This window comes from Rhodoferax fermentans (genome assembly GCF_002017865.1).
Taxonomy (GTDB): Bacteria; Pseudomonadota; Gammaproteobacteria; order Burkholderiales; family Burkholderiaceae_C; genus Rhodoferax; species Rhodoferax fermentans.
Genome location: NZ_MTJN01000002.1, coordinates 3829601 through 3887271 on the forward strand (window position 1 = coordinate 3829601; position 57671 = coordinate 3887271).

At 61.3% G+C, this 57671-nt stretch carries 45 protein-coding genes and 2 pseudogenes (2 of these 47 running past the window's edge); 25 read left to right on the forward strand and 22 right to left on the reverse strand.

Features of this window, described 5'->3' with window-relative positions:
- Window positions 1–38, reverse strand: the 5' end (the start) of a protein-coding gene (dnaE, locus tag RF819_RS17820) for a DNA polymerase III subunit alpha (RefSeq protein ID WP_078366212.1). The gene continues 3526 nt to the left of window position 1, outside the view; only the first 38 of its 3564 coding nucleotides appear in the window; it begins with the start codon at window positions 36–38; its stop codon lies off the left edge, out of view.
- A 35-nt stretch (window positions 39–73) separates the two neighbouring features.
- Between dnaE and RF819_RS17825 the strand changes: the two genes are divergently transcribed.
- Window positions 74–727: a response regulator transcription factor gene (locus RF819_RS17825; RefSeq protein WP_244899930.1), complete on the forward strand. Its 654-nt coding sequence runs from the start codon at window positions 74–76 to the stop codon at window positions 725–727.
- On the opposite strand, the gene RF819_RS17830 is transcribed toward RF819_RS17825, so the two are convergent.
- The 5 genes from RF819_RS17830 to RF819_RS17850 all read right to left on the reverse strand — a co-directional run bounded on the left by RF819_RS17830 (window position 694) and on the right by RF819_RS17850 (window position 7166).
- Complete coding sequence (locus tag RF819_RS17830) at window positions 694–2661, reverse strand: hybrid sensor histidine kinase/response regulator (RefSeq protein WP_078366213.1); 1968 nt, start codon at window positions 2659–2661, stop codon at window positions 694–696. The genes RF819_RS17825 and RF819_RS17830 overlap by 34 nt on opposite strands.
- Window positions 2658–3617: an ABC transporter substrate-binding protein gene (locus tag RF819_RS17835; RefSeq protein WP_078366214.1), complete on the reverse strand. Its 960-nt coding sequence runs from the start codon at window positions 3615–3617 to the stop codon at window positions 2658–2660. The genes RF819_RS17830 and RF819_RS17835 overlap by 4 nt, the downstream gene beginning before the upstream one ends.
- Before the next feature lie 9 nt (window positions 3618–3626).
- On the reverse strand, window positions 3627–5600 hold the full coding sequence (locus RF819_RS17840) for a TonB-dependent receptor plug domain-containing protein (protein WP_078366215.1): 1974 nt from the start codon (window positions 5598–5600) through the stop codon (window positions 3627–3629).
- A gap of 241 nt (window positions 5601–5841) precedes the next feature.
- Window positions 5842–6396, reverse strand: a complete 555-nt coding sequence (locus RF819_RS17845; protein WP_078366216.1) for a flavodoxin family protein — start codon at window positions 6394–6396, stop codon at window positions 5842–5844.
- A 68-nt stretch (window positions 6397–6464) separates the two neighbouring features.
- Complete coding sequence (locus RF819_RS17850; RefSeq protein WP_078366217.1) at window positions 6465–7166, reverse strand: pirin family protein; 702 nt, start codon at window positions 7164–7166, stop codon at window positions 6465–6467.
- Window positions 7167–7278: 112 nt separating this feature from the next.
- Between RF819_RS17850 and RF819_RS17855 the strand changes: the two genes are divergently transcribed.
- From RF819_RS17855 to RF819_RS21550, 4 genes are all read left to right on the forward strand, one after another.
- Window positions 7279–8214, forward strand: a complete 936-nt coding sequence (locus tag RF819_RS17855) for a LysR family transcriptional regulator (RefSeq protein ID WP_078367037.1) — start codon at window positions 7279–7281, stop codon at window positions 8212–8214.
- Between the two features lie 83 nt (window positions 8215–8297).
- Window positions 8298–9353 (forward strand): NAD(P)/FAD-dependent oxidoreductase, encoded by a 1056-nt coding sequence (locus RF819_RS17860; RefSeq protein ID WP_143541754.1) that lies wholly within the window; start codon window positions 8298–8300, stop codon window positions 9351–9353.
- Between the two features lie 132 nt (window positions 9354–9485).
- Complete coding sequence (gluQRS, locus tag RF819_RS17865; protein WP_078366218.1) at window positions 9486–10460, forward strand: tRNA glutamyl-Q(34) synthetase GluQRS; 975 nt, start codon at window positions 9486–9488, stop codon at window positions 10458–10460.
- A gap of 55 nt (window positions 10461–10515) precedes the next feature.
- Entirely contained in the window at window positions 10516–13716 is a 3201-nt protein-coding gene (locus RF819_RS21550) for an EAL domain-containing protein (protein ID WP_078366219.1), read from the forward strand.
- A gap of 5 nt (window positions 13717–13721) precedes the next feature.
- Here the strand turns inward: RF819_RS21550 and RF819_RS17875 are convergent, their stop codons facing one another.
- A complete protein-coding gene (locus tag RF819_RS17875; protein WP_242473327.1) occupies window positions 13722–16361 on the reverse strand; it encodes a sensor domain-containing protein in 2640 nt (879 codons plus the stop codon).
- Between the two features lie 98 nt (window positions 16362–16459).
- Here RF819_RS17875 and trmB point away from each other — a divergent pair, with 98 nt between their 5' ends.
- The 4 genes from trmB to RF819_RS17895 all read left to right on the forward strand — a co-directional run bounded on the left by trmB (window position 16460) and on the right by RF819_RS17895 (window position 19313).
- The gene (gene trmB, locus RF819_RS17880; protein ID WP_078367039.1) at window positions 16460–17215 is read left to right on the forward strand and encodes a tRNA (guanosine(46)-N7)-methyltransferase TrmB; all 756 of its coding nucleotides are present in this window, start codon (window positions 16460–16462) and stop codon (window positions 17213–17215) included.
- Window positions 17216–17234: 19 nt separating this feature from the next.
- On the forward strand, window positions 17235–18107 hold the full coding sequence (locus RF819_RS17885; protein ID WP_244899931.1) for a pseudouridine synthase: 873 nt from the start codon (window positions 17235–17237) through the stop codon (window positions 18105–18107).
- A gap of 135 nt (window positions 18108–18242) precedes the next feature.
- Window positions 18243–18695: a FecR family protein gene (locus RF819_RS17890; protein WP_078366222.1), complete on the forward strand. Its 453-nt coding sequence runs from the start codon at window positions 18243–18245 to the stop codon at window positions 18693–18695.
- A 3-nt stretch (window positions 18696–18698) separates the two neighbouring features.
- Window positions 18699–19313: an OmpA family protein gene (locus tag RF819_RS17895; protein WP_078366223.1), complete on the forward strand. Its 615-nt coding sequence runs from the start codon at window positions 18699–18701 to the stop codon at window positions 19311–19313.
- A 2-nt stretch (window positions 19314–19315) separates the two neighbouring features.
- Here RF819_RS17895 and RF819_RS17900 read toward each other — a convergent pair whose 3' ends face one another.
- Both RF819_RS17900 and RF819_RS17905 read right to left on the reverse strand, forming a co-directional pair.
- Window positions 19316–21460: a CHASE2 domain-containing protein gene (locus tag RF819_RS17900; RefSeq protein WP_078366224.1), complete on the reverse strand. Its 2145-nt coding sequence runs from the start codon at window positions 21458–21460 to the stop codon at window positions 19316–19318.
- A gap of 20 nt (window positions 21461–21480) precedes the next feature.
- Window positions 21481–23649, reverse strand: coding sequence for an HD domain-containing phosphohydrolase (locus RF819_RS17905; RefSeq protein WP_078366225.1), 2169 nt, complete (start codon window positions 23647–23649; stop codon window positions 21481–21483).
- A 243-nt stretch (window positions 23650–23892) separates the two neighbouring features.
- Here RF819_RS17905 and RF819_RS17910 point away from each other — a divergent pair.
- From RF819_RS17910 to RF819_RS21555, 3 genes and pseudogenes are all read left to right on the forward strand, one after another.
- Window positions 23893–25911: pseudogene (locus tag RF819_RS17910) on the forward strand (oxidoreductase); the annotation flags it as partial.
- A gap of 102 nt (window positions 25912–26013) precedes the next feature.
- Window positions 26014–26811: pseudogene (locus tag RF819_RS21805) on the forward strand (crotonase/enoyl-CoA hydratase family protein); the annotation flags it as partial.
- A gap of 194 nt (window positions 26812–27005) precedes the next feature.
- Window positions 27006–27617, forward strand: a complete 612-nt coding sequence (locus RF819_RS21555) for a hypothetical protein (protein ID WP_078366227.1) — start codon at window positions 27006–27008, stop codon at window positions 27615–27617.
- A 54-nt stretch (window positions 27618–27671) separates the two neighbouring features.
- Here the strand turns inward: RF819_RS21555 and RF819_RS17920 are convergent, their stop codons facing one another.
- Window positions 27672–28574 carry a DHH family phosphoesterase gene (locus RF819_RS17920; RefSeq protein ID WP_078366228.1) on the reverse strand — a complete coding sequence of 301 codons (903 nt, stop codon included), beginning with the start codon at window positions 28572–28574 and terminating at the stop codon, window positions 27672–27674.
- A gap of 113 nt (window positions 28575–28687) precedes the next feature.
- Between RF819_RS17920 and RF819_RS17925 the strand changes: the two genes are divergently transcribed.
- Entirely contained in the window at window positions 28688–28981 is a 294-nt protein-coding gene (locus RF819_RS17925) for a 2Fe-2S iron-sulfur cluster-binding protein (RefSeq protein ID WP_078366229.1), read from the forward strand.
- Between the two features lie 5 nt (window positions 28982–28986).
- Here RF819_RS17925 and ylqF read toward each other — a convergent pair whose 3' ends face one another.
- The 9 genes from ylqF to RF819_RS17970 form a co-directional block, all read right to left on the reverse strand.
- Entirely contained in the window at window positions 28987–29940 is a 954-nt protein-coding gene (ylqF, locus tag RF819_RS17930) for a ribosome biogenesis GTPase YlqF (protein WP_242473329.1), read from the reverse strand.
- Window positions 29931–31331 carry a diguanylate cyclase gene (locus RF819_RS17935; RefSeq protein ID WP_078367041.1) on the reverse strand — a complete coding sequence of 467 codons (1401 nt, stop codon included), beginning with the start codon at window positions 31329–31331 and terminating at the stop codon, window positions 29931–29933. The genes ylqF and RF819_RS17935 overlap by 10 nt, the downstream gene beginning before the upstream one ends.
- A complete protein-coding gene (gene arfB / locus RF819_RS17940) occupies window positions 31324–31734 on the reverse strand; it encodes an alternative ribosome rescue aminoacyl-tRNA hydrolase ArfB (RefSeq protein ID WP_078366230.1) in 411 nt (136 codons plus the stop codon). The genes RF819_RS17935 and arfB overlap by 8 nt, the downstream gene beginning before the upstream one ends.
- A gap of 26 nt (window positions 31735–31760) precedes the next feature.
- On the reverse strand, window positions 31761–33131 hold the full coding sequence (gene trhP, locus RF819_RS17945) for a prephenate-dependent tRNA uridine(34) hydroxylase TrhP (RefSeq protein ID WP_078366231.1): 1371 nt from the start codon (window positions 33129–33131) through the stop codon (window positions 31761–31763).
- Between the two features lie 151 nt (window positions 33132–33282).
- A complete protein-coding gene (aroC, locus tag RF819_RS17950; protein WP_078367042.1) occupies window positions 33283–34377 on the reverse strand; it encodes a chorismate synthase in 1095 nt (364 codons plus the stop codon).
- A 51-nt stretch (window positions 34378–34428) separates the two neighbouring features.
- Entirely contained in the window at window positions 34429–34893 is a 465-nt protein-coding gene (locus tag RF819_RS17955; RefSeq protein ID WP_078367043.1) for a CBS domain-containing protein, read from the reverse strand.
- 265 nt (window positions 34894–35158) lie between these two features.
- Entirely contained in the window at window positions 35159–35767 is a 609-nt protein-coding gene (locus tag RF819_RS17960; RefSeq protein WP_078366232.1) for a porin family protein, read from the reverse strand.
- Between the two features lie 239 nt (window positions 35768–36006).
- A complete protein-coding gene (locus RF819_RS17965; protein WP_078366233.1) occupies window positions 36007–39474 on the reverse strand; it encodes a PPi-type phosphoenolpyruvate carboxykinase family protein in 3468 nt (1155 codons plus the stop codon).
- 269 nt (window positions 39475–39743) lie between these two features.
- The gene (locus RF819_RS17970) at window positions 39744–40982 is read right to left on the reverse strand and encodes a YihY family inner membrane protein (protein ID WP_078366234.1); all 1239 of its coding nucleotides are present in this window, start codon (window positions 40980–40982) and stop codon (window positions 39744–39746) included.
- 21 nt (window positions 40983–41003) lie between these two features.
- Here RF819_RS17970 and RF819_RS17975 point away from each other — a divergent pair, with 21 nt between their 5' ends.
- The 12 genes from RF819_RS17975 (at window position 41004) to RF819_RS18030 (ending at window position 53905) form a co-directional block, all read left to right on the forward strand.
- On the forward strand, window positions 41004–41432 hold the full coding sequence (locus tag RF819_RS17975) for a DUF2069 domain-containing protein (RefSeq protein WP_078366235.1): 429 nt from the start codon (window positions 41004–41006) through the stop codon (window positions 41430–41432).
- Window positions 41413–42846 carry an FAD-binding oxidoreductase gene (locus tag RF819_RS17980; RefSeq protein WP_078367044.1) on the forward strand — a complete coding sequence of 478 codons (1434 nt, stop codon included), beginning with the start codon at window positions 41413–41415 and terminating at the stop codon, window positions 42844–42846. Before RF819_RS17975 ends, RF819_RS17980 begins: the two co-directional genes overlap by 20 nt.
- A 30-nt stretch (window positions 42847–42876) precedes the next feature.
- Complete coding sequence (locus RF819_RS17985; protein WP_078366236.1) at window positions 42877–43710, forward strand: thymidylate synthase; 834 nt, start codon at window positions 42877–42879, stop codon at window positions 43708–43710.
- Window positions 43711–43721: 11 nt separating this feature from the next.
- On the forward strand, window positions 43722–44903 hold the full coding sequence (locus RF819_RS17990; protein ID WP_158081310.1) for an MFS transporter: 1182 nt from the start codon (window positions 43722–43724) through the stop codon (window positions 44901–44903).
- A gap of 62 nt (window positions 44904–44965) precedes the next feature.
- Window positions 44966–45460 (forward strand): dihydrofolate reductase, encoded by a 495-nt coding sequence (locus RF819_RS17995; protein WP_078366238.1) that lies wholly within the window; start codon window positions 44966–44968, stop codon window positions 45458–45460.
- Between the two features lie 77 nt (window positions 45461–45537).
- Window positions 45538–46368, forward strand: a complete 831-nt coding sequence (locus RF819_RS18000; RefSeq protein ID WP_078366239.1) for an exodeoxyribonuclease III — start codon at window positions 45538–45540, stop codon at window positions 46366–46368.
- Between the two features lie 68 nt (window positions 46369–46436).
- Window positions 46437–47126 (forward strand): TetR/AcrR family transcriptional regulator, encoded by a 690-nt coding sequence (locus tag RF819_RS18005; protein ID WP_078366240.1) that lies wholly within the window; start codon window positions 46437–46439, stop codon window positions 47124–47126.
- A gap of 20 nt (window positions 47127–47146) precedes the next feature.
- Window positions 47147–48289 (forward strand): efflux RND transporter periplasmic adaptor subunit, encoded by a 1143-nt coding sequence (locus RF819_RS18010; protein ID WP_078366241.1) that lies wholly within the window; start codon window positions 47147–47149, stop codon window positions 48287–48289.
- Window positions 48290–51475, forward strand: a complete 3186-nt coding sequence (locus tag RF819_RS18015; protein WP_078366242.1) for an efflux RND transporter permease subunit — start codon at window positions 48290–48292, stop codon at window positions 51473–51475.
- An 82-nt stretch (window positions 51476–51557) separates the two neighbouring features.
- Complete coding sequence (locus tag RF819_RS18020) at window positions 51558–52220, forward strand: protein-L-isoaspartate O-methyltransferase family protein (RefSeq protein ID WP_078366243.1); 663 nt, start codon at window positions 51558–51560, stop codon at window positions 52218–52220.
- A 2-nt stretch (window positions 52221–52222) separates the two neighbouring features.
- Window positions 52223–52564, forward strand: coding sequence for a rhodanese-like domain-containing protein (locus RF819_RS18025; RefSeq protein ID WP_078366244.1), 342 nt, complete (start codon window positions 52223–52225; stop codon window positions 52562–52564).
- A 24-nt stretch (window positions 52565–52588) separates the two neighbouring features.
- The gene (locus tag RF819_RS18030) at window positions 52589–53905 is read left to right on the forward strand and encodes a TolC family outer membrane protein (protein WP_143541756.1); all 1317 of its coding nucleotides are present in this window, start codon (window positions 52589–52591) and stop codon (window positions 53903–53905) included.
- Between the two features lie 63 nt (window positions 53906–53968).
- Here RF819_RS18030 and RF819_RS18035 read toward each other — a convergent pair whose 3' ends face one another.
- The 3 genes in view from RF819_RS18035 to RF819_RS18045 are tightly spaced (at most 36 nt apart) and all read right to left on the reverse strand, a layout consistent with a single transcriptional unit that may run on beyond the window.
- Window positions 53969–55315 (reverse strand): 3-deoxy-D-manno-octulosonic acid transferase, encoded by a 1347-nt coding sequence (locus tag RF819_RS18035; protein ID WP_078366245.1) that lies wholly within the window; start codon window positions 55313–55315, stop codon window positions 53969–53971.
- Window positions 55312–56394 carry a lipopolysaccharide heptosyltransferase I gene (gene waaC / locus RF819_RS18040; RefSeq protein ID WP_078366246.1) on the reverse strand — a complete coding sequence of 361 codons (1083 nt, stop codon included), beginning with the start codon at window positions 56392–56394 and terminating at the stop codon, window positions 55312–55314. The genes RF819_RS18035 and waaC overlap by 4 nt, the downstream gene beginning before the upstream one ends.
- 36 nt (window positions 56395–56430) lie before the next feature.
- A protein-coding gene (locus RF819_RS18045) for a phosphomannomutase/phosphoglucomutase (RefSeq protein ID WP_078366247.1) crosses the window boundary here: on the reverse strand, window positions 56431–57671 show its 3' portion. 142 nt of this gene lie beyond the right edge of the window; the window shows 1241 of its 1383 coding nt (coding positions 143–1383); its start codon lies off the right edge, out of view; its stop codon occupies window positions 56431–56433.

Consider the following 57671-nt stretch of genomic DNA (forward strand, 5'->3'; position numbering starts at 1 on the left):
ACGGAAAATTCGGTGTGTAGGCGCAAGTGAACAAACATAACCTGCATTGTAGGAAAGCAGCAAGGCGGTCAAGGTGAAGATTCTGGTGGTGGATGATCATGCGCTGGTGCGTGCGGGCCTGTGCCAGGTGCTGCAGGGTTTGTCACCTCAAGAGACCACCGAGGTGTTCGAAGCCGCCGACTGCACCCGTGCTTTTGTGCTCGCCGCCGCCCACCCCGACCTGGACCTGGTGCTGCTGGACTACCACCTGCCCGACATGAACGGCCTGGCCGCCCTGGCCATTTTTGGTGAGCGCCATCCGGAGCTGCCGGTCGTGATCCTGTCGGGCTCGGCCAACCCCAGCATCGCACAACGGGTCCTGGCCCAAGGTGCGGCCGGGTTCGTCACCAAGTCCGGTCTGAGTGATGAGTTGTTACATGCGCTGCGTCAGGTACTGCGTGGCGAGGTCTATTCACCGCTGGAATTCAGGTCGGCGCACCAAGCAGCCCCGGCCTGTGCCGAAATCAAGGCACCGGTCTTCACACCACGCCAGCAGGAAGTGCTGCAGTTGTTGCTGGGTGGCTGCAGCAACCGCGACATCAGCGAGCAGTTGTCGCTGTCAGATGAAACCGTCAAAAATCACGTCAGCAGCATCCTGCGGGGTTTTGGTGTCAAGACCCGTACCCAGGCGGCTTTGGAGGCCGGCCGTTGGGGTTACGACAAGTCGGCGCCTGTCACCTCCCGCTGATCCGCTTGCTCCATCAACAGGTGGCGCAGCAGGCTGCGTAACTTGGCCGGGCGCACGGGTTTGTGCAGCAGCGTCAGGCCCGCCGCCTGCGCCGCCTGAATCAGCCCGGGATCGGTGTCCCCACTCATCAGACAGGCCGGTGTGGCGGTACCAAGGCGCTGGCGCAAGCCTTGCACCAACTGCATGCCGTTGTGCCCCTCTTGCAAGCGGTAGTCACTCACAATCACATCGGGCACCAAACCCTGGGCCAGACACTCTATTGCGTCCGACGCACCACGTGCCTGCGCCACGCGCATGCCCCAACTGACCAGCAAACCCACCAGGGCGCTGCGGGCCAGGGCATCGTCCTCCACCACCAGCGCACAACGGTCACGCACATCATCAGGCACAACTTTGTCTTTGGTGACTTCTACCTCCAGGGCCTGCGGGCCAGCAGCAGACGGCAAATTCAGGGTAAACCGCGTGCCTCTGCCAGGCAGCGACCTCATGGTCAGAGGGTGATCCAGCAAATTGACCGTACGCTGGACAATGTTGAGCCCCAGACCCAAGCCCTTGGTGCGGTCCCGCGCAGCATTGCCCACTTGGTAGAACTCGGCAAACACCGCCTGTTGGTGTTCCGGCGCAATGCCAACGCCGCTGTCCCACACTTGCAGCTCAACCCGGCCCGAGGCCAGCTGGCGGGCGGCCACCAGCACACCACCACGCTCGGTGTAACGCAAGGCATTGCCTGTCAGATTGAGCAACACGCGGTAAATCAGGGTGGCATCACTCATCACCCACAACGGGGTGGGCCGGACCCGCAAGCGCAGACCTTTGTCGGCGGCCTCGGCACTCAATGCCTGCTGCAACTGGTCAAACAGGCCAGACAGGGCAAATGGTCGTCTGTCCACCTGTACCGCACCGGCCTCCAGACGGGAGATGTCCAACAAACCGTCCAGTAGGTTCTGCATCGCACGTACCGAAGCGTCCAGGTTGCCAATCAGCTCACCCGTTTGCCGGTCATGCGGCAACTGCGCCAGGCGTGACACAAACAAGCCCAGCGCATGGGTGGGCTGGCGCAGGTCATGACTGGCCGCAGCCAGAAACCGTGACTTGGCCACATTCGCCTGTTCCGCCTCCTCCTTTTTTTCGCGCAGGGCTTGGGTGGCCAGCTCGACCTGCTGCTCCAGCTCAAACCGAGCCTCTGACAGGCGTTTGGCCATCAGGTGGATATGACGCTGCAAGTCCTGCAACGGATCGCGTGCAAAAGCCGGGTCGCAGAGCTTGTCCACCGCCGCAAAATCACCCTGGCCAATACGCTCGACCAACTGGGTGATGCGGGTGATCGGGCGGATCACCCCCCGGCTCAAAAGCACCGCCAAAGCCATGCCAAACAACAAACTCAAGAGACCCACCACCCCGCCCGAGAGCAACAAATCGTGTTTGCGGGTGTCCACACTCTGGCGCGAAAACACCATCACCACCTGGCCGAGTTGCACCGGTGACGAAGACTTTTGCACCCCACTTTTTTCGAACAGATCGTCGATCGCCACGGTGCTTGGAAACACCGGCTGTGCCAGCCAATCCAGCCGCCTGTCCGGTGCAAACCCCTGCATTTCAAGCGCACTCATCGGTGAAGAAAAAGCCTGGTCGGCCTGGCCCGTGCTGGCCAGCAGCTGGCCCTTGGTGTTCAGAATGCCCACCCAGCGTACATCGGTCTCTTGCAAAGCGCCCACGGCCAACGCCTGCAATTGCGACACATTGCCCGAAAACAGGCCATATTCACTGGCTACAGCCGCCTGACGCACCACCGCACGGTTGCGCTGGTCATAGGCCGCTTGCATGTCACCAAAACGGGCCAGCAGGAACACCGTGGCCAACAAGATGCTGATCAGGGCCAACGGCAGCAGGGCCGCCAACAACATGCGACTGCGGATATCAAGTGTCTTCTTCATGGGAGTCGCTCCAGACGTCGCAAGGCCAAACGCAGTGCCTGTGCGTCAAGTGTCAGGTCCAACACATGTGCCACCTGGGCATTCACACCCACTTCAAAATCATTGGGCTCCAGCACATGGTCTGGCAGGGGCTTGCCACGCAACACCCCCAGCACCAGCTCGGCCGCTTGCTGGCCCGCCTGCAAGGGTGTGGTGTAGAGCGCCAATACCGCGCCTGCACGCACATAGGCCGGCGAAAAAGCGACAAGGGGAACACGTGCACGAAAACTCGACATCAGAATGTTTTGAAGGGTGTTGCTGTTGTAAATTGCCGGGTCTGCCAAAGCCAACAGCACATCACTGCCAGCCAACACCTGGGCCAGAGCCAAAGGCAAATCGTCGGGCTGGGTGACCATCGTCTCTTGCAGATCGAGGCCGTTAGCGGCCACCAGCGGTCTCAACCCTGTCGCCCGATCTGCTGACTCGCTACCCCACAGGACACCCAGGCGCCTGACTTGCGGCAAGGCCAACCGAACCAGTGCCAACTGGCGGGCCAGGGGCTGGTCCAGGTAAATCGCACTCAAGCGGGCAGAGACCGTCTTGCCCTGGCTGCGCACAATGCGCTCAAAACTGCTGCGCGGGATCAGGGCGCTCAAGACCGGCGTCTGGGTGCCCGCAGCCACCAGCAGTTGTGTGGCCTCGCTGCCCAGCGCCACATACACCGTGGGCCGGGGTGGCTGGCCCGACTTGAGTCGCACAGCCAGATCAGCGGCCAAGGACTGCGCTATATCGGTCCGGGCAATGCCTTGGCGAACCAGATGGTCAGTCAGCGCCTCGGCAGTTTGGGTGTAGGCCGGGGCACTGTCGCTGCTGACAATGACCACCCGCGACGGCTGGCTTGACGCTTGCGCCCACACCCCTGTCCCCAAGACGCCAAGCGTCAAGGTCACCAACAGCGAGCGCAGCGTTATAGACATCAGCGGGGCTCAGTCGTCCAGTCGCAAAGTCAGGTAGGCCTGTTTCTGGAACAAAAATTCTTTCTGGTAGTCCCGGTAGGCCGACCCCATGTTTTGCACTACCAGGGCTACCTCGCCACGGCGCGTGCCCCAGCGCAGGCCTTTGGCCAGGCGCAAGTCAGTGCGGCGAGTGGCCTGTGCATCATCTTCATTGCCGCCAAAAGACGCCCATCGGCTGCTGTCGGTGCGTGCCAGCGTCAATGTGACCTGGCCGGGCAAGCTGTGGACATAGCTGATGGTGCTGGCCAATTTCGGCGCAGCCAGTGCGTCACCGGGCTGGACGGTTGTGATGTTGGTACGGGTCTGGCTCAGCACGACCTGTGCACCTTGCCAAGGCTGCCATCTGAGCTGGTATTCGAAGCCCCGAATCGCAAAATCCTCATCATTGAGATAAGTCTTGGGCGCCTGGTTCGTGATGCGCATGAAATTGTCGATCTTTTCGTCAAACAGCCGAGCATCCAGCGCCATGCGCCAATCCGGAAACTCTCCCAAATACCCCAGCTCCTTGCTCACAAGCTCCTCGGCGCGCAGTTGGCTGCTGCCATGGGCGGTCTGGAGAAGCTGCAGGCCATGCCAGAAGTACCGAACATCTGCATAACTCTCGAAGTTGCTCGGCGGGCGGTAGGCTTTGGAGATGCCAGCCCGCAAGGTGTGCCCTGGGGTCAGGTGCCAGTTGAGCATCAGGCGGGGCGCCACAGTGTCACCGGTGTCACTGCTGTGCTCGGCCAGCGCACCGATGTTGAATAACCAGTTCTTGGCGACGCACCACTCGACATTACCAAACAGCCGGGTAAAGTCGTTCACAAACACACTTTGCGTGTTGTAGAGCGCCTGCGACTGAATTCGCTCACTGCGCAACTCACCACCCCACACCAAGCGCACGACATCACTGTTGCGCAGCGTGTGCTGCACGGTCACCACGTCACTGCTGGCCGTGCCATTGGCACTGACTGGTATAAAGTCATTGGCAGCAAAAACTGGTTTCCACTGTCGCAAATAGACGGGGAACACATCGGTGTAACGCTCCTGCGTGTGCGAGAGCTTGAGCGCCACATCTTCATTCGCATTCAGAATACGTTTGTAGTCGAGTTGGGCATAGGATGACTCAAAGGCAAACGGGCGCAAGGGGTCACCGATGTTGCCCGCCGTACCCCGGCCAGAATCAATCTTCAGGGCGCCCAAGCGGACTTGCACTTCATCGCTGCCATTGGCGCGGATGTCCGAGCGAAAGTTGATGCGCGAGACTCGGTTCTGGCCATTGGCACCAGCCAGGCCATCGTCCTCACGGGTGTCTGCCGTCAGGCGAAAAGTGCCACGCCAATCGCCCCAGCCAAGACGTGCCTGGGTGTCACGGATGCCGTTGTCACCCACGGTGATCGCGCCCTGCACGCCCAGCGTGTTGGCGGTATCGCGTGTCACGATGTTGATCACACCCAAAATCGCGCGTGCGCCATAAGACGCCGAGTTGGAACCGCGCAACACTTCGATGCGTTCGATGTCTTCGAGTGCCACCGACTGCAAACCCGGACCGATGCTGCCAATGAAATAAGGGGAATAGGCCGAACGCCCGTCAATTTGCAACTCCAATCGATTCGAGTAGTCGCCAAACGCGCCGTGGTAGCTGACCAACGGTGCCACACTCTCGAACGCGTTGCTGACCTGAAAACCCGGCACCAGACGCAGCAAATCGGCCACATCGCGCGCGCCAGAGTTGCGGATCATGTCGCGATCCAGAATCGTCACAGCGCCGGGTGTTTCGTCCAGCCGCTGCGGCAGGCGCGACACACTCAACACGATCGGCATGTCTGACAGAAAGTCTTTTTCAGACACCGAAGCGACCACCTGGGCCTGCGACAGGCTGCCCACGAGCAATCCGCCGGTCAACAGGGCAGCCGGAAACAAAAGTGAAGAGAGGGGGTGAAAAGCGGGGAAAGCAGGTCGCATGGCTGGCCAGTGGTACTGATTGTTTTGTACCGATTTTGCCCTGCCCCGCTCACCCCCCGCTGACACCTGTCTTCACCGGCCTCAGGACCGTGTCAAAGCCGAAAAATGCTACTCAGTCTGTAGCTATCAGCCCTTTACCCATAAGGGCCAAAGGCAAAAACGTCATACAAACCTCAAAAACCTGGCGCCCACACCTGACAAAAAGCCCGGCCACGCTGGGCCCGATCAACATCAGCTTTGATCAGGCGCTGAACTTGGCAGCAACAGCCGCCACACGCTGGCCAAACAGCCGCGCGGTTTCCAGATCACCAGGCAGCATCTCGGCGGGTGATGCGTCCGACGGTGACTGCGCCATGGCGCCACTGAACGAGCCGACATAGTTGAGGTCGTTGCGCTGCGCCGCCTTGCTGTTGCTGGGCATCATGCCGGTGCCCACCCAGATACCGCTGTGTTGCATGGCCAGGGTGAACAGATAGTGCAAGGTGGACAACTTGTCGCCGTTCATGGTGGCACTGTTGGTGAAACCGGCAAACACCTTGTCTTTCCAGGCCTGGCCAAACCAGGGCTTGCTGGTGGCATCGGCAAATTTCTTGAACTGCCAGCTCACCGAGCCCATGTAAGTGGGGCTGCCAAAGATGATGGCGTCGGCCGCGTTCAATGTGGCCCAGCCAGCTTCGGACACGTTGCCGTCAGCGTCAATCGCCACCAGCTCGGCGGCGGCGCCGTCAGCCACCGATTGCGCCATGCGCAGGGTGTGGCCGTAGCCGGAATGGAAAACAACTGCAACTTTGGCCATGAAAAACTCCTGATGAGGTTAAAAAGAAACAACTGACACTGTTCAAAACGACCCGGTGCACGGCTTCATCAGGCCGACAGATCAAACACCAGCACCTCGGCACCCACACCGCCCGACAGGGTGAGCTGCGGCTCCCCGTCCAGCAATGCGGCGTCGCCTGCCTGCAGCGCGAGGCCATTGACTTGCAGCTCGCCGCGCACCAGAAACACATAGGCCTTGCGTTGTATGTCCAAGGCCAGATCGGCAGTTTGCCCGGTTTCGAACAAACCTGCATACAGGCGTGCGTCAGCGTGCAGGCTGACAGAACCCTGGGCACCGTCCGGTGAGGCCACCAGGCACAGGCGGCCCTGCTTGCGCTCGGTCTCAAAGGTTTTTTGCTCGTAGCCCGGTTCGATGCCTTGCACATTGGGCAGGATCCAGATTTGCAGGAAATGGGTGGTCTCGTCCGCTGCGTGGTTGTACTCGCTGTGCTGCACACCGCTACCCGCACTCATGCGCTGCACCTCGCCGGGCCGGATGGTCTGCACATTGCCCATGCTGTCCTTGTGGGCCAAGGCCCCCGACATCACATACGACACGATCTCCATGTCGCGGTGGCCATGGGTGCCAAAGCCCTTGCCAGGTGCAACGCGGTCCTCGTTGATCACCCGCAAATTGCCCCAACCCATGTGTGCCGGGTCGAAGTAGCCAGCAAAGGAAAAACTGTGGAACGACTTGAGCCAGCCGTGGTCGGCAAAACCGCGTTCTTGCGAAGGTCTGAGTTGGATCAAGGTGACTCCTTGTGTGAATAGGACAATGGCCACTTTAGCCGGGCACACCTCTGCGATCTCCCTGAGGTTTTGATGGCATCATTCAAATGTTTCGAATAAAAGAATGTCGACCATGCAAACCGCACGCAAGGTATTGACCCCTGACGCGCTCGCCATGCTGCAAACCATTGCCGATACCGGCAGTTTTGCGGCCGCCGCGCGGGCCTTGGGCATGGTGCCCAGTGCCTTGACTTACCGGGTCCGCCAGATGGAAGACGCGCTGGATGTGCTGCTGTTTGACCGCAGCTCGCGCCAGGCGGTGGCCACCCAGGCCGGACTGGAACTGTTGCGCGAGGGTGAACGCCTGCTGCAGGAGATTGATGCGGTGGCCAACCGCGTCAAACGTGTGGCCACCGGCTGGGAGCCGCAGTTCACCATTGCGGTGGACGCCATCATCGCCAAGGCCACGGTGATGGAACTGTGTGAGCGCTTTCTGGAAGGCGCGCCACCTACCCGCATCCGCCTGCGCGACGAAACACTCTCGGGCACCCTGGAAGCACTGACCAGCGGCCAGGCCGACCTGGCTCTGGGTGTGGCCGACTTGACACAGAACGCCGCACTGCACAGCCATTTGCTCGGTGAGGTGCGTTTTGTGTTTGTGGTGGCACCACACCACCCGCTGGCCGACGCCACCGAACCGCTGTGTGATGAAGAGCTGCGCCAACACCGTGCCATTGCAGTGGCCGACACCATCAGCCGGGGTCGTGGCATGACGTTCGGACTGCTCGGTGGCCAGGACGTGCTGACCGTGGCCACCATGCAGGACAAACTCGACGCCCACATCCGCGGTCTGGGCTGCGGCTTTCTGCCCGAATCGATGGTGGTGGACCACCTCGCCACCGGGCGGCTGGTGACGCGCAGCACGGTGCGCGCCACCCGAGTCGTCAGCCTCAACTACGCCTGGCGCGCCAGCAGCAGCACGCCCGGGCGGGCGCTGCAGTGGTGGCTGGACGTGCTGGGCAGTGCCACCACCCGCGCGGCTTTGCTGCAGCGGCACCGGGGCGTGTAAAGTCGGTCACAGCGGCGGGAGACAACTTGCCCTTCACAACAACATCACCACGCCCACACTCTTTTACCTCTGGAGCAAACCACATGAACAAATCCCCTCGCATGCGCCAACACATCGCCATCATCGGCGCCGGTATGGCGGGCGTGACCTGCGCACGCACCTTGGTGCAAGCGGGCCACACCGTGACCTTGTTCGAAAAAAGCGGCGGCCTGGGTGGCCGCATGGCCACCCGAGACAGCGCATTTGGCTCGTTTGACCACGGCGCCCAGTACTTCACCGCGCGCGACCCGCGTTTTGTCATGGCGCTGGAAACCTCACCCCGGCTGGTCAAACGCTGGAGCGCCAACACGGTCCAGGTGATTGACGAAGCTGGCCAGATCAGCACCCCCAGCGCGCCGACCAGCGAGGCACATTGGGTGGGCGTGCCGGGCATGTCGTCCCTGGTAACGGGCTGGGCTGAGGACATCAAGGGGCCGAGCCAGATCGAGCTGCACACCCGCGTCACCCTGATCGAGCCCGATGCCCTCAAACCCGGGGCCTGGCAACTGCGTACCGAAGGTCCCGATGACGCGCGCCATGTGTACTCCGGATTTAACGCTGTTTTGTTGGCTATCCCCAGCCCCCAAGCGCAGAGTCTGCTACAAACTTCGAAGTTGGCCGAGTCCTGGCTGCCCTTGCTCGACGGGGTTGACATGGCACCCTGCTGGACGCTGATGCTGGCCTTCCCCCAGGCCATGCAACCCGATCTGTCGACACTGGGACCGCAGTGGAGCGCAGCGCGCAGCAAACACCACCGCATTGCCTGGCTGGCCCGTGAATCGAGCAAACCCGGACGCAGCCCGATTGAACGCTGGACGGTACAGGCCAGCGCCGACTGGTCACAGGAACATCTGCAGGATGACCCGGTGCGGGTGCAGGCCAAGCTGCTCAAGGCCTTTGGCGAAGTCACCGGCATCCACGCCGAACCCGCGCTGGTGGACAGCCAGCGCTGGCTGTACGCCAAAACCCGCCAGACCCTGGGCCAGAGCCACTTGTTCAATGCCGAACTGGGCTTGGGCCTGTGCGGCGACTGGTGCCAGGGTTACCGGGTGGAAAACGCCTTTGTCTCCGGGCTGGAACTGGCACTCGCCGTCGTCTAAGCAGCCAACAGAGCACATGGGCCAGGCCTCAGACGGGCTGGCCATCGCTGCTCTTGTGGCCCATAGCACCCGTTTGAGGGCTGCGCCCGCACTGCGGGTGTCGCCCCAAAGCCACTGCTCACCGTGCCAACCATGAGTCTCTACACCGGTCGCTTTGCCCCCTCACCCACCGGTCCCTTGCACGCTGGATCATTGGTGGCGGCCCTGGCCAGCTGGCTCGATGCACGCGCCCACGGCGGGCGCTGGCTGCTGCGTATCGAAGATGTGGACAGCAGCCGTTGCCTACCCGGTCTGGGCGAATTCATCTTGCAGCAGCTCAACCAGTGTGGGCTAGTTCCGGATCAGCCGCCCCAATACCAATCGCAGCGTAGCGGGCTCTACCAGCAGGCCTTGCAGGTCCTGGTGCAACGTGGTCTGGCCTACCGGTGCAGTTGCACCCGCAAACAGATTGAGGCGGTGCTGGCCCAACACGGCACAGGCAAAGCACGCCATGGTGAACTGGTCTACCCCGGCACCTGCCGCTCTGCGCCACGCAGCGCCACCACCGGGGCCTGGCGCCTGCGCACCGACATATATATAAAAAATGTGCCCCTAGCCCTTATTAAAAAAGGGGATGCAGCTACTGATTCAATAGTATCCCCACACCAACCCGACCTCTGCACCCAAGCCCTGCTGGGGCCCACCGAGTGGCTGGATCGCCGCCTGGGCCCACAGCAGCAGGACGTGGCCACGGTGGTGGGTGACTTTGTGCTGAAACGTGCTGACGGCTGTTTTGCCTACCAGCTCGCGGTTGTGGTGGACGATGCGGCACAAGGCATCACCGACGTGGTGCGGGGCGCGGATCTGGTTGACAACACCGCCCGGCAAATTTTGCTCCAGCACGCCCTGGGCCTGCCCACACCGCGCTACCTGCACACCCCGCTGGTGCTGGGCGCCAATGGCGAGAAACTCTCCAAACAAAACGGCGCCGCCGCGCTGGACCTGCAGCAACCTCTGGCCGCGCTCAACCAGGCAGCCCAGACGCTGGGTCTGCTGCCACAGACAGGCTCCCTGGCCGAGGCGCTGGCGGCCTGGGTGGCCCAGTGGCCCAGCGCGCCACCCCGCTAACAGACTTCTCAAAACCCGCTGGTGTGCCCATAATGAAGCGGGAGCACACACCAGCATGACACACCACCTGGAAGCCTCAATCGGGTTTGCTTGCGGGCCCACACCACAGCTTGTCACGGCCAGCGAGCCCATCCTGACGCTGCTGGGTGTGCCTGCGCGGGACTTCTTGGACGGTACCGTCAGCTGGACCGATCTGATCCACCCGGACGACCAGGATGTGGCCGAACAGCTGTTCACAGAGGCTGCTGGCCCACCCCATGGCAGCCTCAACATCCGCCTGCGCCATGCGGACGGCCGCATTCGCTGTTGCCGACTGCGCTACCGGCGCCAGCCGGAGCACATGCCGGTGGCGCTGCAGGTGCAGCTTGCCGATGCCCGCACGCTCTACCAGCACAACGCCCGGCGTTTGATGCCCAACTTTGTGGCCATGATGGAGAACACCGATGACTTCATCTACTTCAAAGACCGCAACCACGTCTTCACCGGTGCCAGCCAGACCTTGGTGGGCATCACCGACCCGTCCGAGCACTGGCGTGACCTGATCGGCAAAACCGATTACGACGTGTTCCCAGAGGCCTTTGCCGATGTCTATTACCGCCTGGAAAAGCAGGTGTTTGCCGGTTTGCCGGTTGCCCACGAGGTGCAGGCCATTCCCACCCGTGATGGCCGCACCGGCTGGGTGGATAACCGCAAGTACCCGATCACCAATGCCCAGGGCGAGATCATCGGCCTGTTTGGTGTGGCCCGAGACATCACCGAACTCAAACTGACCAAAGACGCGCTGTCCGAGAGTGAACACCGCTTCAGAACCATTTTTGAGGAACTGCCCTCGATCTCGGTACAAGGCTACAACCGGCAACGCCAGGTGATTTACTGGAACCGAGCCAGTGAGCAGCTGTATGGCTACACCCGCGAACAGGCGCTGGGCCGTCGGCTTGAAGACCTGATCATTCCCGAGCCCATGCGTGAGGCGGTGATTGGTTTTGTCGACGCCTGGACCCACGGCGGCCCGGCCATCGGCTCGGCCGAGCTGACACTCCAAGGCCGCGACAAGCAGCCGGTGGAGGTGTTCTCCAGCCATGTCATGCTGCACAGCGCGGCGGGTGAACCCGAGATGTACTGCATTGACATCGACATCTCCGAGCGCAACCGGGCCACACGCGAGCTGCGCGCCAGCGTGTCTTTTCTGCGCACCATCATCGATGAACTTCCTGATGCGCTGGTGCTCAAGGACCAGCGCGGCAACTTCCTGTTGTGCAACCAGGCTGTCGCCCGGCTCTACCACACCACGCCTGAGGCCATGGTGGGCAAACACGATGAGGATTTCGGCGTCAGCCCGGAGATGGCGGCTTTTTTCCGGGCCAGCACCCAGGCCATCATTGCCACCGGCACCACCCAGGTGGTGATGGAAGACAGCCGCGACGCCCTCACCGGCGAGGTGCGTCACCTGCGCACCATCAAGAAGCCACTCAAAGATGTCGATGGCCACGACCAAGTGCTGGTGCTGGGCCAGGACATCACCGACCTGGTGCGCGCCCAACGCCAGGTGGCCGAGAGTGAACAGCGTCTGCAACATGTGATGGAAACCACACGCGAGGGCATCTGGGACTGGCATCTGCCCAGCAACCACGTCGTCCACAACCGCCAGTGGTATGCCACCCTGCTCTACGCCGAACACGAGATCCCCCCCACCTCGGAAGCGTTTGTCACACTGATCCACCCTGAGGACCTGGAAGCGGTCAAGAAGCGCATCAACGAGCTGGTCAACGGCAGCAGCAACGACTACCACTCCGAGCACCGCCTGGTCCGCAAGGACGGCAAAGTCATCTGGGTGCAAGACCGCGGGCGGGTGGTGACGCGTGATGCCCAAGGCCGGGCAGTGCGTATCGTGGGCAGCTACACCGACATCAGTTTCCAGAAGGAGCACCAGCAGTATCTGGAGCGCATCGCCCACTACGATCCGCTCACCAGCCTGCCCAACCGGGTGCTGCTGGCGGACCGCATGCAACAGGCCATGGCCCAGGGCAAACGCCGCGGTCGGCAGGTGGCTGTCGCCTACCTGGACCTGGACGGCTTCAAAACCATCAACGACCAGCATGGCCACACCATGGGTGATCTGTTGCTCACCAGCATTGCCAGCCAATTCAAGGCCATGATGCGAGAGGGCGACACCATCGCCCGGCTCGGGGGTGACGAGTTTGTTGCGGTGTTTGTCGACCTGGTCGACGTGCAGGACAGCGTGGCATTGATCCAGCGCTTGCTGGAAGTGGCCTCGCGCCCGACCGAAGTGGACGGCCTGATGCTCAAGGTCTCCGCCAGCATCGGTGTGAGCTTTTACCCGCAGGCCGAGGATACCAACGCCGACCAGTTGTTGCGCCAGGCTGACCAGGCCATGTACAACGCCAAACTGGCAGGCAAAAACCGCTACCACCTGTTTGATGCCGAACACGACCGCCATTTGCGCGCCCGCAACGACACGCTGGATCGCCTGCAGCAGGCCTTGGACCAGCAGGAATTTGTGCTGCATTACCAGCCCAAAGTCAACCTGCGCAGCGGCAAGGTGGTCGGTCTTGAAGCCCTGATCCGCTGGCAACACCCTGAGCGTGGGCTGCTGGCACCGGGCGTCTTTTTGCCCGACATCGAAGGTCATGCGCTCAGTGTGGCGCTCGGAGAGTGGGTGCTGACAACAGCGCTGGCCCAGGCCCAGGCCTGGGCTACGCTCGGGCTGAGCCTGGCGGTCAGTGTGAACATTTCGGCCCAGCACTTGCAGCAGCCCGATTTTGTCGACCGGCTCAAGCAGTGTTTGGCCGAGCACCCCGAGATGCCCCACGGCACGCTAGAGCTGGAAGTGCTGGAGACCACCGCGCTGGACGAAATCGATGCGGTGGCCGCTGTCATCCGCGAATGTGCGGCGATGGGAGTCCGTTTTGCGCTCGATGATTTTGGCACCGGTTACTCCAGCCTGACCTACCTGAAACGCCTGCCTGCCCAGGTGTTAAAAATCGACCAGAGTTTTGTGCGCGACATGCTCGATGACCCGGAAGACCGCGCCATCGTGGAAGGGGTGCTGGGCCTGGCCCGTGCCTTTGGCCGCGAGGCCGTGGCCGAAGGCGCAGAAACCGCCGCCCACTGCCGCCTGCTGCTGCGGGTGGGTTGTGATCTGGCCCAAGGTTATGGCATCGCCCGCCCGATGCCTGCCGACGCGGTGCTGAACTGGGTCGAGGGCTGGCACCCCGACCTGGGTTGGTTAGGCTAAACGGCTCACGACACAGGCTGCTGGGCCTGGACAAACGCCTCAAAAGCCGCCACTGGCAAAGGCTTGCTGAAGTAATACCCCTGCGCCTCATCACAGCCCTGCAGGCGCAAAAAGGCCAGCTGACTGGCAGACTCAACCCCTTCGGCAATGGTCTTGAGGTTAAGGCTGGCGGCCAGGTTGATGATGGCGGTGACGATCGCCTTGTCATCCTGGCCGTCGCTGATGTCACGCACAAAACTCTGGTCGATCTTGAGTTTGGACACATTGAACTTCTTCAGGTAACTCAAAGACGAGTAACCGGTGCCAAAGTCGTCAATCGCCATGCGGATGCCGCGCTCGTGCAACTGGTTCATCAGCGCGATGGCTGCCATTGGGTTGTCCATGGCCATGGCCTCGGTCAGCTCCAGTTCCAGGTACTGGGGTGGCAAACCGACCTCGTCCAGAATCTGCGTCACCATCGTCAGTAAATTGGGGTGGCGAAATTGCACCGCCGACAGGTTCACCGCCACCACCATCGGCGCCATGCCGCCATCAATCCAATGCTTAAGCTGCGTTACTGCGGTACGCAGCACCCATTCACCAATGGCCAGAATCTGGCCGTTGTCCTCGGCAATCGGGATGAATTCTGCGGGCGACAAACTGCCCATCTCCGGGTGCTGCCAGCGCAGCAAGGCCTCGGCGCCCACGATGTGGCCGTCCTGCAGCGAAAACTGCGGCTGGTAATGCAGAGACAATTCGCCACGCGCCAGGGCGAAATGCATGGCGTTGTTGAGCTGCAGGTGGCGTGCCGAGTGGGTCTGCATCTCCTGGGTGAAAAAAGCAAAGTTGTTGTGACTGGCCTGCTTGACGCGGTACATCGCGGTGTCGGCGTTTTTGGACAAGGTCTCGAAGTCCAGCCCGTCATACGGGTACAGGGCGATACCAATCGACAGGGTGCTGACCAGTTCGTAGGTGTCCATCTTGAACGGCTCGTGCATCACAGCCAGCAGCTTCATCGCAATCTGGCTGGCATCTTCCTCGTTGACCGCAGGCAACAACAGGATGAACTCATCTCCGCCCATGCGCGACAAGGTGTCCCCGGCACGCAGTGCGCTGCTCAGGCGCTGGGCCACCTGCACCAGCAGGCGGTCGCCCATGCTGTGACCCAGGGTGTCGTTGACATTTTTGAAGTGGTCCAGGTCCAGAAACATCAGCGCCAGGCCCTCACCACTGCGCTGCGCCAACTGGTGGGCAAAGTCGAATCGTGCCTGCAGCTGGCTGCGGTTGGGCAAGCCGGTGAGCTGGTCAAAATGCGCCAGTTGGGTGATGCGTTCGTCCGCACGTTTTTTGTCGGTGATGTCGCGGGTGATCGACAGCACACAGTCAACATCGTCCAAACGCACCAGGGTGGCCGACATCAGCCCCGTCAACACGGTGCCGTCCTTGCGACAGAAGTCGGCTTCGAGGTTGTGACATTGGCCGTCGCGGTGCAGCGCATCCACCATACGTTGGCGGTCTTCGGCATAACGCCAGATGTTGAGTTCCAGCGAGGTTTTGCCCGCCACATCAGCAGCCGTCCAGCCCGTGGTGCGCTCAAAACCCTGGTTGACATCAATGTACAACCCATCTGAGCGGCGCGTGATGTTGACCGCATCGGGACTGGTGTGAAACGCCTTGCGATAACGCTCCTCACTCTCCCTCAGGCTGGCTTGTGCGCGCAAGCGATCCGCCTCATCGGCAAAACGGTCCAGCGCAAAGCTGATGTCCATCGCCATTTCCAGCAACAGCGAGCGGGCCGCCTCATCAAACGCGTTGACCTCACCGGCATACACCGTCAGCAGGCCCGCCAACTGGCCACGACGATGCAGCGGCAAGGACGCGGCAGCGCCCCAACCATAAGTTCTGGCCCGGTTGTGACAGACCTGGGCGGTCGGGTCATTGGCAAAATCCTGAAACCAGTAGGGTTCACCAGCACGCAAGGCCCGGTCAGAGGGCCCCAGACCCTGGCTGGCGTCGGTGCTGGTGTCAATGACCAAGCCACTCAGGGAGTCGGATCCTTCACCCACCCAGGTCACCGGCTTGATCACCCCGGTGGCGGCGTCCAGCACACCGATCCAGGCCAGCTTCATGCCACCAAACTTCACCGCATCGGCGCAGATGACCGGGAACAGCTCGGCCTCACTTTTGCATCGCACAATGGCCTGGTTGCACTGGCTCAAGGCGGCGTAGAGCTGGGTCAGCCGCTGCAACTTGCGTTCTGCCAGAACATGCTGGGTGACGTCACGCGACAGCACGATAAAGCTCTCGGCCTGTCCCGGCCCATTGTCTTTGCGCGCAATCGAGAGTTCAAACCAAGCCAAGCCGCTGGGCAATTGCAACTCAATCCGGCAACCCTGCGAGAAACCCTTGGTATTGGCCTCCTGCAGCGCGGCCAGGCAGTGGTCAGCGGTGGCATGGGGCATGAGTTCATGCAGCGTCTTGCCAATAAAAACATCTGCCGGCACGGCCAGCAAGTCGGTGCGCGGCGAGTGGTAGTCCAGATACCGCCCCGCCAGATCCACCTCAAACAACAAGTCGGGCAAGGCGTCCAGAATCGCCCGCAGACGACGCTCAGCACCCGCCTCGGGCATCGAGGCATGGGCAGAAAGCGCAGGGTTGTCTGACATAGGTGGGGGTCCGATGAGAGGTGTCTTGGCGAGCGGGGCCATTTTGATCGCATTTTCACGACAAATCTACAATCCGCCGAACTTTGAGCACCCACACCATGACCCAAGACACCCCATCAGTCCCGGCCAGCCCTGAGCGGCGCGCCATCCGCAGTTTTGTCAAACGCACCGGGCGCACCACCGCAGGTCAGACCAAAGCCTTGGACGAATTGGGGCCCCGCTTCTTGCTGCCGTACCAGCCAGATACTCTTGATTTTGCAGCAGCATTCCCTGATACAACAAGGGCTACAGGCCAAAATGGCATCAAACCGGCACCTCTCGTGCTGGAGATTGGTTTTGGCATGGGAGAGGCCACCGCCCACATCGCCGCGCTGCTGCCCGACACCCACTTCCTGTGCTGCGAGGTGCACGACCCCGGCGTGGGTGCGCTGCTCAAACGCATTGGTGAACAAGACCTGCGCAACATCCGCATCTGCGCCCACGACGCGGTGGAGGTGATTGACCACATGCTGCCCGAACAGTGCCTGGACGGGGTGCACATCTTTTTCCCCGACCCCTGGCACAAGGCGCGCCATAACAAACGCCGCCTGATCCAGGGCCCGCTGGTGGCCAAGCTGGCAGCACGCCTCAAGGTCGGTGGCTACATCCACTGCGCCACCGACTGGCAGGAATATGCTGAGCAGATGCTGGAGGTGCTGGGTGCTGAGCCACTGCTCAAAAACACCGCGTCACAGGCCCACCCCGAATTACAAGGCTACGCGCCCAAACCCCACTACCGGCCACTGACCAAGTTCGAAAACCGCGGCCTCAAACTGGGCCATGGTGTCTGGGATCTGGTGTTTGAGCGGGTTTAAGCCACCAACAAGTAACGGCGTGGGCCCCAGCTGTGTCGGCCTGCCAGCGGGTCCCTGGCCAAGCCTGATCGACTTTCTGGTCGAGCGTTTTCCCAATGTGGCGCGCCACACCTGGCTGGCGCGCCTGGCGCGGGGTGATGTGATCAACGAGCACGGCAGCACGATCACCCCGGAGCAGGCCTGCCAACCACCCTACCCGGCCCACACCCGGCTCTATTACTACCGCGAAGTGCCCAACGAATCCCCCATCCCGTTTGAGGAGGTGGTGCTGTACCAGGACGACCATCTGCTGGTGGTGGACAAACCCCATTTTTTGCCGGTGGTGCCCTCTGGCGGCTACCTGAGCGAGACGGTGCTGGTGCGGCTCAAGAACAAGCTCGGGCTGAACGACCTGGTGCCGATCCACCGCATTGACCGCGACACCGCCGGGCTGGTGTTGTTCTCCAAACAGCCCAGCAGCCGCGCCGCCTACAGCGCCCTGTTCAGCCAACACCAGGTGCACAAAACCTACCACGCGATTGCCCCCTGGCGAGCAGATGTGCCCATGCCACAAACACGCCACAGTCGCATCAAAGAGGCGGGGCACTTCATGCTGCAGCACGAGGTACCCGGTGTACCCAATGCGCTGACCCATATCGAGGTGCTGCAGGTGCAAGGGGATCTGGCACGGTATGCCTTGCGCCCCGTCACCGGCCAGCGCCACCAGCTGCGCGTCCACATGCTGGCGCTCGGCCTGCCCATCCTCCACGATGGTCTGTACCCCGAACTGACCCCCGAAGGCCAGGTCGACCACAAGCACCCGCTGCAACTGCTGGCCAAAGAACTGGTGTTCACCGACCCGATCAGCCAGACCCGGCACCACTTGGTGAGCCAGCGCCAGCTGATGTTCTGAACCCCTGGACCGCGTCAAAACTGCTGCAGTCCCACTGTGGCGCCGCCACCGCACACCTCAGCAAACGTCTTGGCCCATCACGCTGGACACTGGTAGCATGCCATTCGGCGCAGCACACTTTGACAGGAACACAGCATGAATATCAAGCAACTACTTCCCGCCGGGGCGCTGATACTCGGTCTGGCCACAACAGCCGCCTGGGCCGATGAGGTCGTCATCGGTTACATCAAAACGGTGCAGGGGCAGGCCACGGTGGTAGCAAACGGCCAAAGTACCCCAGCCGCGCCCGGCACAGCGGTGAGGGCGTCGGATACCTTGAAAACCGGCCCGGCCTCCAGCCTGGGCCTCACACTGAGTGACAACACCTTGTTGTCGATGGGTCCGGACACCGAGTTGGTGGTGGACGAGTACCTGTTCAACCCGGCGCAAGACCAGTTGAAACTCGGCGCCAGCCTGGGCAAGGGCTCACTCAACTATGTCTCGGGTGTGATTGCCAAACTCAAACCCTCGGCCGTGTCGGTACGCACCCCTACCGGCACGATTGGTGTGCGCGGTACCCATTTTGTAGCGCTGGTGGTGCCGGAGTAAGCCATGTCAAACCAATACACATCCCCAAGCCGCACCCTCTTGTCCTGGTTGTTGGCAAGTGCCTTGCTGCTGGGCCTGACGGCCTGTAGCAAAAACTATGTGGTCTTGCTGCCCGATGACGATGGCACACTCGGCAAGGTCACGGTCACCAGCCCGCAGGAAAATGCGCTGCTCGACCAAAAAAACCAGGGTGCGTTTATTGGTGGTATCCGGCGCGACACCTTCACCTTGAGTGACGAGCAGCTGCAGGCACAGTTTGGTGCAGCGCTGGCCGCCAGCCCGAAGAAGCCGGCCCGTTATCTGCTTTACTTTGAAACCGGCCAGACCCAGTTGACCGAGGCCTCCCAAGCCGAGATGCCCAGGATCAAGGAGGACATCAGTCAACGCCCGGGCGTGGATGTGGCCGTGATTGGCCATACCGACACCCAGGGTGAGGCACAGGCCAACTATGCGCTGGGGCTGACACGCGCCCAGCTGGTCTCCCAACTGATTGGTGAAGCGGGTATCAGCGCAGACCATGTGTCCATTGCATCCCACGGTGAGAAAAACCTGCTGGTAGCCACCCCGGACGACACCAACGAACCCCGCAACCGGCGTGTGGAAGTGATCGTGCGCTGAGGCTACTTGCTGCTCAGCACCAGCAGATCACCCACTTGCCCGGCGCGCAACCGGCCCAGATGTAAAGCCACCAGCGGGTCGGTCGGACGACGGGTGGCCAGTTCAGAAAAAACCTGCAGCGCCTGCGGTGATTGCTGGCGCATCAACTCAAACGCCTGCGCATAAGCGACATCACCCGCTTGCTCGGGGGCCAGCGGCTCAAACACCTCAATCGGCTGGGTTTTGCCCTGTAACAGCACCTGGCCAATGGGCCGCGCTGGCCACTCCGGGCAACAGCGCAGAATGGCTTTGGAGACACACACCAGGGTGCCAAACTGTTTGTTGGCACTCTCCAGCCGCGCCGCAGTATTGATCGGGTCACCCAGCGCGCGGTAGTCAAACAGGGTTTTGCCACCCACATTGCCCACAATCACCTCACCACTGTGCACCCCGATGCGGGTCAACCCAAAAGGCACATTCTGGGCCGCCAGACGCGCCACATAGGCAGTCGAAAAGCGGTGCATCTCCCAGGCACAGTTCAAGGCCCGACGCGGGTGGTCGGTCTGCAGCACCGGCGCAGAAAACATCAGCACCAGGGCGTCGCCCACAATCCGGTCCAAGGTGGCTTCGTGTTGGAAGGCAATGGCGATCATGCCGTCCAGGTAGTCGTTGAGCAGGCGCACCGCCTGTTGTGGGTCCATCTGCTCAAGCCAACTGGTGAAACCGGTCAGGTCGGTGAAAACAAAACTGCAGTCCTGGCGCCGCCCCCCCAGTTCCAGCGCACCGGGCTGCTTGATCAGGTAAGTCACCAAATTGGGCGAGACATAACGCGAGAAGGCCTGGCGTATCCAGCGCTGGCGCTGCTCACTTTGCACATGGTGCACAACGCTAGAAAAAACATAGCTAAAGACGACCGTCATACCTGGGGCTACAGCATCTATAAGCACACCCTGGTGGCTGAAGGCATAAGCCACAAGCGCCCCCAACGCCAGCAGCAGCGTCGCCAGCGCAGTCAGCGACAAAGCCGCGCCGTAACTCAGTGCGATGAAACCCACCAGCAGCCCACCCAGCAGCCCACCCAGCAGCGCCAGCAGCAGCGCCAGCGTTTGGGCCCAGGCAGGGTAGACCAGGCCGCCCCCGGTGAGTAATTGCTCCAACGCCTGCGCATGCACCTCAACCCCAGGCACCACCACCCCCAGCGGGCTGAAACGCAAATCCAGCAAACCCTGGGCCGAACTGCCGACCAGCAGGATATGGCCTGCCAGCTCTGAAGCACTGACCTCACCGGCCCACACCCGCCAGGCCGGGATGCTGCGCTGCGCCACGGGTTCTGAATAGTGCACCCAGACCTCGCCCTGCGGCGTGGTCGGCACCGTCTGGCGGCCAATACGCAGCTCGGCCAAGCCCACACCAGCCTGCGCCACGGTTTGGGTGCTGAAGTTTTTGGCACCCTGCGCCACCCGCAAGGCTTCAGCGGTCAGGGACGGTACCAGGGTGTCACCCACCCGCAGCAACAAGGGCACCCGGCGCACCACACCGTCAGCGTCCGGCAAAAAAGCAATCGCCCCCAGGCCACTGGCCGCAGCCGCCAGCTCGGGCAGCGGATTGATGGCACCAGAGAAAGCGGGCACATAAGGCTGGGCCGGTTCTCCGGTGGCCACGTAACGGGCCTTGAGCCCAGGCAAAACACCAGGCTGCTCACGCCGCTCCACCGCAAAACCCAGCACCACCGGGCCTGACGCCACCGCACGGGCAAACACCGCATCGTGGTCCGGCAAAGCCTGCAGCTGCTGGCGCAGCGCCGGTGTGGCTGGCCAGAGCTTGAGCATGGCTTTGGGGGAGGTGCGATCCGGCTCGGCAAACAACACATCAAACACGATGGACGCCGGTTGCGCTGCCTGCAAACGGGTGGTGAGTTCAGCGATGCGGGTGCGTGGCCAGGGCCATTGGCCCAGACGCTTGAGGCTCTCGTCGTCGATGTCGATGATGCGCACCGGCGCCGGGCTATAGGGGCGCGGCTGCCAGCGCTGGAGCTGGTCAAACAGGCCGTTGCGCGCCATCTGCAGCGGCAGCGGGTCCAGCAGCATGACCAACACCCACACCGCCACCACACCCACTGGCACCAGCCAGCGCATAGACCAGCGGTGGGTGTGGGTCCAGCCAGACATGGTCCGAGGTGGCAATGGATTCAGTGCATCACCACCGGGCCCAGGTAGGCCGCGATGTCCACCTCGTCGATCTGCTCGGGCTTGAGGAACTTGTTCGCATACGTGACATACAGCCTGGAGCTCAGGAACAGGTCAAACAGATCGGCATCAATCTGACCCGCCTGCTTGAGTTCAAACAAGACCTTGATCGCCTCGGACACGGTGTTGGGATGTTTGTAGGGCCGGTCAGGCGCAGTCAGGGCCTCAAAAATATCGGCGATGGCCATGATGCGTGATGGAATCGATAACTCGGCACTGCCGAGTCGGCGTGGGTAACCGGTGCCGGTCAGGGTTTCGTGGTGGGTGCTGGCGTACTCGGGAACCCGCCGCAGCGACTTCGGGAAACGCATGTTCTCCAACATCATCACAGTGCTGATCATGTGTTCATTGATCTTGAAGCGTTCTTCCAGTGTGAGTGTGCCACGCACCACACTGAGGTTGTAGAGTTCCCCGTGGTTGTAGAGCTTCTCGGGCACCTCCATCTTGAAGCCATAACGCGGGTCAATCTGGTGCGCGCTGTCGCGCTCAAAAATGTGGCGTGGTTTGTCGGCCAGCAAAGGCTCAGACACCGGCAGGGGCTCCACCGATTCGTTGGCACGGCGCTCGGCCTCGGCCACCGACAGACCAAGCCGGTCGTCAAAATGGCGCAGCCAGGTGCCAGCCGCCAGCTGCGTCAGGCGCGCCAGGTCCTGCGCGGACAGCGGCCGGGTGCCGGTGTTGCAAGCCGCCAAAAAAGCAAAATCATCCTGCAGCTGGGCCGCCCGTGCTGCGTACTGCGCGTTGGCCTGCTCGGCCGACTGCCCCGCCTGCAATGCCAGCAGGCGGCTGATCTCGGCATCACGCAGCAGCACCTCAAAGCGGGTGCGGATTTCGTGGATGCGGTTGTTGATGGTCTCCAGCTTGGTGGCCTTGTCGATCACGTATTCGGGGGTGGTGACCTTGCCGCAGTCGTGTAACCAGGCACCCATCTTGAATTCGCGCCACTGATCAGCGGTCTCGAAGCGGAAGTCGGCAAACAGGGTCTGGTCGTCATGGGCGGCCTGGGCCAGCATCAGCGCCAGCTCGGGCACCCGGTTGCAATGGCGCCCGGTGTAGGGGCTTTTGGCATCAATCGCGGTGGCAATCATCTGGAACAGGTTGTCCATCAGCTGTTCCTGCGCCTCCATCAGCTGCAGGTTGTCCAGCGCCACCACCGCCTGTGCCGCCAGGGCTTGCACCAAATGCAGCATGCCCGGGTCAAACGGGATGGCCTGGCCGGTGGTCGTATCCAGGGCGTTCATGAACTGCAGCACACCAAGCACCTCACCGGTGATGGAGGCCAACGGCACCGTCAGCAGCGAGATGGTCTTGTAGCCGGTTTGTTCATCAAAACGGCGCGTGCCACTCAGGTCAAAACGGGTCTCCAAGGCCACATCGTCGATCAGCACCGGGGTGTTGTGTAAGGCCACATAGGTCGAGACAAAACGCTCGTCGGGCTGGCCGGTGTCGCTCTGGTACAAGGGGATTTCTGCCACTGGCAGCTGGTCGTCACGGGTGCGGTGGGCAAAACGCAGGGTTTTGTCGTCGGTCACCAGGTACAGGGTGGCGCCGTCACACTGCAGCAGCTTCTGGCCTTCCAGCAGAATCTGGTCCAGCAGCCGGGTGCGGTCGTGTTCCGAGGCCATCATGATGCCGGTGCGGATCAGCATATCGAGTTTGGCGGTACGGGTCTTGACCTGGCGTTCCAGCGCTTGCTCGGTGTCCTGCTGGCCCTTGTAGATGTTGCGGATGGTGAGCAGGTTGCGCACCCGCAGCGAGGTCTCGACCGAATCCACAGGTTTGCTCAAGTAGTCGTTGGCCCCGTGAAACAAAGCCAGGTTGCGTGCCTCTTTATCGGCGCTGGCGGTGATCACCAGAATCGGCAGGTTGGCTTCTGAGAACTGCTCTCGGATCAGTCGGGTGAGCTCCACGCCGTCGATAAAGGGCATGTCCATGTCCAGCACCAGCAGGTCAAAACGCTCACGCTGCAGCAGTGGCAACACCTCGCGCGCGTCGTTGATGCCGGTCACGTTGGTGTAGCCGTCGGCCTCCAACATGCTCAGCAAAAACGCGGTGTCCAGATCAGCGTTGTCACAGGCAAGAATACGGTGGGTCTTTTGACTGACTGGCATAGGGGTCTGACTCTGACACAGGGTGGTCAGGATAAAAGGGAAACAGGGCCCGACTGAAGCGCACCATGGTAACCCAGCGCCCTGCCACAACCAACACGTTGTTGGGCTGTTTTTCCGTTAGGGACGCTACTCTATGCGCCGGTGCTGGCCCCGCCCGTGCAGCCTCTAAACTGTCCCTGATGGCCACCGGGTCTTGTAGCAAGACAAACCGGACCACAACACAACAAACAAGAGGAACACGGCATGACAAGCTACCCCCACCTGCTCGCCCCGCTAAACCTGGGCTTCACCACCCTGCCCAACCGCGTCATCATGGGCTCAATGCACGTCGGACTCGAAGAGGTCAAAGACGGATTTAATCGCATGGCGGCCTTCTACACCGAGCGGGTCAAAGGGGGGGTTGGCCTGATCGTCACCGGTGGCATCGCCCCCAATGACCGGGGCCGCCCGATGCCCGGCGGCGCGCGCCTGACCACCGAGGCCGAGGCTGAGAAACATCGGGTGGTGACCGAGGCGGTGCACCAGGCGGGCGGAAAGATTGTCATGCAAATCCTGCACTTTGGCCGCTACGCCTACCACGACAAACTGGTGGCGCCCAGCAGCCTCAAAGCCCCGATCAACCCCATCACGCCCAAGGCGTTGAGCACCGAAGAGGTCTACCAAACGGTGGATGACTTTGTGCGTTGTGCGGCACTGGCGCAAAGCGCGGGTTACGACGGTGTGGAGATCATGGGCAGCGAGGGGTACCTGATCAACGAATTCATCGCGGCACGCACCAACCAGCGCGACGACGAATGGGGCGGCAGTTATACCAACCGCATCCGTTTCCCGGTGGAAATTGTGCGGCGCACCCGCGAGAAAGTCGGTGCCAACTTCATCCTGATTTACCGCCTGTCGATGCTCGATCTGGTCGAAGGTGGCTCCACCCTCGATGAGGTGATTGAACTGGCCCAGGCGATCGAAGCTGCGGGCGCCACCGTCCTCAACACCGGCATTGGCTGGCACGAGGCACGCATCCCGACCATTGCCACCAAGGTGCCACGCGCGGCCTGGGCCTGGGTGACCCAACAGCTCAAGGGCAAAGTTGGCATCCCGCTGGTGGCCACCAACCGCATCAACACACCCGAGGTGGCCGAACAGCTGCTGGCCGATGGGTTTTGCGACATGGTGTCGATGGCGCGTCCCCTGCTGGCCGACCCCGAGTTTGTCAACAAGGCCGCACAGGGCCGCGCGGACGAGATCAACACCTGCATCGGCTGCAACCAGGCCTGCCTGGACCACACCTTTGCAGGCAAGGTGACCAGTTGTTTGGTGAACCCGCGCGCCTGTCACGAGACATTGCTCACCCTCACCCCGGCATCCCGGCGCGAGAAGATCGCAGTGGTGGGTGCGGGCCCGGCGGGCCTGGCCTTTGCCACCACCGCCGCCCGGCGCGGACTCGATGTCACGCTGTTTGATGCCGCTCCACAGATTGGCGGCCAGTTCAACATCGCCAGACAGGTACCGGGCAAGGAAGAATTTGACGAAACCCTGCGTTACTTTGGCAGGCAGATCGAACTCACCGGCGTCAAGTTACAACTCAACCACCGCGTCAGCGCCACTGAACTGCTGGCCGGTGGCTACGACCATGTGGTGCTGGCCACCGGTGTCACACCACGCACCCCGCCGATTGAGGGCATCGATCACCCCAAGGTGCTGGGTTACCTCGATGTACTGCGCGACAAAAAACCGGTGGGCCAGCGTGTGGCACTGATCGGCGCGGGTGGCATCGGTTTTGATGTGGCCGAGTTTCTGCTCAGTGAAGGTATCAGCCCGAGCTTGAGTGCTCTCAAGTTTTTTGCCGAATGGGGCGTGGACACCACCTACGCCGAGCGCGGTGGCCTCAAAGAACCGCACATCGAGCCCAGTGCGCGCAAGCTCTGGCTGTTGCAACGCAAGGCCAGCAAGGTCGGTGAAGGGCTGGGCAAAACCACTGGCTGGATCCACCGCACGTCCCTCAAAAACCGCCAGGTCGAGATGCTGGCCGGGGTGACATACCGCCGCATCGACGACGCTGGCTTACACATCAGCGTGGGTGAACGTGAACTGACGCTGGACGTTGACAACGTGGTGGTCTGCGCTGGCCAGGAGCCGCAGCGCGAGTTGCAGGCCGAGCTGGTGGCTGCGGGTTGTAACGTGTTCCTGATTGGCGGCGCCGACAAGGCCGAGGAGCTGGACGCCAAACGGGCGATCAAACAGGGCACCGAACTGGCGCTTTCGTTGGGCGCCAGCCCAGCGCCTGACTTACAAGACAAATCACCATCAAGCCCTCGTGAAACAAGGGCAATTAGCCATCAAAAGGATAGCACCATGCCTTACGACACCCTCAGCGTCAGCCTGGTGGACCACATCGCCACGATCCGTCTGAACCGCCCCGACAAGGCCAACGCGATGAACCTGGCCATGTGGCACGAACTGCGCCGCGCCTTCCAGTGGGTCGATGCCACGCCCGACGCGCGTGTGGCCATTCTCGAAGGGGAAGGCAAGGCCTTCACCGCCGGCATCGACCTGCAGATGATGATGGGCATGGGCGACCAGATCCAGAACGACTGCGAGGCACGCACCCGCGAAAACCTGCGCCAGGTGATCCTGGACTTGCAAGACACCCTCACCAGCCTGGAGCGCTGTCGCAAGCCGGTGCTGGCCGCCATCCACGGTGCCTGCATCGGTGGTGGCATCGACCTGATCTGCTGCGCCGACATGCGTTATTGCTCAAGTGACGCGCATTTCAGCATCAAAGAAATCGACATCGGCATGACCGCCGATGTGGGTACCCTGCAGCGTCTGCCCAGGCTGATTGGTGAAGGCCTCGCGCGTGAGCTGGCCTACACCGCACGCAAGTTTGACGCGGCTGAGGCGTTAGACATGCGCTTGGTCAACCGGGTGTTTGACTCGCGCGAAGCGCTGCAGGCCGGTGTGCGCGAGATTGCTACTACGATTGCAGCAAAGTCCCCAATATCGGTCAGGGGAACCAAGGAAATGATCACTTATGCCCGCGATCACTCGGTGGCCGACGGCCTGACCTATGTGGCCACCTGGAACGCCGCGATGCTGCTCTCCAACGACCTGCAGGAAGCCATGATGGCCAACATGGGCAAACGTGCCCCCCAGTTCAAGGACTGAGCACGGCGGCGTCGACCAAACCGACAGCTCGGCCTGAACAACCCAGCGCCCAAGGCCTGGTGTGACCGAGGCTTTTGAAGCCCAGCCGGTCATCCGGTCTTGCCAGGCAGGATAATGGCGCGCGTCAAACTGCGTCTTTACCGGCCTGGCCGGAAGCAGGCGCAGCGCCCCTCACCCCAAGCCACCCTGACACCATGACACCTCAACACCTGCTGCTCCCCCTGCTCACCACCTTGGCCCTGGCCGTCGCTGGCTGCTCCAAATCCAGCGAACCTGCCGCACCTGCGGCCACCACCGCACCCGCCGCCGCCACAGCCGCACCGGTGACCATGACCGGCTCCGCCTATGACACCGTGGCCAGCCAGGGCAAAGGTTTCACCGTGGGTGCGCTGATGAGTGCACAACCGGTGTATGTGCTGTTTGAGCCCCAGTGCCCGCATTGCGGCCACTTGTGGGAAGCCTCCAAAGCCCTGCATGGCAAGGTCAAGTTCATCTGGGTGCCTGTCGCCTTTAACCAGGGCAAGAGTTTGGCCCAGGCCGCCACCCTGCTGTCGTCCAGCACCCCGCTGGAGACCATGAGTGAGCATGAAAAATCGGTGCTCGCGGGCACCGGTGGCATTTCTGCATCCAGCAGCGTTTCGCCTGAGCTCGAGCAAGCCATCAAGGCCAACACCCAGCTCTTGAGCACCCTGGGGCAGGACTCGGTGCCCTTTGTGGTGGCCAAACACCGCCAAAGTGGTGAGGTCATCAGCCACAGCGGCGCGATGGACACCGCCACCCTGGCGAAATTTCTGGGCGCAGAGTAAACACCCAACCGCTTGCTCAGTGACCAGACGGCAAGAGGTGTGTGCAGTCGCTGTTTAAGCCGTCAGCGTGCCACCGAGCAACTCGGGCAACCGCTGGCTGGACATCTTGAAACCGCAGGCCTGGGCATGGCCACCACCGTGCATGCTCTCGGCCAGCGCGATGCAGCTGAAGCCCGAGCGTGAACGCAGCCCACACTTGACCAGACCACTTTTGTCCACCGTCCACAACAAGGCAAAGGTGCCCGACTTTTCACACAGGATGTCTCCCACCAGGCTGTGAAAGGCACTGGGCACATTGGCCATCAAGCCGGGCACACCGTTGAAGTTCAGGGGCTGGGCGGCCTCACTCATGCTGTGCGCCAGCTTGCTGAACTTCTCGTCCATGGCACGGCCACGGTCGATGTAGGCGGCCAGATGGGGGGCGTCGAAGTTGGCCACCGCGTGCCAGCGCTCAAAATCAAAGGGTTCCATGTCCAGCGCGGCCAGAAAACCGGCGCTCTCGGGGTATTGCCAGACCCAGATGTCGCGGTCTTCGACAAACTTCACCAAGTTGGGCACCGGCTGCTGCGGGTGGAAAAACTCCCAGGCCAGGCGCGCGCCCGATTTCTTCATGTCAAAGTGCACCACACCGTGCTGACACTGGAAACCGTTCAGTTTTTCAGCAGCACTCAAATGGTGGTCCAGCACCACCAGTTTGGCAGCGCAGCCGTCAATCTCGCGCAACAGCGGTGCCGAAAACGAAAAATCCAGGATGTAGACGGTGCGTCCGGCCAGGGGCGGCAAGTCGGCCAGTGTTTTGACATCGCCATGGTCCAGCGGCAAAAACTCGGCCTGCCCCTCGTAATACAACCAGGCGGCCAGGGCCGACGCAAAACCATCGGGGCAGCTGCGCCCGTGGTAGATCACCAGCGGCTGGGGGTCTTTTTTGTCGGGGACAACCGATAAATTCAAACTCATTTTTTGATACTCTTTCTAACATCCAACGAACACAAACACTATCTTTTAAGTAGCTACTAGCCCTATAACCACAAGGGCTAGGCAGCCATTTACCTAACCATACAATAAAAACCATGCCCTCGCCCCAGACACCCCCATTTTTTTCCGGTTTGACCCAGCCCGATGGCCAAGCTTTTGACGCCTGGCCCGAGCAGCCCTTGCTGCTGTCGCTGGAGGCGGGCCTCATCAACTGGCCCAGCTCCTGCCGCAACGGCACCTGCCGTACCTGCATTGGCCATCTGGCCAGCGGTCAAGTGCGGTATGAGATCGCCTGGCCGGGTTTGAGTGCCGAGGAAAAAACCGAGGGTTATGTTCTGCCCTGTGTGGCCCATCCGTGTTCGGATGTGACGCTGACGCGTCTGGCGTAACGCCCTCACCGTGAACCCGGCCGCGGGATCTGCTTGAAGCGGATTTTGCGGTCCAGTTCAATCGCATCTTTTTTGAGCTGGCGCTGCGCGTCGAGTGTTTGCCCATGGGCCAGCCACTCGGCGTATTCCTGCGGGGTTTCCAGGCTGATGCGCCCCATCACCGCCGAGCGGAAGTCGTAAATCACAATCTCGGCAGCCTTTTGCCAGTTGATACTTTTGCCGCCTTGCAAGGCCCCGCGCTGGCGGCCAATCGCCTCCAAGGCCTGCTCGTCCGTCATCTGCGCCACACCACTGATCTTGAAACGCGCCTCCAGCAAACTCGGGTAATGCGTGCGCAAGGTGTCGAGCAGTTCGAGGGCCACCTCTTGTTCGTCAAACGCGTTGCGCCCAACTGCACCGCTGGCAGCCAGGTTGTAGCCACTTTTGGCCACAATGATGCGCGGCCACAACATGCCCGGTGTGTCATACAGGTAGAAGTCCGGCGCCAGCGCCAGACGTTGCTCAAGCTTGGTGACCCCCGCCTCGTCGCCAGTTTTGGTGGCGCGTTTGCCCATCAAGGTGTTGATCAGGGTCGACTTGCCCACATTCGGAATGCCACAAATCAGCACCCGCATCGGTTTGGCCAGGCCACCCCGGTTAGGCGCCAGTTCATGGCAGGCGGCAATCAGCGCCTTGGCCGGAGCCGTCATGCTGGCGTCCAGCGCAATGGCGCGCATGCCCGGCAAAGCGTTGTAGTGCGCCAGCCACAAGGCGGTGCGCTCGGGGTCGGCCAGGTCCTGTTTGTTGAGCACCTTGAGCGCCGGTTTGCCCTGCGTGAGCTGGGCCAGCATCGGGTTGGCGCTCGAGCCCGGCAGGCGGGCGTCGAGCAGCTCGATCACCACATCGATGTTTTTGATGCGCTCAGCAATCGCCTTTTGCGTCAGGTGCATGTGGCCGGGAAACCATTGGATCATGGCCATGGGGAAATTTCCTTTGGATCAAATACCACCAGCCGGTCGCGCCCGAGCTGTTTGGCTTGTAACAACGCCGCATCAGCCTGGGCAAACAAGGTGTCGGCAGACTGGCCGGGCTGCAGACTGGCGAGCCCGGCGCTGATGGTCAGTGGCCACGGGATGCCAAAGGGGTGTGTGCGCACAGCCTCCAGAACCCGTTCGGCCAGCACCACCGCCTGTTGCAACTGCGTTGCCGGGCAAATCACGAGAAACTCCTCACCGCCCCAGCGCACCAGAATATCAACATGGCGCACCACAGTCCGCAGCTGGGTCGCCAAATCACGCAACACCGCATCACCCACATCGTGGCCCAGTTGGTCGTTGATGCGTTTGAAAAAATCAATGTCCAGCAGAATCACCGACAGCGCATGCCCTGAACGCTTGGCACGCGCCAACTCGTGGTTCATGGCCTCGTTAAAACCAGTCCGGTTGTACAAACCGGTGAGCGCATCACTGCGCGAGAGGTGATGCAGCTTGGCATTTAAGCGGCGCAGCCGCCAAATCCAGTAACTGCTGGTCAGCAACACTGCCACCAGCACGGCTGCCAGCCAAGCCAGTGGCCGCGTGTCCACCGCCGTGGTGACATGGATGGACAAATATTTGTCCACAATTTGCCGCCGCTCCCCTGCCGTCAGACTGGCCACCCCGATGTTGAGCCGGTCACGCAGGGCCGTCTGGTCTTTGGCCACCCCGATGCGCAGCTGGTTGCCATAACCAGGCACCTGGCCGGCAATCTTCAGGTTGAACCAGCCTTCGCGCTTGAGTGTGCTGGCCGCCACAATCAGGGAGCGCATGGTCATGTCGGCCTGGCGCCGGTTCACCGCCTCAAAAGCCTGCTCCTCGCTGTCCACCAGCATCAGCCTGAGCTTGGGGAAATCGCGGCGCAACCACTCTTCCACCGACGTGCCTTTGGGCAGCGCCAGGACTTCACCCTCGACCGAAGCCAGATCGGCCACAAAAGGATGCTCCTCACGGGTGATGAGCACGTTGTCATCCACCAGCACCGGGTCGGTGAACACCAGCCAGGCATCACGCTTGGGGCTCTGGTTCAAAAAACTCAACACTTGGCAGCGCCCGGTTTGTGAAGCAGCCAGGCTCTCGCCCCAGTTTTTGGTGGGAACCAGCTGCAAGGCCTGCCCGCTACGCTGCATCACCAGCTTGAGCAACTCGGCCGCGATCCCGACATGGCGGCCGGCTTCGTCGATCTGCTCAAAAGGTGGCCAGTCCGGGTCAACACAGTAGCTCACCAGCTCGGTGCCTTGCGCCAATGACGCAGCGGCAGACTCAGGCGCCGCAGGCTGAGCCCACGCCAGGACACCCCAGACCAACCCCAGCAAGCCCAGCAGCCATCTACGCATCCAGGGCTCCACGACGCTGTGCCTTGCGCTGGCTCTGCTGCTGTTTGTCAGCCAGGCGCCGCTGGCGCGAGGCACGGGTGGGTCGGGTCGGTTTGCGCACTGTGGGTGGCCGTGCCACCGAGTCCACCAGCGCCTGCAGCCGCATCAAGGCGTCAAATTTGTTGGACTCTTGGGTGCGGTGCTGCTGCGCCTTGATGACCAGCACCCCGTCTTGGGTGATGCGGCTGTCGCGCAGGGCCAGCAGGCGCGCTTTCACATCCTCGGGCAGGCTCGATGCGGGAATGTCATAACGCAGATGGATGGCGCTGGAGACCTTGTTGACGTTTTGCCCGCCCGCACCCTGGGCGCGGATGGCGGACAGATCCACCTCGTCTTCCTTGATCAACAATGCATCCATATTCATAGCTAGAGGCCCTTTACCAATAAGGGCTAGAGGGCAGAAACACCCTCAGACGGCGCCACACCCGTCTCGGGCGGGTTGACATAGCGTGCCACAAACGCACCGACCGCACTCTCAGGCAGCGGCAGCCACACGGTGTGGCCGCTGCCCGGTGCGACGGTCATCGGCTGGGCGTCAACGTTTTCCATCGACGTGAGCAAGACATCGCTGTTGCCAGCCGGGTGGATGATCTCCAGCCAGTCCCCCACGGCAAAGCGGTTGCGCACATTGACTTTCATCAGGCCACGGACCGCGTCAAATTCAAGCGCATCGCCCACATACAGGCTGCGGCCCGACTCGGAGTATCCGCGCAGGTAATTCTGCGTTTCTTCGGGCGTGTGGCGCTGGAAAAAGCCGCTGGTGTAACCGCGGTTGGCCAGCCCTTCGAGCTGCCCCAGCAAGGCCGGGTCGAGCTCGCGGCCAGCCACCGCGTCGTCGATGGCGCGGCGGTAACTCTGCACCGTGCGCGCCACGTAATACGGGCTTTTGGTGCGGCCTTCGATCTTGAGTGAATCGACACCAATCTCGACCAGGCGTTTGACGTGTTCGATGGCGCGCAGGTCCTTGCTGTTCATCACATAGGTGCCGTGTTCGTCCTCTTCGATCGGCATGTAGCTGCCTTCGCGCTGGCTCTCTTCGATCATGTAGACCTGATCGGCTGCCGGTGAACGCTCTATCGCGCCTTGTTCACGCTCTTGTGCGGCTTGCTGGGTCAACACGTCACCGGACGCATCGACCACCCCTTTTTGCGTTTTGTAGTCCCAGCGGCAAGAATTGGTGCAGCTGCCCTGGTTCGCGTCGCGGTGGTTGAAATAGCCAGAGAGCAAACAGCGGCCCGAGTAGGCGATACACAGCGCACCGTGCACAAAGACCTCGAGCTCCATATCGGGGCAAGCCTGGCGGATTTCTTCCACCTGATCGAGTGACAACTCACGCGACAGGATGATGCGTTTCAGGCCCACCTTTTGCCAGAACTTGACGGCCGCAGAGTTGACGGTGTTGGATTGCACCGAGAGGTGAATCTCCATCTCGGGCCAGGTTTCGCGCACCATCATGATCAGGCCGGGGTCGGACATGATCATTGCGTCGGGCTTCAAGGCGATCACTGGCGCCATGTTGTCGATGTAGTGCCGGATCTTGTTGCCGTGCGGGAAGATGTTGCTCACCAGAAAGAACCTGGCGCCCTTGTCATGCGCGGTGTCGATGCCTTGTTTCAAGACCTCGATGTCACCAAAGTCGTTGTTGCGCACGCGCAAGGAATAACGTGGCTGGCCAGCGTAGATGGCGGTGGCACCAAAGTCCAGCGCCGTTTCCAGCATGGCAAGCGAGCCGGCCGGGGCCAGCAATTCGGGGATTTTCATGGTCAAACACTCGCTCAAAAGGTGTGGGGGCCTGGTGCCTGCCGGGCGTCGTCAGCTCTCATAAAAAGAGCAGTTTACCCAACAAGAATAAAGGCCAGAGCCCAATTTGTCATCAATAGTTCAGCGCCAGACGAGGTGGCCGCCCCGCGAGTCAAGCCTGTGCGGCAATCGGCGACAGGCTGTGCACCACGTCACCACACTGGGCGCGGTGGCGCAGTGCGTGGTCCATCACCACCAGGGCCAGCATGGATTCGAGTATCGGTGTGGCACGAATGCCCACACAGGGGTCGTGACGCCCTTTGGTGATCACTTCTGTGCTTTGCCCGGTGGTGTCAATGGACTCGCGGGGCGTCAGGATCGAGCTGGTGGGTTTGATCGCCACCGAGACCTCCAGGTCCTGCCCGCTGCTGATGCCACCCAGGGTGCCACCGGCGTTGTTGCCTTTAAAACCAGCGGGTGAAAGTGAATCACCATGGCTGCTACCCAACTGGGCCACACTCGCAAAACCAGCGCCAATCTCCACACCTTTGACCGCGTTGATGCCCATCATGGCGTAAGCAATGTCGGCATCCATCTTGTCAAACAGCGGCTCGCCCAGGCCAACCGGCACGTTCGAGGCACTCACTCGCAACCTGGCGCCGCAGGAGTCACCCCGCTTGCGCAAGGCCGCCATGTAGTCTTCCAGTGCGGAGACATCGGCCACCGGGGCAAAAAACGGATTCTTGGACACAAACTCCCAGGACTCGAAGGCGATTGGCAATTCACCCACCTGAGTCATGCAACCGCGGAACGTGGTGCCGTATTTCTCAGCCAGCCACTTCTTGGCCACCGCGCCGGCGGCCACCATCGGTGCCGTCAGGCGCGCGCTGCTGCGGCCACCACCACGCGGGTCGCGGATGCCGTATTTCTGGAAATAAGCGTAGTCGGCATGGCCGGGGCGAAAGGTCTGAACGATGTTGCCGTAGTCCTTGCTGCGCTGGTCGGTGTTTTTGATCAGCAGGCAGATTGGTGTGCCGGTGGTTTTGCCTTCAAACACGCCAGACAGGATTTCGACCGTGTCGGGCTCGTTGCGCTGGGTGACAAATTGGCTGGTGCCGGGGCGACGCCGGTCCAGGTCGGGCTGGATGTCGGCCTCACTCAGGGCCAAACCGGGCGGGCAGCCGTCAATCACACAGCCAATGGCCGGGCCGTGGGATTCACCAAAGTTGGTGACTGCGAAAAGTTGTCCGAAAGTGTTACCGCTCATGGGCGGCATTATCCCAGAGCGGCCGGGCCGGGCGCGCCAAGCGCCAGAAAACTACAGCTTGGGGCCGTCGTCCGGGTTTTCACCTTCGGGCCAGTCGTGGATGTAGGCCTTGAGCATCTTGTTCTCGAAGTTCTGGCTGTCGACCACGGCGCGGGCCACATCGTGGAAGCTGATCACCCCCATGAGCATGTGGTTGTCCATCACCGGCATGTAGCGCGCGTGGCGATCCAGCATCATGCGGCGCACCTCGTCCATGTCGGTCTGGGTGGTGCAGGTCAGCGGTGCGTCGTCCATCGCGGTGCGCACGATGGTGGTGCCAATGCTGCCACCGGTCTTGACCAGGATCTGGGTGAGTTCACGCACGGTGAGCATGCCCACCAGGTCACCATGTTCCATCACCACCAGCGAACCGATGTCACGCTCCGCCATCAGCGCCAGCGCCTGGATCAGCGGCTCGGACGGTGACACCGTGTACAAGGTGTTGCCTTTGATACGCAGGATGTCGGCGACTTTCATGGTGTTTCTGCTCTCATAAAGGTTGATGGATGACCAGCGCGCCATCTTAATGGCAAACCCGCCAGATTCAAGCCCCCCGGCGCTGCACCTGCCGGACCTGGCCCCAGATCACACGCAGGCTCGGGCCCGGTGGTCGCCAGGTGGCGGGCACAAAAAAAAGCGCCTGTCGCACCGACTGGCCCGTGGGGCCCCATCCGATGCGCCAAGCGCCGCAGCCACGAAGGGCTGTGTCAACCGGGTGTCAATTCACCCGGCCAGGGCGTGATCAGTAGCTGTAACGCACACCCAGAGAGGTCACGTCCACACGTTCCTTGTTGTCACCCGCGAACTTGAGGTCATGGGATTCGTATTGCAGCAAGATCGACCACTTGGGCGTGAAGGCGTATTCCGCGCCCACGCCATAGTTCACACCAAAGCCATGTTCAGAACCGGTCTGAATACCTGAGAACCCGTTGGCCGAGGTGTCGGTGTCACTGTAGGTGGTACCGATCTTGCCCAGCAGGTTAAACGACGGCGACACCGGGAACTTGCCCACCAGGCTCAGGCTGATGCCCCGGGCCTTGGTGCTGCCACCTGCGCGGCTGATTTGGCCGAAGTCGGTGTAACCCAGCTCCATACCCACGTTCTCATTGAAATAGCTGCCGATGTGGGCGCTGTAGGCGTTGTCGCTGTCGTCTTTGTCCCAGATGCCAACACCATCACTGAGCGAGTAGTCGGACTTGCCGGCATTGAAGTCAAAGTAGCTGCCACCCGCGCGGTAATACGGTGCGGCGTTGGTGTTGTTGCTGGTGCTTTGGGCTTGCGCCACACCAACCAGGGTGAAAGAGGCGGCAACAGCCAGCAGGCCGGCGGTGAGACGGAGAGTTTTGTGCATGAGAGGTCCTTTGCGTTACGTGGACACCCTGGCTCAATACCAGGGCGCTGGCGTCACAAACAAGGCTTGTCTGTAAACGTTGGTCAAGCTTAGCCAGCCAACAACGCGGGGTCTGTTCGCTTGCACACACAGACGGGTAATAACACACCGCGCCAGACATCTCAACTTTGATAGCACATGGCGCAGAGGAGATAAGGGCTACAAGCCTATTCGCCATCCATGCCCGGCCTGGCGGCCGCTCAACTCACACGTCGGTACAAAGGATCACAACCGATGGTGCCCACCAGGCTCTCCAGATACGCCTTGGAGCTGACGGTAGCGAGCATGTCCTTGGCATCGTCCAGCTGCGCCCGAATCTTCATTTCTTCCACCAGCTGCGCGTTCTTGGGGTCAGCCATGAAGTCCTTCAGGTAGGCCATCTGTTGTGTGTAAAACGCGATGTCTTTGTCCTGTTTCAAGACCAAACGCGCCTTGTACCAGTCGCTGTCAACAACAGCTTGCCGGTCAAACAGTTTGCGCAGTTCGGGGTCGCTGATGTCCTGGCCCTCAAAATGCCCATAGGCCATCACATGCAGCAAGACTTTCAGGGGGGGTATGGCGGCCTCGATGCTGCCATCCTCGAAATAACTCAGGGCGACTTTTTGCTGGGCCTCCACAATGTTGTTGATGCCATCCACATAGTCTTCCAGACCTTGCAGCTCTGGTTTCAACATTTTTTCGTTGAAAACAGCTTGTGGCTCATCGAACAATCTGTTCAGGCACATCAAAGAGAAGCGCTCGGTGATCCTGTAACCCAGACGACTGGCCAATACCTTTTTGCCCTGGTACTCAAAATCATCGATCTTCTCAAGACAGCCGTTTTGAATGAGGTTTTTGGGATCGCGGTCACTTTCTGCCAAGCGCGCCCAGATTTCGGGAATCAACAAACTGATATCGTGATCAACCCTGTTTTGCGCGCCCACATAACCTGCAGCGGTACTGAAGGCATTGGCGTCCGTCAGGATATGCGACAACAAGGCATTGTTGAGGTCGGTGGTGGGCGTCAACATATTGAACGGCCCCTTTGTCAAGGCGCCCTCAGAACCCGCTCCAGTGGTCGAAGGTGACTTGCCTGTCAGGCTGCAAATAAAGTCCATGAACAGTTCAGGGGCTTCCTGGTAATGGATGGGGTTGTAAACCGCCAGCGGACGAATACCCGCCTTCTTGTCCACCGGATTGTTTCTGCGTCCCGGCAAGACAGCATTGACAACAGGAATAAAAGGATCATCGGATTTCATTTTCCGGTAGAGACGTGTGCCGATCTCGCCCAGATAACTGGCTTCTGTTTCCTGGATGAAGATATTGCGCTCCAGATAACGCGGATTTTTTGTTGGTTTGCCATCCACAATGCGCGTGTGGGATGGCAGGCAAAAGTATTCCTCATCATTTGGGCTGTTGACAATGTCCAATATCAGGTCTTTGACAGGCTGGGTGTATTTGTCGAAGTTGACGGTGTCTTCGTAAATGTCGATCGCATCCTGTTTTCTCAAGAGCTCAAAATTGGTCAGGAAGGTGTTGTTCGACACAATGTCGCGTTCAGCACCTTTGTCATACCCCCTCACAATGGCTTCGTCAGGCCGCTGAAACAGGTAACTTTCACAGTTGGCCACCACTTTGAGGCTTCGGTTGGTGTACTCGGGATTGAGCTTCTTGAATTGGCTCCGGGGCAGCGTGATGGAAGCCGAGATGTCATCTTCCATCTGGATTTTTTCGCTGGCAGAAAAGTCGGAGCGCAATTTGTTCAACAGCCAATTGCCTTTTTGGCTGAAGCCGATCCGGACATAACTCCCCACCACCGGATTGGTAAAGTATTTGAGACCGGTGCCATTTTTGCCATTGATCACATCAACGGACATGCACTCTTTCCAGTTCAGGTTGTTGCCATCCTGACGGTACAGGCGTTTGACAAACAGCACCAGCGAGCGGATATGAACCGGGATGTTTCTGACAAAGTTGTTGTACTCGTCGGTATACACATCCAATGGCTGCAACAAGCGCACAGCAGCGCCCAATGTTCTCTTCGGACTGAGGAAAGATTCTGAGGGCGGCAAGCTGGGGTCGTAATTTTTCCAGCGTTTTGAATAATCGTATTCGATGATTTCATCTGCCTTCTTGAAATCCTCGTCAATGTCGATGATGTTGAACTCGCTGTACGTGATCGCGTTCAACATGGACTTCGATATCTCGGATTTGCCACCACCCGACACCGTACAGGGCTTATGGCAGAAAACCCCTTCAGGAGAGGTATTCACAATGCGCCACAAGGCAATGGCCTTGTGTTTTTCTAACCTGAACTTGTTACCCGTTGGGTGGACATAGGTTTTATTCGGCGACAACACCAGCTTCTGTTCAAGCCCCTCATACATCCAGGTGATGCTGTTTGTGTTGGTGTTGATGTAGGCGTTTTCGGGGATGTATATCAGGTTGGGGTATTTTTTGTCGACCGCATAGTTGCCCGACTTCACCTCGATACGCTCGCCCAGAAGTGATTTCGCCTCTTCAAAAGAATACACATTGCCGAATTTTTTTGAGAACCCGCTGCCATCCACGATGTCACCCATGACACCTTTCGGGTAAGCAATGGCACCGCCGGAATGTTCTTCCTCCACCAGGCCATACAAGTTGGCCGCGTAGCTGATCTGGGTTTTGATTTCTTTCTTGGAATACCCAAAATAATTGTCAGCAATGATGGTGACCACCACACCACGGTCGTCCCGGCAGGTGACCTTGAACGCGCCGCCGTCGTTGTAAATCTCGTCCTCTGACTTCCAGCACATGCCTTCATGCCGTTGGCGGTCTGTGGCCTGCTCCCAATGTGGCAAGCCAACCTCTTTCTTTCTGAGTTTCCTCAACTGGGGCGCCAAAATGACACATCCTGTATGCCCGGTCCAATGCGCGGTATCCAGGCCAGCGTCATTTTGTGCCAGGTAAGGGTCACCGGCATTGCCAAAAATGGACTCCACAAAGTCCAGATTGCTGACCAGACTGCCGGGTGTGAAGAAGCGCACTTCCATGCTTTTCCTGGCAATCACACCTTTGACTTCCGGACACACCATGGGCCGCAACAACAAGGACACCAACACCTTGGCTTTGTCTGCCTGGTTGGCGGTGAACGGCAAAATTTTCAGTTCATCCGAGGGATGGAAAGCCGCATGCAAAAAATGCGCAAACGTGATTTTGGGAACTTCTTTTTTATCCAAAGGTGCAGGCAAATCACCTTCGACAATATGAAAGGTATTGACCGTTGTCCGTTTGTCGTTGCTGGGGTTGTTCAGAATACCTTGCTTGATTCTGTAGGTGATGATGTCTTCACTGATGAAACTGTCCCCATTGGGTGGCAGGCTGAGCTCGCGCGCATGGCCGGCCTGGGTCAACACCAAGGTGTCATTGGGCAAAGCCAATGACTTGTCAAAGTCCACACCCTGCAAGTAGCTGTCAATGAAATTCTGTATACGTTGATCGGCAGGAGACAGGCATTGCGCCAGCAGTCGGGATTTTTCCTTAAAGCCCTTGATCAAGCCGTTGGTCAGCGCCTCAAACTCTGGATTGCAAAACTTGGTGCCGTCATCTTCATGGTCATGAAACAGAGGCTGACCTAAAGAGGCTAATTGAAGATTGATGTATTGAACCGTATCTTTTTTGCTTTGTAGATTAGCTTGTTTGTTCATCTGCTTTCCAACATGAGTTTTTGACACTATTTAAAAAAGTCACCGTTTTGGGCTGTGCGATCTCGTCCTGCTGAGGGATGGCTCGAAGCGACCCTTGTACGGCTGACAAGCATTGTGCGGCGTTCCAACTGCTACCACATGACATAGCTCAATGTGGCGGAGATTTTTGAAACACCGGTTCAATTTTCGCCAACTGCACGATAACAGCTTATTGACCGTGCTGCGCCGCCATACATCGCGCCATTCAGCACCAGCGACAATTTCTTTTTTTATAGCGCGCTACGCATACTGAGTGAGGGCCAGAGGCCGTTTTCCCATAAATTATGGGTGCTGGGCTCCTGTTTGAGCAGCAGCCCATCCAGCAGCGGCGCCAGCAAGGTGGTGTCGGGATCGGCCAGCAGCACCAGCCGGGCGCTCGCGTCTGAGCGCTCCTCGGCCAGTTGGCCGATCCAGTCCAGCGCCTGCAGGGCCTCCACCACCGGCTCGAGCTGCAATTGGTCCACCCGCAACAAGGCGCTGAGGTGCTCCAGGCTCAGGCCCTTGTCCGGACGCTGGCGCACCCGCTCCAACTGCTGCAGCGTCTCCAGCGCCAGCAAAAACTGCCAGCCATGGGCGCGCGCACGGCGCTGCACCCCGGTCAGCAGGCTGGGCAAATACGCGGCAATCACCGCGCCCATCAGCACAATCACCCAGGCCACATACAGCCACACCAGCAGGATGGGCACCGTGGCAAAAGCGCCATACAGCACCGAATAGGTCGGCACCTTGGCCAGGTACAAGACCAGCACCCGCTTGGCCAGTTCAAACGCCGCCGACACAAACAGGCCACCGGCCCAGGCGTGTGACCAGCGCACATGGGTGTTGGGCACAAAATGGTAGAGCGCGGCCATGCCCCAGGCCAGCAACACAAACTGCAAGCCATCCAGCAAAAACTGCAGCCCCCCCGGCAGCGCACCCACCACCCCTTTGGAGGTCGACAGGGCGTAAGACGTCAGGCTCAAGCTCAGGGCCAGCAGCAGCGGGCCCAAGGTCATCAGCGCCCAATAGACCATCACGCGCTGGCCCAGTGGTCGCGGTTGGCGCACCCGCCAGATGCCGTTCAAGGTGCGGTCAATCGTCAAAATCAAGGCCAGCGCGGTCAAGAACAGAATGCCCAGCCCCACACCCCCGAGGCGGCTGGCCTTGCCGGCAAACTGCGTCAAATAACCCAGCACCTGGCGTGCGATGCTGTCGGGGATCAGGCTCTCGATCAGCCACTGCTGCAGCACCAGCTGGAACTTGGCAAACATCGGAAACGCGGTGAACACCGCCAACACCACGGTGAACAGCGGCACCAGCGCGATGGTGGTGGTGAAGGTCAGGCTGCTGGCCGTGATGCCCAGGCGGTCCTCGCGAAAGCGCTCACGCAAGGTGTGGGCAGTGTTTTTCCAGGGAAAGTGGCGCAGCTGGTGGATCAGGGCTTGCAGGCGCTGGCGCCCGTCAAAGGCGGCTTGGGTCAGGTCGGTCATGGCCGCTATGATGCCATCCCGATGCACACCCAGAACCCCCCCCCTCCCACCCCGCCCTCGTCTTCCGTCGCCCTGACCCGTTTGCTGTCGGTGGGCAGCCTGCTCGGGCTGATCGTGCTCGGCCTGGCCTGGGAGCTGGTGCTGGCGCCGGTGCGCCCGGGCGGCTCGCTGCTGGCGCTCAAGGTGCTGCCGCTGTGCCTGCCACTGATCGGGCTGCTCAAGAACCGCATGTACACCCACCGCTGGGTCACGCTGATGGTCTGGCTCTATTTCACCGAAGGCGTGGTGCGCGCCTACAGTGACAGGCCGCCGAGCAATTACCTGGCCATGGTCGAGATTGCGCTGTGTCTGTCCCTGTTTGCGGCCAGCGCAATGCACATCCGCTGGCGTTTTCGCGATGTCAAGAAGGCCCAATTGGAAGCGGCAAGCCATGCAAAACCTGCTGAGTGAACTCCGCAGCCTCGTCGGCGAGACCCATGTGCTCAGCGAGGAGAATTTAAGCGCCTGGGAGCAGGACTGGCGCAAACGTGCCCGAGGCAAGGCCCTGGCGGTGGTGCTCCCGGGCAACACGGCCGAGGTGGCCGCAGTGGTCCAGGCCTGCGCCCGACACCGGGCCCAGCACCCGGATCAACACTTAAGCATCGTGCCGCAGGGCGGCAACACCTCGCTGGTGGTGGGTGCCACGCCGGATGAGTCGGGTCGGCAAATTGTGCTGAGCCTGCAGCGTTTGAACCAGGTGCGCGCACTGGATGCGGCCAACCAAACCCTCACCGCCGAAGCCGGTTGTGTGCTGCAAGCCGTGCAGGAACACGCTCTCAACGCCGGTTATCTGTTTCCCCTGAGTCTGGCCGCTGAAGGCTCCTGCACCCTGGGTGGCAACCTGGGCAGCAACGCCGGTGGCACCCAGGTGCTGCGTTTTGGCAATACCCGAGAGTTGTGCCTGGGTCTCGAAGTGGTGACTGCACAAGGTGAGGTCTGGAACGGCTTGAGTGGCCTGCGCAAGGACAACACAGGTTACGACCTGCGCCACCTGTTCATTGGCTCCGAAGGCACGCTGGGCATCATCACCGCTGCCACGATGAAGCTCTACCCACTGCCCGCGGCCCAGCTCACCGCCTGGGCGGTTGTGCCATCGATGCAGGCCGCCGTGACGCTGCTGGGCCTGGCGCATCGCCATCTGGGCGCGGGCTTGACCGGTTTTGAGGTGATGGGGCAGTTTGCCCTGCGCCTGGTGGACAAACATTTCAAACAGTTGCGCGTGCCACTGTGGCTAGACGGGCCGTTTTGTGTGCTGCTGGAAAACTCCGACCACGAGTCCGAGGCCCACGCACGCTTGCAATTTGAAGGTCTGCTGGAAGCCGCCTTGACCGATGGTTGTGTCACCGACGCGGTGGTGGCCGAAAACCTGAGCCAGGCCAAGGCCTTGTGGCAGGTGCGCGAAAGCATTTCGCTAGCGCAGTCCCAAGAGGGGCTCAACATCAAACACGACATCTCGCTGCCGATCTCCAACATTCCCGCCTTTGTCCAGAGCACCGACGCGGCGCTGGCGCAAGCCATACCGGGCGTGCGTCTGGTCAACTTCGGCCACCTGGGTGACGGCAACCTGCACTACAACGTTCAGGCCCCGGAGGGTGTCGATGCAGCCGCCTTTTTGCGCGAGCACGAGCCCAAGGTGAACAGCCTGGTGTTTGATGCGGTAACCTACTTTGGCGGCTCGATTTCCGCCGAACACGGCATCGGCAGCCTCAAGCTGCACCAGCTGGTGCACTACAAGTCACCGGTGGCACTTACCATGATGCGTTCGATCAAGCGGGCGCTGGACCCGCATAACCTGATGAACCCGGGGCGGGTGCTGTCCGTTTGAGGGGACGGGGTTTGTAGGAAAATCCCCCCTATGACCTCTGCCCCCATCCGCTCCCAATACGAAGATTTCCTGCGCCACGTCCACACCCAGGGTGTGTTCAAGGCCGACCGCACCGGCACCGGCACCACCAGCGTGTTTGGTTACCAGATGCGTTTTGATTTGAACGAAGGCTTTCCGCTGGTGACCACCAAAAAGGTGTTCCTGCGCGCCATCATTGTGGAATTGCTCTGGTTCCTGCGCGGTGACAGCAATGTCAAATGGTTACAAGACAACGGCTGCACCATCTGGGACGAATGGGCCCGCGCCGATGGCGACCTGGGCCCGGTCTACGGTGTGCAATGGCGCAGCTGGCCCACGCCGGATGGCGGTCACATTGACCAGATCCAGCAGGTGATCAACACCCTCAAAAGCAACCCCGACAGCCGCCGCATCATCGTGAGCGCCTGGAATGTGGCCGACCTGGACAAGATGGCGTTGATGCCGTGTCACGCCTTCTTCCAGTTTTATGTAGCGCCGCCCACCACACCAGGCGGGCGCGGCAAACTCAGTTGCCAGCTCTACCAGCGCAGCGCCGACATCTTTCTGGGCGTGCCCTTCAACATCGCCAGTTATGCGCTGCTGACCCACATGGTGGCGCAGCAGTGTGACCTGGATGTGGGTGACTTCATCTGGACCGGTGGCGACTGCCACATCTACAGCAACCACCAGGAGCAGGTGGCGCTGCAGCTCAGTCGTGCGCCTTTTGCCTATCCAGCCCTTGTGATCAAACGCCGACCTGCTAGCATTTTTGATTACCAGTTTGAGGACTTTGAGGTGCAAGGCTACCAAAGCCACCCGGCCATCAAGGCACCGGTCGCTGTTTGAAAGCTGCCAAGGTGTCTTTGAACAAGAAGGTGCCGCTGGTGCACCTGGCCCTGCTGACCATCATCTACCTGGCCTTCATCAGCCTGGGCCTGCCCGACGGTGTGCTGGGCGTGGCCTGGACAGCGATGCGGCAGGATCTGAACCAACCGCTGGCCGCCGTGGGTTTACTCACCATCACCTTGACCGCCTGTTCGGGCCTGAGCACCGTGGTCAGCGGCTATGTGCTCCAAAAGCTCGGCACCGGGCCGGTGGTGATGATCAGCGGCTTCCTGACCGGGCTGGCGCTGCTGGGTTTTTCGCTGGCACCGTCGATGGGCTGGTTGCTGGCACTCTCAGTACCGCTGGGCTTGGGTGCGGGCGCGGTGGACGCCGGGCTCAACCACTTTGTGGCGGCGCACTATTCCTCGCGCCACATGAACTGGTTACATGGCTGCTGGGGCATTGGCGCCACCTTGGGGCCGCTGATCATGGGCGCCACCCTGGCGACACAAGGCTGGCAAGGTGGTTACCAGACGCTGGCGACGATGCAGCTGGCCCTGGCAGTCATCCTGCTGCTGTCGCTGTCTTTATGGCAGCGTGAAAACGCCAAACCACCGGCCGAAGTGCACAACGAAGCACAACAGGCGCGCATCAAACCGGTGTCGATGGCCGCCACCTGGCTGGCGCCGCTGGGCTTTTTGCTCTATGTGGCCGCTGAAGCGGGCACCGGCTTGTGGGCCGCCAGTATTCTGGTCAACAGCCGTGGCACCAGCCCGGCGACTGCGGGCTTGTGGGTGTCATTTTTCTTTGGTTCGATCACGGCCGGGCGCTTTGCGGTGGGTCTGGTGGCCAACCGGCTGGGCAATCGGCGGCTGATCCGCTTGGGGCTGCTCACGGCCACACTGGGTGCGGTGGTGTTTGCCATTCCCAGCCTACCCGCCCCCCTGTCGCTGGCGGGTCTGGTGATGATGGGGCTGGGCTGCGCGCCTGTGTACCCGTCGATGATGCATGAGACCGCGCAACGCTTTCCCGCCGAGCTGACGGCCAAGGTCATCGGGCGCCAAGTTGGTTTGTCCTATGTGGGCAGCGCCGGCGTACCCGCCGCCTGTGGTTTGTTGGCGGCGTATGCCGGGCTACCGATGGTGATGCCAGCGCTGATCCTGGTGTTGCTGGCCTTGTTATGGGTGACCGAACGGCTCAACCAGCTGACTTGAAGGTGCGCAGTACAAGGTGACAATTCAGCCTTGCGGACGCCTAACCCCCGGAGCTTTCTCTGATGCAACTCAAACTCATTTTTGCCCGCGCCAGCAACGGTGTGATTGGCCACAACAACACCCTGCCCTGGCACCTACCCGAGGACATGGCGCATTTCAAACGCAGCACCCTGGGCTGCCCGGTGATCATGGGCCGCAAAACCTGGGACTCCTTGCCGCCCAAGTTCCGCCCGCTGCCGGGTCGGCTCAACGTGGTGGTGACCCGCCAAACCGATTGGCAAGCAGAAGGTGCCTTGGTGGCACACAGCATCCGCCAAGCCTGTGATCTGTGCCCGCCCGACAGCACCGCCTGGGTGATTGGTGGTGCCGAGGTCTATGCCCAGGCTCTGCCATTGGCCACACAGGCCGTGGTCACCGAGATTGATGCGGCCTTTGAAGGGGATGCTTTTGCACCCCGCTTTGGACCGGAGTGGTCTGAGACGGCCCGAGAATCACACACCGCCAGCAATGGGCTGGCCTACAGCTTTGTCACCTACACGTGCCAAACGGGAGAATGAGCGCGACCAAGCTTCCGACCACTACAACAGCAATAGCAACAAAAGCAGCATGAACAAGGGCTAGAGCCCTCTGACCTATGAAACTCGCCACCTGGAACGTCAACTCACTCACCGTGCGCCTGCCCCAAGTGCTGGACTGGTTACAGGCCAACCCGGTCGACGTGCTGGCCCTGCAAGAGCTCAAGCTGACGGACGACAAGTTTCCGCATGAGGCTTTTGCCCAGGCCGGGTACACCGCCCAGTGTTTTGGCCAGAAAACCTATAACGGTGTGGCGCTGATCTCGCGCACGCCTGCGCTCGATGTGGTGAAAAACATCCCGGGGTTTGACGACGACATGGCACGCGTCATCAGTGGCAGCTTCCCACTGGGTGAGACGCCCGTGGAAAATTCCACAAATGAGAGCACCCTACCCTTATCCAATAAGGGCTTGAGGGTTATTGGGGCTTATTTTCCGAATGGCCAGGAACCCGGCAGCGACAAGTTTGAATACAAGATGGCCTGGCTCGACGGCTTGCGCGCGTGGTTACGCCAAGAGCTGTTGACCCACCCGAACCTGGTGCTGATGGGTGACTTCAACATCACCTTTGACGATGCCGACGTCTGGGACCCCGAGGGCATGCGCGACCAGATCCACTGCACCGACGAAGAGCGTTACCACCTGCAAGCGCTGGTGGCGCTGGGCCTGAGTGACGCCCACCGATTGTTTCCCCAGCCAGCCAAAAGTTACTCCTGGTGGGACTACCGTGACATGGCGTTCAGGCGCAACCGCGGCCTGCGCATCGACCACATCCTGGTCAGCCGTGCGCTCAAACCGCTGGTCAGTGCCTGCCAGATCGACAAGACGCCCCGCAAGAACGAGCGCCCCAGCGACCACGCCCCGGTGGTGCTCAGCCTGGACACACCCTGAGCATCAGCGCCTGAGATTGACACCTGTGACACCCAAGGCTACATTAATAACCGATCAGTCATTAATTCATGCCCTTGTCTCCCGTCTCCGAAGCCCCTCCCACTGACACCCACACCCGGCGCCTGCGCCGCAAGGACGCGCGGCCCGGCGAACTGCTGGCAGCCGCACTCGATCTGTTTGTGGACAAAGGTTTTGCCGCCACCCGGGTCGAAGAAGTGGCCACCCTCGCAGGTGTGTCCAAAGGCACGCTGTTCCTGTATTTCTCCAGCAAGGAAGAGCTGTTCAAGGCCGAGGTGCGTGAACACATTTCGGGACGCTTTGCCCAGTGGAGCGAAGAGATCGAACATTTCGAGGGCAACTCGCAGGAGATGCTGCGTTATTGCCTGAACTGCTGGTGGGAACGCATCGGCGCCACCAAGGCCTCAGGCATCCCCAAACTGATGATGAGCGAGGCGCGCAACTTCCCGGAACTGGCGGCCTTCTACCAGCAGGAGGTGATCCAGCCCGGCAGCGCCCTGATAGCCCGCGTCTTGCAGCGTGGTGTGGACCGCGGTGAATTCCGGCCGATGGACCTCAAATACGCGGTCTACATGGTGCTGGCACCGCTGCTGTTTCTGACCACCTGGACCCACTCTCTGGGCACCTGCTGTGACCCGGCCTCACAGATCGAACCCGAACACTACCTGGCCATGCAACTCGACATGTTGTTGCGTGGTTTCAGCACCACCAGCGCCCCCCCGGGTGCGGGTTTGTCTTAGATTCTGGAGCACCCAAGCGCATGAAACCCTGGCTCAAATGGACCCTTCTCGGTGTGGTGGTAGCAGTCTTGGCGGGCGGCACAGTGCGCACACTGTCGGCCCGCAAGGACAAACAGGCTGCGCTGCAGGCGCTGCAAACCGAGCAAAAAACACAGGTGTCGATTGAGCTGCCACCCAGTGACCTGATCGCGTTGAGCAGCCGCGAGCTGCCGCTGTCTGTGGCCATTTCCGGTGCCATCACCGCCGTCAACACCGCCATGGTCAAGGCCCGTGTGGCGGGTGAGTTGCAAGGCTTGACGGTGCGCGAGGGTGACCGTGTGCGGGCAGCCCAGGTGCTGGGTCAGATTGACCCGACCGAGTCTGACGCCCGTTTGCGCCAGGTCCGCCAGCAGGCACAAGCGGCCAAGGCCCAGGTGGATATTGCCCAACGCACGCACGAGAACAACCAGGCCCTGGTGGCCCAGGGTTTTATCTCCAACACCGCCCTGGTCTCATCCCAGGCCAATCTGGCCAACGCCCAGGCCACCTATGCTGCGGCCCAGTCTGCGGCCGATGTGTCGGCCAAAACCCTCAGCGACACGGTGCTGCGTGCCCCCATCGGCGGCTGGGTGTCCCAACGCCTGGCCCAGCCCGGTGAGCGCTTGGCGGTGGATGCCAAGGTGGTCGAGATTGTGGACCTGAGCCGCCTGGAGATGCAGGCCGAACTCAGCGCAGCGGACGCCTTGCAGGTCATGGTCGGCCAAAAAGCGGAGTTGCGCGTCGAAGGCTTACAGCAGCCCGTATCCGCCACGGTGGTGCGCATCAACCCGAGCGCCTCGGTGGGCAGCCGCGCGGTGCTGGTGTACCTGGCCATCGCCCCCGGCACCGAACTGCGCCATGGCCTGTTTGCACAGGGTGCGCTGGCCATCGGCTCGATGACCGGCCTGGCTGTGCCTTTGAGCGCGGTGCGCACCGACAAGCCCCAGCCCTACATCCAGATTGTCCAGAACCAGCAGGTGCGCCATGTGGCCGTGACCCTGGGCCCACGCAGCGAGGTGGATGGCCAGACGCTGGTCAGCCTCACGGGCGCCACCGAGGGCATGCGTGTCATCTCGGGTGCGGCGGGGGTGTTGCGTGAAGGCACCCAGGTCAAGCTGGCCGCCCCGGTCCAAGGGGCTGTCTGAATGTGGTTCACCCGTGTCAGCCTGAACAACCCGGTGTTTGCCACCATGATGATGCTGGCGCTGGTGGTGCTGGGCCTGTTTTCGATGCAGCGCCTGCAGGTGGACCAGTTTCCCAACATCGACTTCCCGGTGGTGGTGATCAGCACCGACTACCCCGGTGCCTCGCCTGAAATTGTCGAAAGTGAAGTCACCAAAAAGGTCGAGGAAGCTGTCAACGCCATTGCCGGCATCAACGCCCTGACCTCGCGCTCCTACGAGGGCACCTCGGTGGTGATCATCGAATTTGGTTTGCACATGGATGGCCGCAAGGCCGCCGACGATGTGCGCGAAAAGGTGGCCGCAGTTCGCCCCTCGCTGCGCACCGAGGTCAAAGAACCCCGTGTGCTGCGTTTTGATCCGGCCAGCCGGGCGGTCTGGTCGGTGGCGGTGCTGCCGGACACCACAGGCCAAGCTCAGGCCATGAGCCCGGTGGAACTCACCAACTGGGCCGAACAGGTGTTCAAAAAACGCCTGGAAAACGTGCGCGGCGTTGGCTCGGTCACGCTGGTGGGGGGCAGCAAACGCGAGATCAACATCTACCTCAACCCGCAGGCGCTGGAAGCGTACGGCATCACCCCGGACCAGGTGGTGAACGCGGTGAACGGCGAAAACCAGGACTACCCTGCCGGCACCATCCGCTCCCTGGATCAGGACCGGGTGATCCAGATCGCCGCCCGGGTGCAGCGCCCCGAAGACTTCGGACGCATCATCATCACCCGCAAAAACGGCGCGCCGGTGCGAGTGGATCAAGTCGCCAAAGTGTCTGACGGTGCCCAGGAAATCGAGAGCCTGGCGCTCTACAACGGCCAACGCACGCTGTTGCTCAATGTGCAAAAAGCCCAGGACGAAAACACCATTGCGGTGGTCGACAACCTGAAAAAAACCCTGGAAACGATGCAAACCCAGCTGCCCCCGGGTGTCAAGCTGGCCCAGATCACCGACAACTCGCGCCAGATCCGGGTGTCGGTGGCCAATGTGCGCCAGACCCTGATCGAGGGTGCCGGGTTGACCATGCTGATCGTGTTCCTGTTTCTGAACTCCTGGCGCTCCACCATCATCACCGGTCTGACGCTGCCGATTGCGCTGATTGGCACCTTTTTCTTCATGAACCTGTTTGGTTTCACCATCAACATGATCACCATGATGGCGCTCTCCCTGTGTGTGGGGTTGTTGATCGACGATGCCATTGTGGTGCGCGAAAACATCGTGCGCCATGTGCAGATGGGCAAAGGCCCCTATCAGGCCGCGATGGACGGCACCAACGAAATTGGCCTGGCGGTGTTGGCCACCACCTTGTCCATCGTTGGGGTGTTTTTGCCGATTGGCTTCATGGGCGGCATCATCGGCAAGTTTTTCCATGAGTTTGGCCTGACCATCGTGGCCGCGGTGCTGATCTCGATGTTCGTCAGCTTCACGTTGGATCCGATGCTCTCGAGCCTGTGGCACGACCCGAGCATTGAGGCACACGGCAAGCGGCATCGGCCGGTCTCGTTCTACGACCGCACCGTGGGCCGTGTCACCGCACTGTTTGACCAGGCCACCGACACCCTGGCAGAGATCTACCAGGCGATTTTGCGCCGGGCCCTGCTGCACAAACTGGGCACCCTGGCACTGGCGCTGGTGATTTTTGTGATCAGCATCGCGATGGTGCCGCTGCTGGGCACCGAGTTTGTGCCCAAGTCCGACTTCTCGGAGACCAGCGTCACCTTCAACACCCCGGTGGGTTCCTCGCTGGAAGTCACCGAATCGCGCGCGCGCCAGGTGGAGGCCATCGTGCGCTCTTTCCCCGAGGTCAACTACACCCTGGCCACCATCAACACCGGCAATGCAGCGGGCAAGATCTACGCCAATGTCTACATCCGCCTGGTGGACCGCCATCTGCGCCAGCGCAGCCTCGATGAGATGTCCAACATCCTGCGCCTGCGTTTGCGCCAGGTGCCGGGCATCACCATCACCCATGTGGGTCTGCTCGACCCGATTGGCGGGCAAAAACAGATTGCGTTCTCGATCCAGGGTCCCGACATGGGGGAACTGGCGCGCCTGTCGACCTTGGCGCAGGACAAGATCCGCGACGTGCCCGGCCTGGTGGACCTGGACTCCTCGCTCAAACCCAACAAACCCACGCTGGACGTGCAGGTGCACCGCGACGCTGCCTCCGACCTGGGCCTGAGCGTGGCGCAGATTGGCAATGCCCTGCGCACCCTGGTGGCCGGGCAGACCGTGGGCAACTGGCGCGCCCCCGACGACCAGACCTATGACGTCAACGTGCGCCTCTCGCCCGAGGCGCGCAACCAGCCCGCAGACCTGGCCCAGCTGCCATTTGCCCTGAGCAGCACCAGCGACGGCAGCACCCGCGTGGTGCGCCTGAACCAGGTTGCCAGCGTGGTCGAGTCCACCGGTTCCAACCAGATCAACCGGCGCGACCTGACCCGCGAGGTGGCCATCTCCGGCAATGTGGCGGGCCGCTCGGCCGGTGAAATCTCCAAGGACATCAAAACCGCGATGGACAGCATTGCAATGCCTCCAGGTTACAGCTACAAGTTCAGCGGCTCCACCAAGGACATGGCCGAGGCCTTTGGCTACGCGGTCTCGGCGCTGGTGCTCGCGGTGATCTTCATCTACATGATCCTGGCCAGCCAGTTCAAGAGTTTTTTCCAGCCTCTGGCACTCATGACCGCCCTGCCGCTGACCCTGATCGGTGTGGTGCTGGCGCTGATGTTGTTCAACTCGACGCTGTCGATGTTCTCGGTGATCGGGGTGGTGATGCTGATGGGCTTGGTCACCAAAAACGCGATTTTGTTGGTGGACTTTGCGATTCGCGCGCGTGAATCCACGCTGGGGGACGACGGCCAGGTCTTGCCCGGCCTGCCACGTGTAGAGGCCCTTCTGCTGGCCGCCCGGGTGCGTCTGCGCCCGATCCTGATGACCACGCTGGCCATGATTTTTGGCATGGTGCCGCTGGCTTTTGCCATGACCGAAGGCTCTGAGATGCGCGCGCCCATGGGCCAGGCGGTGATTGGGGGTGTCATCACCTCGTCGCTGCTGACCCTGGTGGTGGTGCCTGTGATGTACTGCTACATGGATGACTTGGCGCGCTGGCTGGGCCGCCGCTCGGGGGTGCGTCAAACCACACCCGGCACACTGTAAAGACAGCCGCCCCAACCCGCGCCAAACACCAGGCCAGCTAAAATCAAAAAACATTGCTAACATACCCCCCGGAGTACACAACATGACCCTGCACAACGTCGAGCAAGCGCGCTTCAACATGATCGAGCAACAGATCCGCCCCTGGGACGTGGCAGACAGCGCCGTGCTGGAGCTGCTGGCCGTGGTCAAACGTGAAGACTTTGTACCAAGCTCTTACAAAGCGATGGCGTTTGCCGACATGGCCATCCCGCTGCCGGGTCAACAGGTCATGCTGGCACCACGCCAGCAAGCCCGCTTGTTGCAAGACGCCGCCGTCCAGGCCACCGACAAGGTGCTGGAGATTGGCACCGGCAGTGGCTTCACCACCGCACTGCTGGCCAAACAGGCGCAACGTGTGATTTCGCTCGAAATCCACCCCGAACTCGCCGACCTGGCCCGCGCCAACCTGCAACGTGCTGGCATCCACAACGCCGAGGTGCGTTGTGCCGACGGTGCCCAGGGCGCTGCCGCCGATGCCCCGTTTGATGTGATCCTGCTGGGTGGCTCGGTCAGTGAAGTGCCACCGGCGCTGTTGCAGCAGCTCAAGGTGGGTGGCCGCCTGGTGGCGATCGTGGGCCAGGAGCCCATCATGCACGCCACCGTGATCACCCGCACCAGCGACAGCAACTTCCAAAGCACCGAAAAATGGGACGACAACGCCCCACGCCTGCAGAACTTTGCGCAGGCGCCCAGCTTCAGGTTCTGAGCATGGTTGCACAAATCAGCCCCTCTCAGCTGCCAGCCTGGCTGGCCTCGGTCCAACAACATGGTCAGCCCGTGGTGCTGGATGTGCGCGAACCCCATGAGCTGGCATTGGCCAGCATTCAGGCCGACGGATTTGAGTTGCTTTGCATCCCGATGGGGCTGATCCCACCGCGTCTGTCCGAGCTGGACCCGAGCCGCCCGGTGGCCTGCCTGTGCCACCACGGTGGCCGCAGCATGCAGGTGGCCTCGTTCCTGAGCGCGCGTGGGTTCACCCATGTGGCCAACATCGCGGGTGGTATCAACGCCTGGTCTGCCGAAGTGGACAAGCGCATACCGCGTTACTGAATTTGCCTCACCGGGTACCCCATCATGAAGACTCTGCGCCTCCTCCCCCTCACGCTGGCCATCAGCACGCTGCTGGCCCTGCCGACGCAGGCGCAAAGTCTGACCGACCTGTACCAGTCCGCCAAGGCCTTTGATGCCAGCTACCAATCGGCCAAATCCCAATTTGAAGCGACCCTGGCCAAAGGGGAGCAAGCCCGGGCCGGGCTGCTGCCCAGCGTCAACCTGGGCAGCTCGGTCAACCGCAACAACGTCAACAGCGACATCGCGTCGCTGGAGCGCAGCTACGGCAACCAGGGTGTCACCCTGAGTGCCTCGCAGCCGCTGTACCGCCCGGCCAATGTGGCCACCGCCGAACAAGGTAAAAAACAGGCCGCCCTGGCGCAGGCCCAATTGGAAGCCGCCAACCAGGACCTGATGGTGCGGGTCAGCCAGGCCTACTTTGATGTGCTGGCCGCCCAGGACAACCTGAGGTTTGTCACCGCGCAGAAGTCCGCCGTCTCGGAGCAACTGGCCTCGGCCAAGCGCAACTTTGAAGTCGGCACCGCCACCATCACCGACACCCGCGAAGCGCAGGCCAAATCCGATCTGGTGCTGGCACAAGAAATTGCAGCCGACAACGATTTACGCGTCAAAAAACTGGCGCTGGACCAGCTCACCGGCCAAAACGCGACCCCCATGCCCTTGCACTTGCCAGTGGCCCTGCCCGCCGTCCTTCCCGCAGAGGTCAGCCCCTGGGTGGCCGAGTCTGAAGACATCCACCCCAGCGTGCGCCAGGCCCGCATTGCCCTCGAAGTGGCCGAGCTCGAAACCCAAAAGGCCCAAGCCGGTCACAAACCCACACTCGACCTGACTGGCAGCTACAGCGTCACCCACAACAACGGCTCCAACAGCCTGACCCAGGACTACCGCACCAATGTGGCCACGGTCGGCTTGAGTTTTAACCTGCCGCTGTTTGCTGGTTTTGCGATCCAGAACCGCCTCAAGGAAACCGTGGCGCTCGAAGAAAAGTCCCGCTCTGACCTGGACGCGACCCGCCGTGGGGTGGCCCAGGCCACACGCTCAGCCTTTTTTGGTGTGCAATCGGGTCTGGGCCAGGTGAAGGCCTATGAAGCAGCCGAAGCCTCCAGCCAAAGCGCTCTGGATGCCACCAAACTGGGTTACCAGGTGGGGGTGCGTATCAACATCGATGTGCTCAACGCCCAAACCACTTTGTTTGACACCAAGGCCAAACTGGCCAAGGCGCGTTATGACGTGTTGCTGGGTAACCTCAAGTTGCGCCAAGCCAATGGTTCACTCCGGGAAGAAGACATCAGCGCCATCAACGCCTTGCTCGAGCGCTAAACCAGTCGCAACAGCTGGCTTGTTTTTGCCCAAGCCAGCACCCGGCTGGGGCCACTCCACCGCTCAACCGGTACGCACCAGCCCCGCCACCGAGGCATTCATCACATGCACAATGGCGCGCGCCAGACGTTGCGCTGCACCCCGGTGCGCCTGCGAAAACTGGCCACAGGCCTGACGCGCCTGATCCAGCCGCGTCTCGTCCACGACCAGCTCGGCAGCCAGCGCCACACCCGAACTCAGGTCGGCCACCCGCAGCGCGGCACCGGCCTCTTGGGCCTGCTCGGACGCCAGCGCGAAGTTGAAGGTGTGTGGGCCCATCACCACCGGGCAACCACAAGCCGCGGCCTCGATCAGGTTTTGCCCACCGAGCGGCTCAAAACTGCCCCCCAGCAAGGCCACATCGGCCAGGCCAAAGTACAGCGCCATCTCGCCCAAGGAATCGCCGAGCCAGATGTCTGGCGCCCCCGCTGACAGGTTCGGCCCTTCTGTGCCCCAGCTGCTTCGGCGCGACACCGTAAACCCCTGGGCCTGGATCAGCTCGGCCACTGCTTCAAAACGCTGCGGATGGCGTGGCACGATCAGCCACTGGATCTGGCTTGCTTCATGATCAATAGCTTCCTGCCCTTGATGCATAAGGGCTGGAGGGCTAAAAGTCTTGAGAATCTGGAGCAAAGCCAGTTCTTCGCCTTCACGTGAGCTGGCGATCATCACCACCGGCCGACCTGCCTGCTCGCGCCAGCGGCGCCCAGTGGCGATCAATTGTGCATCGGGTGTGGCGTCAAACTTGAGGTTGCCCAACACCGCCCGCACCGGTGCGCCCAGGGTGTTGAAACACTGGGCGTCTTGTGGGGTTTGTGGCCAGACCGCGTTCAGGCCCGCATAAGCCGGGCGTGCCAGCCAAGCCAGTTGCTCGGCCTGGCGCAGCGACTTGTCACTCAGGCGGGCGCTGGCCAGCACCAGCGGCATCTGGCGTTGGTGACAGATGGCCACCAGGTTCGGCCAGATTTCGGTCTCCATCAGCACACCAATCTGCGGCTTGAAGTGGCGCAGAAAACGCTGGGTGGCGCCCACGGTGTCCCAGGGTTGCCAAGCCTGCAGGTCACCCGGCAACAGCAGTTTGGCACCCTCGGCGCGACCGGTGGCGGTGCCGTGGGTCAGCAGCAGGCGCATGTCGGGCAAGATCTGGCGCAGCGCGGTGACCAGCACCGCCGCCGCACGGGTTTCACCGAGCGAGACGGTGTGCAGCCAGACAGTGGGGCCGTCGTGCGGCGGCAGCGGTTGGCTGTAGTGGCCAAAACGCTCGGGGATGGCGTGCAGGTAACCGGGCTCCTTGGCACCGCGGCGCCTGAGCTTGAGAACCAGCAGCGGCTGGGCCAGCCACATGGCCAGGGAGTAAAGGGCACGGATCATAGGTTGGCAAAACTCGAAGGACGGTTGTGACCCGCCGCCTGCCGGTGCGCTTGCGCAGCGGCCAGCACAGACGTCCAGGCTTGCCAGACGCTGTCCACGGTGGGTGTCGGATCGGCATAAACACTGACCTGGCGCGGCGCCGGGCCACCGTGTTCGACCTGCCGCTCGGCCAGCGGGCCGGTGCGCCAGGCGGTGTCAAAGTTGTAGAGCTGCACATGGGCCAGGTCCAGCGCCACCGCGATATGGCTCAGGCCACTGTCCACACCAATCACACCGTCGCAGTTGGCCAGGGAGTCGGTCAGGGCGTCCAGCGCCAGTCGCGGCCAGACCTGCACATGGGCCAGATCCTGGGCAATCTCGTGGCAGGTGGCTTCTTCGGCCGCACTGCCATGCGGCAGGGCCACCATAAAACCGGCAGCGTTCAGGCGGGTTGCCAAGGCACGCCAATGGTCCAGCGGCCAGCATTTGTCGGCACGCGAGGTGCCATGCACCAAGGCCACCAGACCTTGCAAGCCGGTTCGGAATGCTACTTTTTTGGTATCTGCCAGCCCTTTATCCATCTGGGCCAACAGCCCAAAATGCATGTAAAACGGCAGGGTGTAGCCAAATATCTCGGCACACAGCAGGCGAGCCCGTGTGACCGCGTGGCAGTGGGTCGGCAAGGTGATCGCCACATCGGCCACCCAGCGCGCCGGTGCCTCAAAGCTGGAGCCTTCGGTCTGGTTGGCCATGCCGTAGCGTTTGCCACCTGGCGCCAGCCGGGCCAGCTTGGACACCAGGGCCGATTTGCTCAAACCCTGCAGGTCAATCACCGCGTCGTAAGTTGTCTGCTGCAGCTCCTGCTTGAACTCTTTCCAGGCCTGGCGTGTCTCTGCGGCCAAAGGCGCTTTGCGCCAGCGCCGCAGCTCACAGTGGATCACCCGGTGCACGCCTTTGCAGCGCAGCACCAGCGGCGCAAACGCACGCTCGACCACCCAGTCGATCTGCGCATAGGGATGGGCCAGGCGGATGTCCTGCACCGCCGCCATGGTGTGCACCACATCCCCCAGCGAGGAGAGTTTGACAATCAGGATCCGCACGTCAACCGCCCTGCACCCACAGACAGCGCATGAAGGTCAATGGGCAGCGGTGTCAAACTGCGCGTCGGGCTTGACCGAGCGCAACAGGGCCAGCATGTCGGCCTCAATACGCGCCAGCGCCTCGGGCGTGTGGCCCTCAAACCGCAACACCAGCACCGGTGTGGTGTTCGAGCCGCGGATCAGGCCAAAACCGTCCGGCCAGTCCACGCGCAGGCCGTCAATGGTGTTGACGGTGGCCGGTGCCGGGAAGTTGACCTTGGCCACCAACTGGTCGACCAGACGGTGCGGCTCACCCTCGGCACATTTCACATTGAGTTCGGGCGTGGAGAAGCTGGTGGGCAGCGCGTTGAGCACCGCGTTGGCGTCAGGCGACTGGCTCAAAATCTCCAACAGGCGGCAACCGGCGTAGGTGCCGTCGTCAAAGCCGTACCAGCGCTCCTTGAAGAAGATGTGGCCACTCATCTCGCCACCCAGAGGCGAGCCAATCTCTTTCATCTTGGCTTTGATCAGCGAGTGGCCGGTCTTGAACATCATCGGCACGCCTCCGGCTTCCACGATGGTGGGTGCAAGGCGCTGGGAACACTTCACGTCAAAAATGATGGTGCCACCGGGCGCACGTTTGAGCACATCACGTGCAAACAGCATCATCTGGCGGTCCGGGTAAATCGTGTTGCCCTCTTTGGTGACGATGCCCAGGCGGTCACCGTCGCCGTCAAAAGCCAGACCAATTTCGGCATCACCGGCCTGGAGCGCGGCCACCACGTCACGCAGGTTTTCGGGTTTGCTCGGGTCGGGGTGGTGGTTGGGGAAGTTGCCATCCACCTCGCTGTGTAACTCGGTCACCTCACAACCAATCGCACGCAGAATGCCAGGGGCCGAGGCACCGGCAATGCCGTTGCCCGAGTCAACCACAATCTTCATCGGGCGCGAGAGTTGGATGCCACCCACAATGCGAGCGGAGTAAGCAGGCAACACATCCACATGGCGCACCGAGCCGCCATCCTGCAGCACCCAGCTGTCGTTTTCCATGATCTGGCGCAGGGTCTGGATCTCGTCGCCGTAGATGGCGCGGCCGTCCATCACCATCTTGAAACCGTTGTAATCCTTGGGGTTGTGGCTGCCGGTGACCTGGATGCCGCTGGCGCACAAGGTGGTGGCGGCAAAGTACAACATCGGTGTGGTGGCTTTGCCAATGTCGATCACCTCGACACCGACCGACACCAGACCCTGGATCAGCGCGGCACTCAGTGCCGGACCACTCAAGCGCCCGTCGCGCC

Excerpts from the sequence above, each read along its gene's own strand:
- RF819_RS17830 (WP_078366213.1), bottom strand. The coding sequence starts at position 2,661 with ATGAAGAAGACACTTGATATCCGCAGTCGCATGTTGTTGGCGGCCCTG.
- RF819_RS17835 (WP_078366214.1), bottom strand. The coding sequence starts at position 3,617 with ATGTCTATAACGCTGCGCTCGCTGTTGGTGACCTTGACGCTTGGCGTC.
- RF819_RS17840 (WP_078366215.1), bottom strand. The coding sequence starts at position 5,600 with ATGCGACCTGCTTTCCCCGCTTTTCACCCCCTCTCTTCACTTTTGTTT.
- RF819_RS17845 (WP_078366216.1), bottom strand. The coding sequence starts at position 6,396 with ATGGCCAAAGTTGCAGTTGTTTTCCATTCCGGCTACGGCCACACCCTG.
- RF819_RS17855 (WP_078367037.1), top strand. The coding sequence starts at position 7,279 with ATGCAAACCGCACGCAAGGTATTGACCCCTGACGCGCTCGCCATGCTG.
- RF819_RS17860 (WP_143541754.1), top strand. The coding sequence starts at position 8,298 with ATGAACAAATCCCCTCGCATGCGCCAACACATCGCCATCATCGGCGCC.
- gluQRS (WP_078366218.1), top strand. The coding sequence starts at position 9,486 with ATGAGTCTCTACACCGGTCGCTTTGCCCCCTCACCCACCGGTCCCTTG.
- RF819_RS21550 (WP_078366219.1), top strand. The coding sequence starts at position 10,516 with ATGACACACCACCTGGAAGCCTCAATCGGGTTTGCTTGCGGGCCCACA.
- RF819_RS17875 (WP_242473327.1), bottom strand. The coding sequence starts at position 16,361 with ATGTCAGACAACCCTGCGCTTTCTGCCCATGCCTCGATGCCCGAGGCG.
- trmB (WP_078367039.1), top strand. The coding sequence starts at position 16,460 with ATGACCCAAGACACCCCATCAGTCCCGGCCAGCCCTGAGCGGCGCGCC.
- RF819_RS17890 (WP_078366222.1), top strand. The coding sequence starts at position 18,243 with ATGAATATCAAGCAACTACTTCCCGCCGGGGCGCTGATACTCGGTCTG.
- RF819_RS17895 (WP_078366223.1), top strand. The coding sequence starts at position 18,699 with ATGTCAAACCAATACACATCCCCAAGCCGCACCCTCTTGTCCTGGTTG.
- RF819_RS17900 (WP_078366224.1), bottom strand. The coding sequence starts at position 21,460 with ATGTCTGGCTGGACCCACACCCACCGCTGGTCTATGCGCTGGCTGGTG.
- RF819_RS17905 (WP_078366225.1), bottom strand. The coding sequence starts at position 23,649 with ATGCCAGTCAGTCAAAAGACCCACCGTATTCTTGCCTGTGACAACGCT.
- RF819_RS21555 (WP_078366227.1), top strand. The coding sequence starts at position 27,006 with ATGACACCTCAACACCTGCTGCTCCCCCTGCTCACCACCTTGGCCCTG.
- RF819_RS17920 (WP_078366228.1), bottom strand. The coding sequence starts at position 28,574 with ATGAGTTTGAATTTATCGGTTGTCCCCGACAAAAAAGACCCCCAGCCG.
- RF819_RS17925 (WP_078366229.1), top strand. The coding sequence starts at position 28,688 with ATGCCCTCGCCCCAGACACCCCCATTTTTTTCCGGTTTGACCCAGCCC.
- ylqF (WP_242473329.1), bottom strand. The coding sequence starts at position 29,940 with ATGGCCATGATCCAATGGTTTCCCGGCCACATGCACCTGACGCAAAAG.
- RF819_RS17935 (WP_078367041.1), bottom strand. The coding sequence starts at position 31,331 with ATGCGTAGATGGCTGCTGGGCTTGCTGGGGTTGGTCTGGGGTGTCCTG.
- arfB (WP_078366230.1), bottom strand. The coding sequence starts at position 31,734 with ATGAATATGGATGCATTGTTGATCAAGGAAGACGAGGTGGATCTGTCC.
- trhP (WP_078366231.1), bottom strand. The coding sequence starts at position 33,131 with ATGAAAATCCCCGAATTGCTGGCCCCGGCCGGCTCGCTTGCCATGCTG.
- aroC (WP_078367042.1), bottom strand. The coding sequence starts at position 34,377 with ATGAGCGGTAACACTTTCGGACAACTTTTCGCAGTCACCAACTTTGGT.
- RF819_RS17955 (WP_078367043.1), bottom strand. The coding sequence starts at position 34,893 with ATGAAAGTCGCCGACATCCTGCGTATCAAAGGCAACACCTTGTACACG.
- RF819_RS17960 (WP_078366232.1), bottom strand. The coding sequence starts at position 35,767 with ATGCACAAAACTCTCCGTCTCACCGCCGGCCTGCTGGCTGTTGCCGCC.
- RF819_RS17965 (WP_078366233.1), bottom strand. The coding sequence starts at position 39,474 with ATGAACAAACAAGCTAATCTACAAAGCAAAAAAGATACGGTTCAATAC.
- RF819_RS17970 (WP_078366234.1), bottom strand. The coding sequence starts at position 40,982 with ATGACCGACCTGACCCAAGCCGCCTTTGACGGGCGCCAGCGCCTGCAA.
- RF819_RS17975 (WP_078366235.1), top strand. The coding sequence starts at position 41,004 with ATGCACACCCAGAACCCCCCCCCTCCCACCCCGCCCTCGTCTTCCGTC.
- RF819_RS17980 (WP_078367044.1), top strand. The coding sequence starts at position 41,413 with ATGCAAAACCTGCTGAGTGAACTCCGCAGCCTCGTCGGCGAGACCCAT.
- RF819_RS17985 (WP_078366236.1), top strand. The coding sequence starts at position 42,877 with ATGACCTCTGCCCCCATCCGCTCCCAATACGAAGATTTCCTGCGCCAC.
- RF819_RS17995 (WP_078366238.1), top strand. The coding sequence starts at position 44,966 with ATGCAACTCAAACTCATTTTTGCCCGCGCCAGCAACGGTGTGATTGGC.
- RF819_RS18000 (WP_078366239.1), top strand. The coding sequence starts at position 45,538 with ATGAAACTCGCCACCTGGAACGTCAACTCACTCACCGTGCGCCTGCCC.
- RF819_RS18005 (WP_078366240.1), top strand. The coding sequence starts at position 46,437 with ATGCCCTTGTCTCCCGTCTCCGAAGCCCCTCCCACTGACACCCACACC.
- RF819_RS18010 (WP_078366241.1), top strand. The coding sequence starts at position 47,147 with ATGAAACCCTGGCTCAAATGGACCCTTCTCGGTGTGGTGGTAGCAGTC.
- RF819_RS18015 (WP_078366242.1), top strand. The coding sequence starts at position 48,290 with ATGTGGTTCACCCGTGTCAGCCTGAACAACCCGGTGTTTGCCACCATG.
- RF819_RS18020 (WP_078366243.1), top strand. The coding sequence starts at position 51,558 with ATGACCCTGCACAACGTCGAGCAAGCGCGCTTCAACATGATCGAGCAA.
- RF819_RS18025 (WP_078366244.1), top strand. The coding sequence starts at position 52,223 with ATGGTTGCACAAATCAGCCCCTCTCAGCTGCCAGCCTGGCTGGCCTCG.
- RF819_RS18030 (WP_143541756.1), top strand. The coding sequence starts at position 52,589 with ATGAAGACTCTGCGCCTCCTCCCCCTCACGCTGGCCATCAGCACGCTG.
- RF819_RS18035 (WP_078366245.1), bottom strand. The coding sequence starts at position 55,315 with ATGATCCGTGCCCTTTACTCCCTGGCCATGTGGCTGGCCCAGCCGCTG.